41 protein-coding genes and 2 pseudogenes (2 of these 43 cut by a window edge) are annotated in these 57,671 nt (G+C 69.9%); 25 read left to right on the top strand and 18 right to left on the bottom strand.

Features of this window, described 5'->3' with window-relative positions; genetic code table 11:
• Nucleotides 1-3,135 carry the 3' portion of a ribonuclease R gene (gene rnr, locus JQX13_RS44670; protein WP_239014230.1) on the top strand. Its footprint begins 222 nt before the window's first position, so the window shows 3,135 of its 3,357 coding nt (coding positions 223-3,357); its start codon lies beyond the left edge, outside the window; the stop codon is at nucleotides 3,133-3,135.
• A 96-nt stretch (nucleotides 3,136-3,231) separates the two neighbouring features.
• Here the strand turns inward: rnr and JQX13_RS44665 are convergent, their stop codons facing one another.
• Nucleotides 3,232-5,634, bottom strand: coding sequence for an endonuclease MutS2 (locus JQX13_RS44665; RefSeq protein WP_203412497.1), 2,403 nt, complete (start codon nucleotides 5,632-5,634; stop codon nucleotides 3,232-3,234).
• Between the two features lie 78 nt (nucleotides 5,635-5,712).
• Here JQX13_RS44665 and JQX13_RS44660 point away from each other — a divergent pair, with 78 nt between their 5' ends.
• The 5 genes from JQX13_RS44660 to nadD are packed head-to-tail and all read left to right on the top strand — an operon-like array spanning nucleotide 5,713 to nucleotide 10,167.
• On the top strand, nucleotides 5,713-6,411 hold the full coding sequence (locus JQX13_RS44660; RefSeq protein WP_203405506.1) for a tetratricopeptide repeat protein: 699 nt from the start codon (nucleotides 5,713-5,715) through the stop codon (nucleotides 6,409-6,411).
• Nucleotides 6,412-6,471: 60 nt separating this feature from the next.
• Nucleotides 6,472-7,719 (top strand): adenylate/guanylate cyclase domain-containing protein, encoded by a 1,248-nt coding sequence (locus JQX13_RS44655; protein ID WP_203405505.1) that lies wholly within the window; start codon nucleotides 6,472-6,474, stop codon nucleotides 7,717-7,719.
• Nucleotides 7,720-7,736: 17 nt separating this feature from the next.
• Entirely contained in the window at nucleotides 7,737-8,930 is a 1,194-nt protein-coding gene (locus JQX13_RS44650) for an exo-beta-N-acetylmuramidase NamZ family protein (RefSeq protein WP_203405504.1), read from the top strand.
• Nucleotides 8,927-9,610 carry a hypothetical protein gene (locus JQX13_RS44645; protein ID WP_203405503.1) on the top strand — a complete coding sequence of 228 codons (684 nt, stop codon included), beginning with the start codon at nucleotides 8,927-8,929 and terminating at the stop codon, nucleotides 9,608-9,610. Before JQX13_RS44650 ends, JQX13_RS44645 begins: the two co-directional genes overlap by 4 nt.
• Nucleotides 9,607-10,167, top strand: coding sequence for a nicotinate (nicotinamide) nucleotide adenylyltransferase (nadD, locus tag JQX13_RS44640; protein WP_203405502.1), 561 nt, complete (start codon nucleotides 9,607-9,609; stop codon nucleotides 10,165-10,167). The genes JQX13_RS44645 and nadD overlap by 4 nt, the downstream gene beginning before the upstream one ends.
• 34 nt (nucleotides 10,168-10,201) lie before the next feature.
• Here the strand turns inward: nadD and rnk are convergent, their stop codons facing one another.
• Nucleotides 10,202-10,618, bottom strand: coding sequence for a nucleoside diphosphate kinase regulator (gene rnk, locus JQX13_RS44635; protein WP_203405501.1), 417 nt, complete (start codon nucleotides 10,616-10,618; stop codon nucleotides 10,202-10,204).
• A 567-nt stretch (nucleotides 10,619-11,185) separates the two neighbouring features.
• Between rnk and JQX13_RS44630 the strand changes: the two genes are divergently transcribed.
• Nucleotides 11,186-13,987, top strand: coding sequence for a cation-translocating P-type ATPase (locus JQX13_RS44630; protein WP_203405500.1), 2,802 nt, complete (start codon nucleotides 11,186-11,188; stop codon nucleotides 13,985-13,987).
• Between the two features lie 15 nt (nucleotides 13,988-14,002).
• Here JQX13_RS44630 and JQX13_RS44625 read toward each other — a convergent pair whose 3' ends face one another.
• The 3 genes from JQX13_RS44625 to JQX13_RS44615 form a co-directional block, all read right to left on the bottom strand.
• Complete coding sequence (locus JQX13_RS44625) at nucleotides 14,003-14,251, bottom strand: alpha/beta fold hydrolase (RefSeq protein WP_203405499.1); 249 nt, start codon at nucleotides 14,249-14,251, stop codon at nucleotides 14,003-14,005.
• Between the two features lie 3 nt (nucleotides 14,252-14,254).
• Nucleotides 14,255-14,944, bottom strand: a complete 690-nt coding sequence (locus JQX13_RS44620; protein ID WP_203405498.1) for an alpha/beta fold hydrolase — start codon at nucleotides 14,942-14,944, stop codon at nucleotides 14,255-14,257.
• A gap of 78 nt (nucleotides 14,945-15,022) precedes the next feature.
• Nucleotides 15,023-15,535, bottom strand: coding sequence for a PIN domain-containing protein (locus tag JQX13_RS44615; RefSeq protein ID WP_203405497.1), 513 nt, complete (start codon nucleotides 15,533-15,535; stop codon nucleotides 15,023-15,025).
• 109 nt (nucleotides 15,536-15,644) lie between these two features.
• Between JQX13_RS44615 and JQX13_RS44610 the strand changes: the two genes are divergently transcribed.
• Nucleotides 15,645-17,534, top strand: a complete 1,890-nt coding sequence (locus JQX13_RS44610) for a two-component system sensor histidine kinase NtrB (protein ID WP_203405496.1) — start codon at nucleotides 15,645-15,647, stop codon at nucleotides 17,532-17,534.
• A 105-nt stretch (nucleotides 17,535-17,639) separates the two neighbouring features.
• On the opposite strand, the gene JQX13_RS44605 is transcribed toward JQX13_RS44610, so the two are convergent.
• Nucleotides 17,640-19,250, bottom strand: coding sequence for a bifunctional metallophosphatase/5'-nucleotidase (locus tag JQX13_RS44605; protein ID WP_203405495.1), 1,611 nt, complete (start codon nucleotides 19,248-19,250; stop codon nucleotides 17,640-17,642).
• Between the two features lie 181 nt (nucleotides 19,251-19,431).
• Between JQX13_RS44605 and JQX13_RS44600 the strand changes: the two genes are divergently transcribed.
• Entirely contained in the window at nucleotides 19,432-20,712 is a 1,281-nt protein-coding gene (locus JQX13_RS44600; RefSeq protein ID WP_203405494.1) for a hypothetical protein, read from the top strand.
• Here the strand turns inward: JQX13_RS44600 and JQX13_RS44595 are convergent.
• On the bottom strand, nucleotides 20,597-23,683 hold the full coding sequence (locus JQX13_RS44595) for a cyclic nucleotide-binding domain-containing protein (RefSeq protein ID WP_203405493.1): 3,087 nt from the start codon (nucleotides 23,681-23,683) through the stop codon (nucleotides 20,597-20,599). The two genes, JQX13_RS44600 and JQX13_RS44595, sit on opposite strands and share 116 nt — an antisense overlap.
• A gap of 297 nt (nucleotides 23,684-23,980) precedes the next feature.
• Here JQX13_RS44595 and JQX13_RS44590 point away from each other — a divergent pair, with 297 nt between their 5' ends.
• From JQX13_RS44590 to JQX13_RS44565, 6 genes are all read left to right on the top strand, one after another.
• The gene (locus tag JQX13_RS44590) at nucleotides 23,981-24,670 is read left to right on the top strand and encodes a hypothetical protein (RefSeq protein WP_203405492.1); all 690 of its coding nucleotides are present in this window, start codon (nucleotides 23,981-23,983) and stop codon (nucleotides 24,668-24,670) included.
• Between the two features lie 29 nt (nucleotides 24,671-24,699).
• Nucleotides 24,700-25,683: a hypothetical protein gene (locus JQX13_RS44585; protein ID WP_203405491.1), complete on the top strand. Its 984-nt coding sequence runs from the start codon at nucleotides 24,700-24,702 to the stop codon at nucleotides 25,681-25,683.
• Between the two features lie 218 nt (nucleotides 25,684-25,901).
• Nucleotides 25,902-27,758, top strand: coding sequence for an ATP-binding protein (locus JQX13_RS44580; protein ID WP_203405490.1), 1,857 nt, complete (start codon nucleotides 25,902-25,904; stop codon nucleotides 27,756-27,758).
• Nucleotides 27,755-28,714 (top strand): FecR domain-containing protein, encoded by a 960-nt coding sequence (locus JQX13_RS44575; RefSeq protein WP_203405489.1) that lies wholly within the window; start codon nucleotides 27,755-27,757, stop codon nucleotides 28,712-28,714. Before JQX13_RS44580 ends, JQX13_RS44575 begins: the two co-directional genes overlap by 4 nt.
• Before the next feature lie 4 nt (nucleotides 28,715-28,718).
• The gene (locus JQX13_RS44570) at nucleotides 28,719-30,662 is read left to right on the top strand and encodes a hypothetical protein (protein WP_203405488.1); all 1,944 of its coding nucleotides are present in this window, start codon (nucleotides 28,719-28,721) and stop codon (nucleotides 30,660-30,662) included.
• 118 nt (nucleotides 30,663-30,780) lie between these two features.
• A complete protein-coding gene (locus tag JQX13_RS44565) occupies nucleotides 30,781-33,453 on the top strand; it encodes a hypothetical protein (RefSeq protein WP_203405487.1) in 2,673 nt (890 codons plus the stop codon).
• A 6-nt stretch (nucleotides 33,454-33,459) separates the two neighbouring features.
• On the opposite strand, the gene JQX13_RS44560 is transcribed toward JQX13_RS44565, so the two are convergent.
• Together JQX13_RS44560 and JQX13_RS44555 are read right to left on the bottom strand one after the other, a co-directional pair.
• On the bottom strand, nucleotides 33,460-34,668 hold the full coding sequence (locus JQX13_RS44560; RefSeq protein ID WP_203405486.1) for a sensor histidine kinase: 1,209 nt from the start codon (nucleotides 34,666-34,668) through the stop codon (nucleotides 33,460-33,462).
• Between the two features lie 230 nt (nucleotides 34,669-34,898).
• Nucleotides 34,899-37,793: a hypothetical protein gene (locus JQX13_RS44555; RefSeq protein WP_203405485.1), complete on the bottom strand. Its 2,895-nt coding sequence runs from the start codon at nucleotides 37,791-37,793 to the stop codon at nucleotides 34,899-34,901.
• Nucleotides 37,794-37,900: 107 nt separating this feature from the next.
• Here JQX13_RS44555 and JQX13_RS44550 point away from each other — a divergent pair, with 107 nt between their 5' ends.
• A complete protein-coding gene (locus tag JQX13_RS44550; RefSeq protein ID WP_203405484.1) occupies nucleotides 37,901-39,184 on the top strand; it encodes a hypothetical protein in 1,284 nt (427 codons plus the stop codon).
• A 65-nt stretch (nucleotides 39,185-39,249) separates the two neighbouring features.
• On the opposite strand, the gene JQX13_RS55725 is transcribed toward JQX13_RS44550, so the two are convergent.
• The 4 genes and pseudogenes from JQX13_RS55725 to sitA5 (JQX13_RS44535) all read right to left on the bottom strand — a co-directional run bounded on the left by JQX13_RS55725 (nucleotide 39,250) and on the right by sitA5 (JQX13_RS44535) (nucleotide 42,585).
• The gene (locus JQX13_RS55725; protein WP_275424921.1) at nucleotides 39,250-39,468 is read right to left on the bottom strand and encodes a TetR/AcrR family transcriptional regulator C-terminal domain-containing protein; all 219 of its coding nucleotides are present in this window, start codon (nucleotides 39,466-39,468) and stop codon (nucleotides 39,250-39,252) included.
• A 74-nt stretch (nucleotides 39,469-39,542) separates the two neighbouring features.
• Nucleotides 39,543-39,761: pseudogene (locus tag JQX13_RS56625) on the bottom strand (TetR/AcrR family transcriptional regulator); the annotation flags it as partial.
• 1,019 nt (nucleotides 39,762-40,780) lie between these two features.
• Nucleotides 40,781-41,134 (bottom strand): DUF2019 domain-containing protein, encoded by a 354-nt coding sequence (locus JQX13_RS44540; protein WP_203405483.1) that lies wholly within the window; start codon nucleotides 41,132-41,134, stop codon nucleotides 40,781-40,783.
• A complete protein-coding gene (gene sitA5, locus JQX13_RS44535) occupies nucleotides 41,131-42,585 on the bottom strand; it encodes a SitA5 family polymorphic toxin (protein WP_430384121.1) in 1,455 nt (484 codons plus the stop codon). The genes JQX13_RS44540 and sitA5 (JQX13_RS44535) overlap by 4 nt, the downstream gene beginning before the upstream one ends.
• A gap of 369 nt (nucleotides 42,586-42,954) precedes the next feature.
• On the opposite strand from sitA5 (JQX13_RS44535), the pseudogene sitA5 (JQX13_RS44530) reads away from it, so the two are divergent.
• Nucleotides 42,955-44,467 (top strand): annotated as a pseudogene (sitA5, locus tag JQX13_RS44530) (SitA5 family polymorphic toxin).
• Between the two features lie 7 nt (nucleotides 44,468-44,474).
• Nucleotides 44,475-45,086, top strand: a complete 612-nt coding sequence (locus JQX13_RS44525; RefSeq protein ID WP_203405481.1) for a hypothetical protein — start codon at nucleotides 44,475-44,477, stop codon at nucleotides 45,084-45,086.
• On the opposite strand, the gene JQX13_RS44520 is transcribed toward JQX13_RS44525, so the two are convergent.
• Together JQX13_RS44520 and JQX13_RS44515 are read right to left on the bottom strand one after the other, a co-directional pair.
• Nucleotides 45,079-45,921 carry a Rossmann-like and DUF2520 domain-containing protein gene (locus JQX13_RS44520; protein WP_203405480.1) on the bottom strand — a complete coding sequence of 281 codons (843 nt, stop codon included), beginning with the start codon at nucleotides 45,919-45,921 and terminating at the stop codon, nucleotides 45,079-45,081. The genes JQX13_RS44525 and JQX13_RS44520 overlap by 8 nt on opposite strands.
• A gap of 4 nt (nucleotides 45,922-45,925) precedes the next feature.
• Nucleotides 45,926-48,490 (bottom strand): AAA family ATPase, encoded by a 2,565-nt coding sequence (locus JQX13_RS44515; RefSeq protein ID WP_203405479.1) that lies wholly within the window; start codon nucleotides 48,488-48,490, stop codon nucleotides 45,926-45,928.
• 209 nt (nucleotides 48,491-48,699) lie between these two features.
• Here JQX13_RS44515 and JQX13_RS44510 point away from each other — a divergent pair, with 209 nt between their 5' ends.
• From JQX13_RS44510 to JQX13_RS44485, 6 genes are read left to right on the top strand one after another with little or no spacing between them, the layout of a single operon-like run.
• A complete protein-coding gene (locus tag JQX13_RS44510; RefSeq protein ID WP_203405478.1) occupies nucleotides 48,700-49,440 on the top strand; it encodes a YIP1 family protein in 741 nt (246 codons plus the stop codon).
• Complete coding sequence (locus JQX13_RS44505; protein ID WP_203405477.1) at nucleotides 49,437-50,765, top strand: TolC family protein; 1,329 nt, start codon at nucleotides 49,437-49,439, stop codon at nucleotides 50,763-50,765. Before JQX13_RS44510 ends, JQX13_RS44505 begins: the two co-directional genes overlap by 4 nt.
• Entirely contained in the window at nucleotides 50,762-52,030 is a 1,269-nt protein-coding gene (locus JQX13_RS44500) for an efflux RND transporter periplasmic adaptor subunit (RefSeq protein ID WP_203405476.1), read from the top strand. Before JQX13_RS44505 ends, JQX13_RS44500 begins: the two co-directional genes overlap by 4 nt.
• Nucleotides 52,027-52,785 carry an ABC transporter ATP-binding protein gene (locus tag JQX13_RS44495; RefSeq protein WP_203405475.1) on the top strand — a complete coding sequence of 253 codons (759 nt, stop codon included), beginning with the start codon at nucleotides 52,027-52,029 and terminating at the stop codon, nucleotides 52,783-52,785. Before JQX13_RS44500 ends, JQX13_RS44495 begins: the two co-directional genes overlap by 4 nt.
• Complete coding sequence (locus tag JQX13_RS44490) at nucleotides 52,782-54,014, top strand: ABC transporter permease (protein WP_203405474.1); 1,233 nt, start codon at nucleotides 52,782-52,784, stop codon at nucleotides 54,012-54,014. Before JQX13_RS44495 ends, JQX13_RS44490 begins: the two co-directional genes overlap by 4 nt.
• Before the next feature lie 7 nt (nucleotides 54,015-54,021).
• A complete protein-coding gene (locus tag JQX13_RS44485) occupies nucleotides 54,022-55,275 on the top strand; it encodes an ABC transporter permease (protein WP_203405473.1) in 1,254 nt (417 codons plus the stop codon).
• Between the two features lie 21 nt (nucleotides 55,276-55,296).
• On the opposite strand, the gene msrA is transcribed toward JQX13_RS44485, so the two are convergent.
• Both msrA and JQX13_RS44475 read right to left on the bottom strand, forming a co-directional pair.
• Entirely contained in the window at nucleotides 55,297-55,956 is a 660-nt protein-coding gene (gene msrA, locus JQX13_RS44480) for a peptide-methionine (S)-S-oxide reductase MsrA (protein WP_203405472.1), read from the bottom strand.
• Nucleotides 55,957-56,039: 83 nt separating this feature from the next.
• Entirely contained in the window at nucleotides 56,040-56,273 is a 234-nt protein-coding gene (locus JQX13_RS44475) for a chaperonin (protein WP_203405471.1), read from the bottom strand.
• Nucleotides 56,274-56,513: 240 nt separating this feature from the next.
• Here JQX13_RS44475 and JQX13_RS44470 point away from each other — a divergent pair, with 240 nt between their 5' ends.
• The gene (locus JQX13_RS44470; RefSeq protein WP_203405470.1) at nucleotides 56,514-56,759 is read left to right on the top strand and encodes a hypothetical protein; all 246 of its coding nucleotides are present in this window, start codon (nucleotides 56,514-56,516) and stop codon (nucleotides 56,757-56,759) included.
• A gap of 21 nt (nucleotides 56,760-56,780) precedes the next feature.
• Here JQX13_RS44470 and JQX13_RS44465 read toward each other — a convergent pair whose 3' ends face one another.
• On the bottom strand, nucleotides 56,781-57,671 hold the 3' portion of the coding sequence (locus JQX13_RS44465) for a GspE/PulE family protein (protein WP_203405469.1). It continues 657 nt past the right edge of the window; 891 of the gene's 1,548 nt are visible here — the last part of the coding sequence; its start codon lies beyond the right edge, outside the window — the gene reads right to left on this strand; its stop codon occupies nucleotides 56,781-56,783.

The raw sequence follows: 57,671 nt of genomic DNA, 5'->3' as shown, positions 1-57,671 counted from the left end.
GGGCGCGACCGCGAGCGGGGGGGAAAATTCGACGAGCGCCGGGCGGGTGGTCCTCGGGAGGAGGCCCGGCCCGCGCCCGATGCTCGTGATGCACGCTTCGCCCCCCAGGGACGTTTCTCGCGGGGGGACCGGCCCGAGCCTCGGGGCCGTTTCGTGCGCGAAGGCCGAATGGAGCCCCGCGGCCCGCGCGGTCGCCTCGAGGAGCTCGGCGCCGAGCCCCGGAATCGTTTCGCCCGACAGGAGCGGCCCTCGGGTAGCCGTTTCGACACCCGGAAGCAGGCGGGTCGCCCCGAGCCCCGCGGACGCTTCGCGCGGGACGAGCGCCGGCCCGACACCCGCGGTCGTTTCGAGCAGGATCGCCGCCCCGGTCGTGGAGGCGGAGGACGCGCCTTCCGCGAGGAGCGTTTCGAGCCGCGAGGCCGTGGTGGACGCGGCGGGGGAGAGGGTCTGGAGACCTCCACCGTGGAGGGGATCCTCCACGTGCACCGCGACGGCTACGGCTTCGTCCACCCCAGCTCGGGTCAGGGCGACAACATCTTCCTTCCGCCTCAGGAGGCCGCGCGGGCCCTCGACAATGATCGTGTGATCGTGGAGGCCTGGGGCCGCCCCGGACGCATGGAGGGCCGTCTCCTCCAGGTGGTCGGCCGCACCCGGCAGCTCGCCGTCGGCACCTACGTGGATCGAGGCCGGCGCCATGCGCTGGTGATCCCCTACGACAAGAACCTGCAGATCCAGGGCAACATCCGCGTCCCGCCCACCCAGATGGCGCGAGACGGGGACGTGGTGAAGGTGCGCCTGGGCATCGGCGCGGAGCTGCTGGAGCCCGGCGAGGGCCTCTTCGGCGAGGTGGCCGGCTCGCTCGGCAAGCCCGGGGACCCGAGCACCGAGGTGCTCTCCATCGCCTACTCGCAGGGCTTCTCCGACGAGTTCCCTCCCGAGGTCATGGACGAGGCCGACCGCATCCGTCCGGTGGTCACCGAGGAGGAGGCTCGCGGCGAGGAGCGGCGGGATCTGCGGCAGATGGCGCTCGTCACCATCGACGGCGAGGACGCCCGCGACTTCGACGACGCCGTCTACGCCGAGCCCCACCCGCAGGGGTGGCGGCTCGTGGTGGCCATCGCCGACGTGACGCACTACGTGCGAGAGGGCACCGCGCTCGACGCCGAGGCCCTGCGCCGCGCCACCTCCGTGTATCTGCCGGACCGCGTGCTGCCCATGCTCCCCGAGCGGCTCAGCAACGGCATCTGCTCGCTGCGCCCCGAGGAGGACCGGCTGTGCATGGTCGCCGACATGGTGCTCGACAGGAGCGGGCGGCTCGTGTCCAGCGAGCTGTACCCGGGCGTCATGCGCAGCCACGCCCGCTGCACCTACAACGAGGTGCAGGACGTGCTCGACGGCAAGGACGTCCCCCATCGCAACGCCTTCAAGCCCCACTTCGAGCGGCTCATGGAGCTGGCCCGCGTGCTGATGCGGATGCGCAAGGAGCGCGGCGCCATCGACTTCAACCTGCCCGAGCACAAGGTGGTGATGGGCGAGGACGGCCTGCCCGCTCGCATGGAGCGCCGCGAGCGCAAGGACAGCCACCGGCTCATCGAGGAGTGCATGCTCGCCGCCAACGAGGCGGTGGCGAAGTTCTTCGCCGACCAGGGCCTGCCCAGCGTCTACCGCTACCACGGTGAGCCCGACGAGGAGAAGCTGGCCGTCTTCGCCCAGCTCGCCCAGGCCTATGGCTTCCGCCTCCAGGCCGAGGAGCTCTCCTCGAAGGAACTCAATGCCTTCATGGCCCAGCTCCAGGGCCACCCCGAGGAGCGCGCCCTCAACCAGCTCCTGCTGCGCTCGATGATGCAGGCCGTCTACACGGCCTCGGACATCGGCCACTATGGACTGGCCGCCGAGTACTACCTCCACTTCACCTCGCCCATCCGCCGCTACCCGGACCTGCTCGTCCACCGGCTCCTGAAGGCGCACTGGTCCCGTGGCGGTCAGGAACGCTCGCCCGCCCAGCTCGAGCGCGAGGAGCAGCTGCTGGAGGACATGGCCTCCCAGAGCTCCGAGCGCGAGCGCGCCGCCATGCAGGTGGAGCGCGAGGTCGTCTCCTACTACGCCGCCCTGATGATGAAGGACCGCCTCGGCGAGGAGTTCGCCGCCACCGTGGCCGGCATCGTCGAGTTCGGCTTCTTCGTGGAGCTCGACGACGTGCACGTCGAGGGGCTCGTCCGCGCGGACTCGCTCGGGTTCGGGGCCCGCTTCGACAAGACCCTGCACGCCCTCACGCTGCCGGGCGGCTTCCGCGTCCGCGTCGGACAGAAGGCCCGGGTGCGGCTCGTCAACGTGAACCTGGCCCTGCGGCGCATCGAGTTCGAGGCCCTGGAGGTCGCAGGCAGGGCCGTGAAGGCCCTCGAGGCCGTGGAGCGCCAGGAGCAGAAGGTGCAGAAGCACCTGGCCCGCGAGGAGAGGAAGCAGGCCGCCCGTGCCGCGAGGGAGAAGGAGCGGAGGGAGCGCTGGGGTCGTCCCGAGCGGGTCGTTGGAGAGCACGGGCTCTCGATGGCCGAGGCCGAGGCGCTGCGGGCCGCCGAGGCCGCTGCCGTGGAGCAGGCTCCGGCCGAGCAGGTGGCGACAGCGGAAGTGGCTCCGCCCACCGTGGAGCGCCAGACCGAGTCCGTCGAGATCGTCGAGCGGATCATTCCGACGGCGCCCGCGGGCTTCGATCGCATCCGCGCCCTGGCCGCGCTGGACGCGCGCGAAGGGGGCGAGGCGACCGGGGAGGCGGTTCAGGCCGTGCCTCCCAAGCGGCGCAGGAAGGCCGCCGCCGCGGTCGAGGAGAAGCCGGCTCGTGCGAAGAAGCGGGCCGCCGCCGGGGCTCGGAAGAAGGCTGCGCCTCGCGCCGCCGCGAAGAAGGCCGCCGCGCGGGGGACGGGTGCGAAGAAGACGGCTCCCGTCGCGAAGAAGGCCGCCGCGAAGAAGCCGGCTCGTGCCACGAAGAAGACGGCTCGGGTCGCGGCCGCCAAGAAGGCTCCCACCGCGAAGAAGACGACGCGGGCCTCGGCCGCCAAGCGTGCCTCGGCTCCGAAGTCCCGTGCTTCGACCGCCAAGGCGAAGAAGACCGCTCCCGCTCGGAAGGCGAAGAAGCGCTAGGGGACGCAGTCTCGAGGCTCCGTGGATGTCCCCTCTCCCACTGGGAGAGGGGGCCTCCAGCCTCGTTGTTGCTTCAGGCTCGTGCGCCGGTGTGGCTCAGGCGCGCAGCGCCACGACCGTCACGCCGTCTCCGCCCTCGTGGTTCTCTCCCGGGCGGAACATCCGGATGTATGGCGAGGCCGCCAGGTAGTCGCGGATGGCCTGCCGCAGCGCTCCCGTCCCGTGCCCGTGGATGATCAGCGCCGACTCCTCGCCGCTCCTCATGCCCCGGTCCAGGAAGGACTCCAGCTCCGTCAGCGCCTCCTCGGCCCTCATGCCTCGCACGTCGCAGCGGTAGTTCGTCGCCTCCACCGCCTCCGGTGCCGCCGCCTTCGCGCGTTGGATCTGCTGCGCCTGCTTGTTGCGCTCCGGGAACTTCGTCTCCTTCGGCTTCGCCGTCCTCGTCCCCGACAGCTCCGACACCGGCACGCGCATCTTCATGATGCCCGCCGCCACCAGCGCCTGATCCCCGTGCAGCTCCAGGATCTCCACGTCCTTGTTCAATCCCGAGTGCCGCACCCACGCCCCCACTCGCAGCTCCGCGGGCGCTGGCGCCTCCACCTGGAACAGCTCCGCGCGTGCCGCCTTCGCCCGCTGGTTCGCCTCCTCCATCCGCTGCAACAGCTGCGAACGCGCCTCCGACGCCGCCTTCTCGTTCGCCTGCGCCCTCAGCGTCTTCAGCAGCTCCTGCACCTCCGACGCCGCCTGCTCGCTCGCCGCCGCCACCTCCTCGTTGAAGCGCATCAGCCGCGCCTTGCGCTCGCGCTCGAACTGCTGCTTCTGCTCCTCCAGCGTCTTGCGCAGCCGCTCGGCCTCCTCCGCCTCCGCCTTCGCCCGCTCCAGCTCGTCCTGAAGCTTGCGCCGGTCCTCCTCCGCCGCCGCCAGCGCCTTCGCCAGCGCGCCACCCGCGTTCATCGCCAGGTCCCGCGCTCGCGTGCAGATGTGCTCCGGCAGCCCCATCCGCGACGCCACCTCGATGGCCGACGACGCACCCGCCGCGCCCAGCTGCAGCTTGTACGTGGGCGCCATCTTCTTCGCATCGAAGCCCACCCGCGCGTTCAGGAACCGCGGATCCAGGTGCGCCAGCGCCTTCAGCTCCTCCAGGTGCGTGGTCACCAGCACCACCGCGCCCTTGGTGAGCAGCTCCTCCAGCACCGCGATGGCGATGGCCGCGCCCTCGCGGGGATCCGTGTCCGCGGCGATCTCGTCGATGAGCACCAGCGAGTTCTTCCCCACCGACAGGGAGATGTCCCGCAGCATCACCACGTGCGCGCTGAACGTGGACAGGCCCTGCGACAGGTCCTGCGCGTCACCCACCGTGGAGTGCACCGAGCGGTACAGCGGCATCCGCGAGCCCTCGCCCGCCGGAATGGGCAGGCCCGCTCGCAACATCAGCGCGCACAGGCCCACCGCCGTCAGCGTCACCGTCTTGCCGCCCGCGTTCGGACCGGACACCACCAGCGCCCGCGCCTCGCCCTTCATCTCCACGTCGTTGGGCACCACCTCGGTGTCCCTCAGCACCAGCCGCGGGTGCCGCAGCCGCACCAGCGACAGGCCCTCCACCCCGATGAACTCGGGGGCGTAGGCCCTCAGGTCGCCCGCCAGCACCGCCGCCGCCTCCGCCTCGTCCAGCTCCGCCACCGCGGCGATGCCCTCGAGCACCTTCGCCGCCTCGCGCCCGAGCTGGTTCGTCAGCTCCTGGAGGATCCGCCGCTCCTCCTCCGTCACCACCGACTGGGCGATGGCCAGGTCGTTGCCCATGCCCACCAGGCCCTCGGGCTCCACGAACAGCGTCTGCCCCGTCTGGCTCGCGTTGTGGACGATGCCCGGCACCTCGCCCCGGTAGTTGGACACCACGGGCACCACGTACCGGCCATTGCGGATGGTGTAGTAGTTTTCCCGTAGCTTCGGCAGGAAGTTCTCGTCGTGGAGCAGCTCCTCCAGCCGGCCCTTGATGCGCCGGTGAAGTCCGCGCACCCGGTCCCTCGCCTCGCGCAGCTCCGGACTCGCCCGGTCCGAAATCTCTCCGTCCGCCTCGAAGCTCCGATCGATGCGCACCGCCAGCTGCTCCAGCATTGGCAGCCGCCGGGAGATGGCCGCCAGCCGGGGCACCACGTGCTGCCGCTCCTCGAGCGCCTCGCGGGTACGGACGAAGGCGAACAGCAGCTGCGCCGACGCGATGAGCTGCCGGGGCTCCAACAGGCCCCCCTTGGACGCCAGCTCCAGCGCGGCGCGCAGATCCGTCACCCCTCCGAGGGGCAGGGAAAATTGCTCCTGGGCCAGCCGCCGCGCCTCGGCGACGAGCGCCAGGGCCTCCGCTACCTGTTCCTCACCCTCGAGGAACGGCCGGGCGAGCGCACGCTCCCTCCCGGGTTCGGTCCGACAACGGTGGGCCAGCGCACGGAGCACATCCGCGAATCCAAGGTCCTCGAGCGTTCTCTGAGCAATCTGCACGGTCATGGGTTTCATGCGCGGCCGGGCGGCCGTCAAGAGGAAGTAGGGTTGTGACAGCGGGTATCGCTCTGCTATCAGCCCGCCATGCTCTGGCTTCTGGTAGCGGGCACGCTCGCGGCGGCCATGGACGCACCCGTCCCGGGGGATCTGACATCGGCCCTGGCTCGGGAGGCGTCGGGTGATACCTCCGGGGCCCTGGTATCCGTCGAGGCCGTGGTCCAGGCCTGGCCCAACCAGGCCCTTCCCCGGGTGGAAGCGGCCCGTCTCCTGCTGAAGCTCGGGGAGAACCTGGACCGAGCCGAAGCCCACCTGGAGGTGGCCGCCGCCGTGGCACCCGAGAACCCCCGGGTCCACTACCTGCGTGGGCTGTTGTGGGAGGAGCGCGGCCAGCTCCTGCGCGCGGCCCGTTCCTATGAACAGGCCCTCTTCTATCGCGCGTCCTACGAGGATGCCCGATTCCGGGTCGCCGGCCTCTGGGCCTCCCTGGGCGACTGGCTCAAGGCCGAGATGCACTACCGCTTGCTCAGCCGCTCCCGCCCCGAGTGGGTACAGGTGCGTCTCCAGCTCATCCGGACCATCGAGGAGCAGGGCAGGGAGGCGGACGCGGAAAAGGAGTTGCTTCTCTTGAGAAGTGAGCAGCCGGGCAACGCCCTGGTCCTCCGCCGCCTGGCCGAGCTCTATGAGCGCACCGGCCGGCCCCAGCTGGCGGCGAAGGTGCGTGCGAGCCTGGAGCCGCCCGCTCCCCCCAAGAAGATGCGGCCCCTGCGCCCGTCGCGTCGGTAGGGAACCTTTCGTTCCCTGTCTCGTTGCGTCGCAGGCTCCACTGCATACACTGCGCCCGCCTTGAAGACCGCCAACCTCGCCATTGTGTTCACCGACATCAAGGGCTTCACCGAGCGCACCAGCCGGCAAACCCTCGAGGAGAACCAGCGCCTGCTCAAGGTGCACCATGATCTCCTCGCCCCGGTCTTCAAGGCCTTCGGCGGACGCATCATCAAGTCCATCGGCGACGCCTTCCTCGTGACCTTCGAGTCGCCCACCCAGGCCGTCCTCAGCGGCATGGCCATCCAGGACCGGCTCTGGAGCTACAACCGCGGCGCCTCGGATGCCGAGCGGCTGGACGTACGCGTGGCCATCAACGTGGGCGAGGTGCGGCTGGAGTCCAACGACGTCTTCGGCGAGCCCGTCAACATCGCCTCGCGCGTGGAGTCCATCGCCGAGGCCGGCGAGGTCTTCTTCACCGAGGCCGTCTACCTGGCCATGAACAAGGCGGAAGTGCCCTCGCTGGAAGTGGGCGCCTTCGAGCTCAAGGGCATCCCCGGGAAGATCCGCGTCTTCCGCGTGCCCCGCGCGCCCTACCGCGTGGAGACGCCCTCCGTGGTGCACGTGTCGTCCGGGGCCGGGGCGCCGCTCGAGAACGAGCAGCCGCCCTTCGGGAACCTGGCGCTCTCGCGCGTTCCCTCGCTCCAGCTCACGCCGGGGACGGACCTGGCGGCCACCGCGGCCGCCGTCGGCGGGCAGATCGTGGCGCGCACCCGCACGGCCATCCTGGCGGTGAAGACCCATCAGCGCCTGTCGCCCACCTCGAGGAAGGTGGCGGTGGGCGGTGGCGCGCTGGTGCTGTTGCTGCTCGGGGTGGGCTTCGTCGTGCTGCGCGACAGTCCCGCCGAGGCCGCCATCAAGGAGGTGGCGAAGGCCACCAGCACCAGCGAGAAGCTCAAGCTGGCGGAGCGCGCCCGGAATCTCATCTCCGTGGAGAAGGACTCCCCGGGCAAGCGGGCCTGGCTGCTGGGGCGGCTGGACGAGGCGCTGGACGCCCCCAACCGGGCGGTGGAGCTCTACCGTTCCGCGGTGAAGGCCGGCAACGACGACGCCGGGGACCGGCTCGCGGAGCTGTTGAAGCACCCGGAGTGCCGTGTGCGCGCCAATGCCGCGGACGCGCTGGGCGATCTCAAGAGGGTGTCCGCGCGCGGCGCGCTGGAGGATCTGGCCGAGGAGGGTGGACCGGGCGAGGAATCCGGGGGCCTCTTCCAGCTCGGATGCAATTCGCGCAAGGCGGCGCAGAAGGCGCTGGAGCGGCTCGGACGCTGAAGAACGTGGGGGATGTCATGACACGGGTGAAGACGGGACTGGATGTCTGGGTGGAGCAGGGCTTCGCGCCACTGAAGGGCAAGCGGGTAGGGGCCATCGTCAATCCCACCAGCGTGGACTCGAGCTTCCGCCACCTGGCGGATCTGCTGATGCAGGCGCCCGGGGTGAAGCTGGCGGCCCTCTTCGGCCCCGAGCACGGCGTGCGCGGCGAGGCCCAGTACATGGTCGCCGTGGGTGATGCGAGGGATCGGCGCACCGGCGTCCCCGTGCACAGCCTCTACGGCTCCACCTTCGAGTCGCTCTCGCCCCGCCCCGAGTGGTTGGAGGGCCTGGACGCGCTCGTCTTCGACATCCAGGACGTGGGCAGCCGCTACTACACCTACGTCTACACCATGGCCCTGGCCATGAAGGCCGCCGGCAAGGCGGGGATCCCCTTCTACGTGCTGGACCGGCCCAACCCGCTCAACGGCGTCGCCATCGAGGGCAACCTCGTGGGGGAGCGCTACCGCTCCTTCGTGGGCCTGTATCCCATCCCCAACCGGCACGGCATGACGGCCGGCGAGCTGGCCCGCCTCTTCAACGACGAGCAGGGCTTCGGGTGCGACCTGACCGTCGTGCCCATGGAGGGCTGGCGCCGCGAGTTCTTCTGGTCCGACACCGGGCTGCCCTTCATCTCGCCCTCGCCCAACATGCCCACCCCGGATACCGCGCTCGTCTACCCGGGCATGTGCCAGGGCGAGGGCACCAACGTCTCCGAGGGCCGGGGCACCTGCCGTCCCTTCGAGCAGTTCGGTGCTCCCTGGGTGGACTCGGACGCGCTGATCGCCCGCCTGGAGCGCGAGAAGCTTCCCGGGGTCCGCTTCCGCGCCGTGGGATTCACTCCCACCTTCGACAAGTACAAGGGTGTGTCCTGCAACGGAGCCTTCATCCACGTCACCGACCGCGAGTCCTTCCTCCCCCTGCGGACGGGCATCGCCATCTTCCAGGCCCTGTACGAGCTGGGGAAGGAGGGCGGGTTCGCCTGGCGTGAGGACGCCTACGAGTTCGTGGACGACGTGCCCGCCTTCGATCTGCTCTGCGGCACGGATCAGGTCCGCAAGGGAATCGAGGCCGGCTGGTCGCTGGACCGTCTACTAGAAGGCTTCGAGACGCAGGCGCGGGACTTCGCCAAGCGGAGGGAGCGTCATCTGCTGTACGCTCGAGGGTCGTGAGCCAAGACGTCATCGGTATCCTGTCCGACAGCCATGGAGATCTGGCCGCCTTCGACGCGGCCTATGAGCTGCTGCGGGGAAAGGGTGCCCAGCGGTTCATCTTCCTGGGGGGCCGCTACTCCGACCTGGACGAGTGGATCCTCGACCGGCGGGAGCGCAGCCGGGGGGGCCGGGAGTACTCGGGGGCGGACTTCATCGAGGACGTGGCCCGCTGGCTGGCCGTCACCGAGCAGAAGCCGCGTCCGCGCTCGCTGTCCATCCCGGATGACGTGCTCAAGGAGCTCGAGGGAGATCCCATGCTCGTGCGCGAGCACTTCCTGCGCACGCCGGAGCGGGACTCCATCCAGTACAGGGACCCGAGCATCCCCCGGAAGGTGCTGGACATGGTGGGCGAGTCGCTCGTGTGCCTCGTCCACGACAAGAACGATCTGACCCGGGACGACCTGGTCAACGCGCTCCTCTTCATCCACGGCAAGGAGTCCGAGCCGAAGCTGGTGCAGATCGGCCCGCGCTACTTCATGTCCCCGGGCCGGCTGGCCGGAGCCGCGGAGCAGACGTGTGCCCTGCTGGAGCGTGAGGACAGGGATCTGCGCTTCTCCGCCTTCCGGCTGGATGGGAAGACGGTCCTGGAGCCACAGACGCTGGCGGTGGATCGTCGCTCGAAGCTGTCCGTCAAGTGAGGCCCCCCTTGCAGGTCGCGCTCCTCGGAGGCTCGTTCAATCCGCCCCACGTGGGTCATCTGCTGGCCGCCCACTACGTGCGCGCCACCCAGGGCGTGGATGAGGTCTGGCTCATGCCCACGTTCCGCCACCCGTTCGGCAAGCGCTCGGAGGACTTCGAGCACCGCGTGAGCATGTGCGAGCGGATGTGCCAGGACGCGGCCGGCTGGATGAAGACCTCGCGGGTGGAGAGCGAGGTGGGCAAGGACGGGCGCACGGTGGACACGTTGGAGTTCCTCATCGCCCGGCACCCGGAGTCCCGCTTCTCGCTCATCATCGGCTCGGACATCCTCAAGGATCTGCCGCACTGGAAGGACTTCGACCGCATCCAGCGGATGGCGCGCGTGCTGGTGCTGTACCGCGCGGGCTACCCGGCCGAGGGGACCGTGGGGCCTCCGTTGGCGGAGGTGTCCTCCACGGAGATCCGCGAGCGTCTGAACCGGGGCGAGCAGCCCACGGACCTGGTGCCCGAGCGGGTGCTCGCCTACGCACGCGAGCACCACCTCTACGGCTTGTGAGCCGGGCGGATTCGGACGCCGTGTGGCGCCAGCGTCAGAGGTGGAAGTGCCCCGCCGCCTCTGGCTGATACGGCACCGCGACGATGCGGAGCGTCCGGGTACGTCCGCCCGGGAACGGCCACTCGATGGACTGGCCCACGGACAATCCGATGAGGGCGCTTCCGATGGGGGCGAGCACCGAGATGCGGCCTTCGTCGCTGCGTGCGTCCTGCGGGTAGCAGAGCGTGACCTCCCGGCGTGAGCCCGTCTCCTCGTCCTCGAAGACGACGGTGCTGTTCATCGTCACCACGTCCGCGGGGACCTCCTGGGCGCTCATGATCTCGGCCCGGGCCAGCTCCTGTTCCAGCATCTCGGCCAGTTCGGCGTTGCGCCCGTTGCCGTGCACATCGAGCACACGCTGGAGGCGCTCGAGGTCGGTCTCCGTGACGATGATGTGTCGCTCCTGGGTCATTCCAATGTTCCTCATGGGGCAGTGGCCGCGCTGCGGCGTGGGTGTGGGGTGAGGGGTGCGAGGCTGGGGCTGAAGCAAGCCGGGCGGCGGGCCAGGCGCTCGTGGAGCCGTATCCGTGTCAGCCCTCACGGGCCATCAGGACAGGGCCACCTGGGAACGGGCCTCTGGAGGAGAGGGGACGCCGCGCGCCGGGGTTCTAGGAACGGGGGCGGGCGGCGCGGGACTCAAGCCAGGCAGTTGCCCGGCCGTGGGCGAGCAGAACCCGGCGCACCACGGCCCAGCGCGTACCGGACTTCATCGGAGCTGGGCAAAGGGGCTTCATGAGTTCAGTCACCTGGGGCCCGCACGACGCTTCGTGCGTGCCGCGCACGAGTATAGGTGCCCGCCTGCTCGCGTAACAACCCCGAGGAGGCCTCGCGCAGGCGCTCGCCTCCGAGCGCCTGCCTCCCAGGCTGGTGTCAGCGGGGAGCGGCCAGGCGGACTTCGATTGACTCGAAGCGTCGCGGAAGGATTCTCTTTTTGCCAAGGAGTGTGGCGCTCCCCAGATTGCCTCTGGAGGAGCGCGACATGAACCCGCCCCAGACCGACTCTCCGACGGATTCTTCCCAGGCCCAGCCCTGGCATTCGCTGCCACCCGAGGCGGTCCTCGAGGCCGTCCAGACGAATCCCGAGGGCCTCTCCGACGCCGAGGCCCGTGTCCGGCTCGAACGCCACGGCCCCAACGTGCTGCAACGCGTCTCCGGCGAGAGCCCGCTCACGCTGCTGTGGCGCCAGATCAACAACCCCCTCATCTGGGTGCTGCTCGCCTCGGCCGGCCTGGCCATCGCCCTGGGCAAGGTGGCGGACGGGCTCATCGTGCTGGCCGTGGTGGTGCTCAACACGCTCATCGGCTTCGTGCAGGAGTTCCGCGCGGGCAAGGCCATCGAGGCCCTCACCCAGATGGTGCCGGAGAACGCCACCGTCCTGCGCGGGGGCCGCAAGGTGACGGTGCCCTCCGCCGAGCTCGTCCCCGGGGACGTGGTGCTGCTCGCCTCGGGGGACAAGGTACCCGCGGACGTGCGGTTGCTCGCCGAACGCAACCTCCAGGTGGAGGAAGCGGCGCTCACGGGTGAGTCCCTCCCCACGGAGAAGAACGTGGCCCCCGTCCCCGCGAGCGCGGGTGTCGGTGATCGCACGAGCATGGCCTTCGGTGGCACGCACGTCACCTATGGCACGGGCACCGCGGTGGTGGTGGCCACCGGCGGCGCCACCGAGCTCGGCCGCATCTCGCAACTGCTGAGCGAGGCGGTGGATCTGCAGACACCGCTGACGAAGGCGATCGGCGTCATCGGCCGCTATCTCACCATCGCCATCCTCGTCATCTCCGTCGTCCTCATGGGCGTGGGCCTGCTGCGCGGCTACGGCATCGCCGAGTCCCTCATGGCGGCGCTCACGCTGGCCGTGGCCGCCATCCCCGAGGGCCTGCCCGCCATCGTCACCATCGCCCTCGCCATCGGCGTGCAGTACATGGCCTCCCGCCGCGCCATCATCCGCAAGCTGCCCGCCGTGGAGACGCTGGGCAGCACCACCGTCATCTGCACCGACAAGACGGGCACGCTCACCCGCAACGAGATGACGGTCCAGGCACTGTGGACGCCCTCGGGGACCTATACCCTTTCGGGCGTGGGTTACGCGCCCCTGGGCGAGCTGCGCCGCGACGCGCAGAAGCTGGACTCCCCGCCCGAGGATGCCCGCGAGCTGCTCGTGGCCGGCGCGCTCTGCAATGACGCCTCGGTCCGCGAGAAGAATGGTGTCTCGGAGTTGACGGGCGATCCCACCGAGGGCGCGCTCCTCGTCGCCGCGGCCAAGGCCGGATTGAAGGTGGAGGAGCTACGCGCCCGCCACCCCCGCGTGGACGCCATCCCCTTCGAGTCCGAGAACCAGTTCATGGCCACCCTCAACGAGGACGGACAGGGGGGCCGCGAGCTCATCCTCAAGGGCGCTCCCGAGGTGGTGCTGCGCCGCTGTGTCCTTCACGACGGCATCGATGCCGACAAGGTGCTCGGCGAGGTGGAGCGTCTGGCCTCGCGTGGCATGCGCGTGCTGGCCGTGGCGAGCAAATCCCTTCCAGCCTCGCACGGCGCCCTGCGCAACGAGGACGCGGCCGGTGGCTTCCGCCTCCTGGGGCTCCAGGGGATGATCGACCCGCCTCGCGAGGAGGCCATCAACGCGGTGCGCGCCTGCCACACGGCGGGCATCACCGTGAAGATGATCACCGGCGACCACGCGAAGACGGCGGAGGCCATCGGCGCGCAGCTCGGCATCCTCGAGGGGCGCCGGGCGGTGACGGGCGCGGAGCTGGCGGCGCTGGACGACACACGGCTGCGCGAGGTGGCCATGTCCTCCAACGTGTTCGCCCGCGTGGCGCCCGAGCACAAGCTGCGTCTGGTGCGCGCCCTCCAGAAGGAGGGGCAGGTGGTGGCCATGACGGGGGATGGTGTCAACGACGCTCCCGCGCTCAAGCAGGCCAACATCGGCGTGGCCATGGGCATCACCGGCACGGCCGTGTCCAAGGAGTCCGCGGACATCATCCTCACGGACGACAACTTCGCCTCCATCGCCGCCGCGGTGGAGGAGGGGCGGCGCGTCTACGACAACCTCATCAAGTCGCTCGCCTTCGTGCTGCCCACCAACCTGGGGCTGGCCCTCATCCTCATCGTCGGCGTGGGCTTCTTCCCCATCCTGCGCGTCGCCGGTGAGCGCGAGCCGCTGCTGGCCATGCTCCCCACCCAGCTCCTGTGGATCAACCTGGTGGCCACGGTGGCGCTCGCGCTGCCATTGGCCTTCGAGGCCCGGGAGCCGAACTTGATGCAGCGGATGCCTCGTCACCCGGACGCGCCCGTGCTCAGTGGCTTCGTCGTCATGCGCACCGTGATGGTGGCGGTGCTGATGTGCGCTGGCGCCACCGGGCTCTTCCTCTGGGAGTACAACGCCGAGGTGGGGCGCCTCGGCCACGAGCTGGCCCTAAGCGAGGCGCAGACCATGGCCGTCACCACGGTCATCATGTTCCAGATCTTCTACCTGCTGAATTGCCGCTCCCTGCGCGACTCGTTCTTCCGCATCGGCGTCTTCAGCAACCCCTTCGTCTACCTGGGCATCGCGATGCTGGTGCTGCTGCAGCTCGGGTTCATCTACCTGCCCTTCATGCAGGCGGTGTTCAACACCGCGCCGCTGTCGCTCGAGGCGCTGGGGCTGTGCGCGCTGGTGGGGGCCATCGTCCTGCCCGTCATCAGCGTGGAGAAGTGGCTGCGCTCGCGGCGCGCCCAGGACGATCGGGGGGCCGGTACGCGGCACCCCCTGCGACTGCCACGGCGGGCGACGGCGGAGTAGGGACGGGGGCCGGCCTCACGCCCGGTGCTGGCCGAGCCACTCCACGAGGAGCCGGTTCACCTCGGCCGGCTTCTCCTGGTGCAGGAAATGCCCCGCGCCCTGGAGTCGCTCGATGCGCAGGCCCGCCGGGAAGTCCTCGGGCCGCATCAGATCGAACAGGCGCGTGTCGAGGCAGCCGTCCCGCGCGCCGGTGAGCGCGAGCGTGGGCACCCGGACGGGCGCCTGGAGCAGCCTGTGGGTCCGCCAGTTCGTGGGAGACCACATGGATTAGATGGCGCGGTAATAGCCGAGCGCCGCGGCCAGCACGCCCGGCTGCCGGAAGGTGCGCTTGAGCGCGATCATCTCCTCCTCGGGCCAGCGCCAGTCCGGGGACCAGTCGCGCCAGAGCTTCTCGATGAGCTGGAAGTCGTCCCATCGCACCGCGTAGTCCGACACCTTCCGCAGCAGGAAGAAGAACGTGTACCAGGAGTTGCGCAGCTGGACGGGCGTCCGCCGGTAGGCGTCGAGCGGGTTGTGCAGGTGGGGCACCGCCAGCGCGGAGAACGAGTGGAAGCGCTCCGGTGCCATCGCCGTGGCGATGTAGCCGATGACCGCGCCCCAGTCGTGCCCGATGAGGTGGACCTTGCGCTCGCCCAGGTGCGTCATCCACCCCAGCAGATCCTCCGCCAGACGCACCAGGTGGTAGTCACCGTCGTGCGGCTGGGAGGAGGGCTCGTAACCGCGGAGCGTTGGGGCGATGACGCGGTAGCCGGCCCTGGCCAGCGCGGGCATCTGTTCGCGGAAGGAGCGGGCGTGGTCGGGAAAGCCGTGCAGGCAGAAGACGAGCTCCGGCCCCTTTCCCATCTCCATGGCGGAGAACTTCAGCCCGTTGGCGTGAAGGGTCAGCCCCTTCATCGCGTGGTCGCGCGTACGGCCACGGCCCACCTCGCGAGTCTCTTCCGTGTGAAGCGTCTTCACCGTGATGTCCCCCCGTGGGATCGTTCCTTGACGCGGCAGGGTATGCCCCGCCGGCCAATTGACAGGCGAAGGCTACCTTCAGCGGAGCGCTTCCAGCTCCGCGAGCCGCTCCAGCACCTGCCGCGGATGTTGAGCATCGAGCAATCCCGCCAGTTGCCGCGCGGTGAGGATGCCGAAGGGCAGGCCCGGGCGGTCGGCGAGAGACAGCAATCGCTTGTCCTTGCTCACCAGCCAGGTGGCTCGCGCGCGCGCGGCGAGGACGAGGAACTTCTGGTCGGACCGGTCCCGGCAGCGGGGCAGGGGGGGCAACGTCGCGTCCAGGTCCCCTTCGACGATGCGCACGAGGCCCCTGTAGCGCTCCTGGGCGGCGCGCCGGGCCGCTTCGTCCAGCGCGAAGGAGGGGTAGGCGAGGACGTACTCCAGCTCCGCCAGCGTCTCCCCATCCGCCCACGCGGTGGCCTCGCCCGCCTCGAGGGCTCGGACCAGGGGGCGCACGGCGGGGTCGTCGAACACCAGCAGATCCAGGGCCACGTTGGTGTCGAGGACCAGGGACAGCGGAGGGGGGAGGGGCGTGGAGGACACTTGGGACATAGTGGCACATTGCATTATCCGAATTGCCGCAGATTCCCGGGCCCGCCGTTGAACGGCGCGGAGCGCCTGGAAGAAGCTGTCGCTCATCACTTCGACTGCGGGGAAGACGATGAGCCAGGGTCCACGCGTGGGGTTCGTGGAGCGGTTGGACGGCTTTCTATCGGAGCCCTTGCGCCGGGCATCTCCGTTGGAGCTGGGTCGGGCACGGATGCTCGTCGGGGTGTGCTGGGGTCTGCTCGCGTGCGACGCGCTGATCATGCTCCAGGCGCTGCTCAATCCCGTTCCGCGGAGCATCATCGCGGTGGGGGTGGCGTGCGCGGTGGGGTTTGGCGGCGCGCTGGTGCTGCTGCGCTGGTCCTCCTCGACGCGGCCCCTGGCGCTGCTGCTGTGTTTGCTCCTCACCGCGGGGCTGATCACCAACATCCTCAGCATGAAGGAGCTGGTGATGGCCACGCATGCCTCGATCATGCTCGTCCCGGTGGTGTCGGTCTACCTGCTGGGCCGGCGCCTGGGCCTGCTCTTCTCCCTGAGCACCTGCGTGTGCGTGGGGATCGTCTTCCCGCTCCATACCTGGGGCACGCTGGAGGGCCCCGGGCCGGTGCTGTGCAGCTTCGCGGCCGTCTACGTGCTGTGCGCCTGGGCGATGAGCTGGTTGTTCGTCTCCTCGCGGGACGAGACGCAGGCCATGGTCGAGCGCATGGTGCGCACGCTGCGCGAGAGCGAGGGCCAGCTCGTCAGCCTCATCGAGAGTACCGATGATCTGGTGCTCTCCCTGGACGCGGAGGGGCGGGTGATCACCGCCAACCGCTCGGCGAGGCAGCTCTTCCGGCGGGTGATGGGCCGGGAGCTCCAGAAGGGCGAACCCGGCTTCAGCGAGTTCCCGGTGGAGGAGCGGGCCCGGTGGCTCGGGTTCATGGCCCGTGCGATGCGAGGAGAGCGCGTGAAGGAGGAGATGCTCCTTCCACCGAAGGAGCGGCAGCTCACGGTGGAGCTGACCGTGAGCCCCGTCCGGGGCGAGGAGGGGCGCGTGGTGGGGACGACGCTCTTCGGGCGGGACATCACCGCGCGCAAGGAGGCCGAGGCCCGCTTGAGTGAGATGCACCGCAACCTGCTGGACGTGTCGCGGCAGGCGGGCATGGCGGAGATCGCCACGGGGGTGCTCCACAACGTGGGCAACGCGCTCAACAGCGTGAATGTCTCGGCGGGGGTCGTCACCGAGCGCCTGCACGGTCTGCGTGTGCCCGCCATGAGCCGGGCCGCGGAGCTGCTGGAGGAGAACGCGGTGGACCTGGGCTCCTTCCTCACCACGGATTCCCGGGGGCGGCAGTTCCCGGTCTACCTGAAGGCACTGGCCCGGCGGCTCACGGAGGAGCGCGACGCCGTGTTGGAGGAGATGCGCACGCTCTGCCAGAACCTGGATCACATCAAGGCGGTGGTGAGCATGCAGCAGGCGCATGCGTCGTCCTCGGGGATGATGGAGCTGCTCCCGATACCGGAGCTGCTCGACGACGCGATTCGCCTGCACGCCCTGTCCTTCGAGAAGGTGGGGATCGAGGTGCGGCGTGAGTATGCCCAGATGCCGCCGGTCTGGGTGGACCGGCACAAGCTGCTTCAAATCCTGCTCAACCTCGTGAGCAACGCCCGTCACGCGTTGCTGGAGGCCGCGCGCGAGGACAAGCTGCTCACGCTCCGGGTGGGGCCCGGGCTCGGGGGACGGTTGCGCATCGAGGTGGAGGACAACGGGGTGGGTGTCGTCCCGGAGAACCTGCCGCGCCTCTTCACCCAGGGCTTCACCACGAAGCGGGACGGGCACGGCTTCGGGCTGCACATCAGCGCGCTGGCGGCCGAGGAGATGCGGGGCGCGCTCTTCTGCACCAGTGCCGGGCAGAACCGGGGCGCCACCTTCACGCTCGAGCTGCCCACCCGGGACGCCTCTCTCGTGGAGCCCACGAGATCCCTGATCTCGTCGGGCGCGCTCGAGGCCGCGGCGGCCCGGTGAACGCCGTCAACACGAGGGGCCCGGTACCCTCACCCTGGCCCTCTCCCGGCGGGAGAGGGGAGGTGGGAATGCCGGGCCCCGGTTCGTGTCCTTCGTGCTCGCGGACTACTTGATCACCTTGTCCAGCGGCTTCGCCTCGGTCGTGCTCTGCTCCTTCGTCCAGTCGATCACGGGCGTCTGCCACGACATGCCCGTCTCGCCCGGCTCCGGATCCAGCTTCTCGAACTCGAAGCCGTCACCCCCGAAGTAGAGGTATTCGACCGTCGCGACCTTGTACTCCTTCTTCGGATCCAGCGGCTTGCCCTTGGCGTCCTTGAACCTGCCCTTGCCGGCCGCCGTGAAGCCCGAGAACACCGCCTCCGGGTTGGCCAGCTGGCGCGCCAGATCCTCGCCCTTCACCTCGACCACCATCAGCGAGTTCTCGAACGGCATCACCGAGTACACGGAGCCCTTGGTGACCTGGCCCGCCGGCAGGCCCTCGCGGAAGCCCTTGCGGTTGAGCACCACCGCGTCCGTGTTCAGCTGCGCCTGGATGGCGCGCGTCACCCAGGCACCCAGCTGCTTCGAGTCCTTCTCGAAGGCCTTCTTCGTGAAGCCGATCTGCTCGCCCAGGGCCGTGTCCAGCCGGGTCTTGTAGTCGGCGATCTGCCTGGCCAGCTCGGCGTCCGGAGCCGGAGCGCCCTCGCCGCTCGTCACGTCCACCAGCGACGTCTCCACGGCCGTCACCTGCTCACCCTCGGGCTTCGAGGCGTCGTAGGTGTAGGCGGTGCGCAGGTACTTGTCGAAGCCCCGGCCCAGCGACACGTAGGTGGTGTTGCCCTCCTTCGTGTTCACCGGCTCCGCGCAGCGGCCACCCGCCACCACCGACACCTTCCACTCGGGGTGCTTGCCCACGATCGGCTGCAGATCGCGCGGGCACTCGTCCGCGAGCACCACCACGGTGTCCGCCCCGGCCTTCTGGGCCTCGCCCACCGCGCTCGTCAGGGCCTGCTCGTCGGGAACCACCTCCAGGCCCTCGGCGCGTCCGGCCATCGCCGTGGTCACCGTCTTGGGCGACGTCAGGCCCACCACGCCCACCTTCAGGCCCTGGCGCTCGAACACCTTGAAGCCCGGCAGCTCCCAGCCCTTGGCCAGCGCCGCGTCCTTCACCTTCAGGTTGGCGGCCAGGAAGGGGAAGCCACCCGCCTGGTGGTTCTTCTGGAACTGCTCCAGCCCATAGTCCAGCTCGTGGTTGCCCAGGGCGGACGCGGCGAAGCCCATGCGGCCCATCACCGCGGCGGTGGGCTCGCCGTAGAAGAAGGAGGAGATGGCCGGGCCGTTCCAGGCATCGCCGATGGTCAGCGCCAGCGTGGTGGCGTCCTGACAGGCGGCCTGGCCGTCCTTCACCTGGCCGGCACAGTGCTTCTCCTTGGCCGTCCACCAGCCGAGCAGCTCGGCGGCGCCGATCGTCGGCGACCCACCCTCGGGGGTGGTGGGCAGCAGCTGACCGTTGGCGCTACCGGTGATGAGCACCGTCACCGTGGTCGGCTTGGGCGCGGCGGGCTTGGGCGCGGGGGCCTGCGCCGGCTGGGCCGTCGCGGCGGGCTTGTTCTCCTGGGAGGCATTCTTGTCGCAGCCGGTGAGCGTGCCCAGGAGGGCGAAGGCCACCACACCGGAAGCACGGCGCCACGGGGTCTTCCCACCCGTCGCCGGCCTGGACTCGGACTCTTGATGCATGAGGGCTCCGACTTTGTTGGCGATACGTCTGCGCGAATAGCACACCTCCCCCCCGGGGTCGTCAAAAAGGGGGCCTCCCGCCTCGCTCGCTCCCTCGTGTTAGCGTCATGCCGTGCACAGCCACCAGAAGGACGTCCTACCTCCTCCGAGCAGGGGGCAGGGTGGGGGGAGTCATGAGCCCGTGCCGGCCTCCGCTTACGAGCAGAGGTTGTGGCAGGTGTGGGCGGACGTGCGTCGGGGCGCGGACCATTTCCACCAACGAAGTGTTCCGTTGCCAGTGAACAGGCTGGGACAGTTCGTCCACGGTCTGTGCCTGCCGTTCCACCTGGCGCGTGTCCTGCTGGCGGACAAGGAGACCCGACGGCGCTACCTGAAGGTCAGCCTGATCCAGGTGGCCGTCGTCGTGGCGCTGGGGGTGGTGTTCACGGGCCCGGGCGAGGAGGTCGTGGAGTCCGTCGGACCCGAGGAGTGGTCCGAAGAGGTGGCGGAGGTCCGCCAGGAGGCGGAACGGGCGAAGGACATCCAGCATCAGGTGGAGCAGCAGCAGGAGATCGAACAGGTGGCGCGGGGCGTGGCGGCGCTCGCCGTGAAGGCGGGAGCGGACCAGGAGACGGTGCGGGTCGCCGTGCAGGAGGCCCTGGATGAGGCGAAGAAGGCCGAAGGCCCGCGCAAACGCACCGTCCACCGGTTCGTGTACTGGGCGGCGCTCCTGTCCTCGCTGCACATCGCCCAGTGGATCGTCATCGCCCTGTCGCGCGACTACCACACGGTGCTCTCGCGCGAGGCGAGCCTGCGCACCGGGCTCGCGCCGGAGGACGAGCCGCTCACCCCCAGGGTCCGGCTCAACCTGCCGTGGATGCGCAACAAGCTGAAGCGCCGCTGGCGGGCCTTCGTGGTGTTCGCCGCCGGGGCGCCCCTGCTGTGGTTCACCACGAGGTTCCTTCCCGGACACGACGGGCTCCTGACGGTGCTGCTGTCCGTGTGGGGCGCCTGGTGGTTCGTGGTCTTCACCGCGGGCAAGAGCGCCCTGGCCTGGAACGAGTCCGCGGCCGGAGAGCCCTGGTTCCTGCGCGGATGGAAGCGGCTCACCGCCTCGCGCGTCGCGTCGAGCGTCGCGCCCGTGCGCTCGATGATGGGCGCCTACGGCTCGGTGTGGACGACCTTCACCCGCCCGGTGTTCTCCCCGATCGTCAGCGTGGAGCGGCAGCCCTGGAGCCTGGGCGGGCTCGCGGTGGTGCGGGCGGTGGCGATGCTTCCGCTGGTGAAGTGCTTCCTGCGTCCCTTCATCCCCGTGGCCGCCGGCCACCTGCTCGTGGCGGGCGGGGCCGGCCTGGAGGCGGGAACGGCTAGCCCGCGGCCTTCCGCTCCGGAGGCGGAGGCGGCTCCTCTTCCTGCTGCTTCTTCTGGTGCTCCCCCAGCTCCAGCAGCTCCCCCGCCTGCCGCGTCTCCGAAGCCTGGATGACGGCGCGCAGCTGCTGGCTCACCGCGCGGAAGAAGCCCGTGAGCAGCTCCGGGCGGTCCGCCAGCAGATCGAGGAAGTCGCGCCGGTCGATGATGAGCACCCGCGTGTCCTCCACCGCCACGACGTCGTTGGGGCGGGGGGCGCCATCCAGCAGGCTCACGTCGCCGAAGGTCTCCTTGGCCCGCATCCGCAACACGTGCTCGCCGTTGCTGATGGCGTCCACCGCGCCCTCGACGATGACGTAGAGCGCGTCTCCCGGGTCTCCCTCGCTGTAGACGCGCTCGCCGGCGCGGAAGCGCGCCTCGCGGGCGATGGCCGCCACCGCCGCCACGTCGTCCACGTCGTTCTGCGAGAAGACGTGCACCTCCTCCAGGAGGAACAGCTTCTGCACCGTCGCCTGACTCATGTCTCCCTCCTGTGCCGGTGGCACGTCCATGCCGATCCGGCCCGCCACGTAGCGCGCGCAACCGCGCAGCACCACATCCTCGCTGCGGCACAGCCACGCCAGGTGCGCCTCCAACCGGCCCGGCGTGCCCGGAGGCAGATCCCGGTGGTGGAGCTCCACCTGCTCGCGCACCAGCTCCCGGTCCTGCTCGTTCGTGAGCGTCTCCAGCAGCTCCAGCGCGTATGCCCGCCGCCGCGCGTCCTGTCCCGCCACCTGCTGGTGCACGCGCCGCATCACCTGGGGCGGGTGCAGCAGGCCCAGCAGGAAGAAGGACAGCTCCAGCGCCTGATCCAGCCGATCCCCCACCATGCGCGTGAGCAGCGAGTGGTCCCCCAGCTCCGCGCGCAGGTCACGGAAGGGCTCCACCAGGGCGCGGTACACGTCGCGCCGCCGCCCCAGGGCCTCGCGCACGCGCTCCACGTCCACCGGGTGCTCGGGGTGCTCGTCGCGCAGGCGCGAGAGCTCCGCGCCGATGCGGAAGTGCAGCCGGGCATCGTCGCGCACGTTGGAGAAGAGCAGGGCGTGCAGCGCCGCCGGCGTGCCGATGTGGCGCAGCACGCGGGGGATCTGCAGCCGCATGGGCAGCGGCGCGGCCAGGTCGTTGAGCGTCGCCTCCAGCAGTGGCGTCACCTCGTCACCCAGCGCGGCCAGGGCCTCGCGCGCCTCGCGCCGCTCCTCGCGCCAGGTGAGGAACGTCAGCAACCGGGGCGCCAGCTTCACGTAGCCGCCCTCGCCCACGGAGCGCACCGCCACGCGCCGCACCGTGCTGTCCGGATCGCCCAGGAAGGACGTCAGCATGGGCGTGTAGCTCGTGTCCTTCAGCCGGCCGAACAGCCGGGCCACCTCGCGGCGATCCGCCACCGGCGCCTGTGCGCCCCGGGCCGCCAGCGCCCCCAGGGACACGAGCGCCGCCGCGCGCCACCTCGTGGTCAGCAGCGCGCCAATGGCCGCGCAGCGCAGCCCGATGTCCGGACTCTGGAGCAGCGGCGGCAGCAGCACCTCCGCCCGATCCGGCGCCAGCTTCGCCAACGCCCACACCGCGCTGTCCCTCGCGCGGCGCGGACCCTGCGTCACCAGCTGCTCCAGCAGCGGCGCCGTCTCGGAGGCCTGGAGCTCCAACGCCAGGCTCACCGCCCGCTCCTGCACCCGCTCGTGCGTGTGGCGCAGCAGCACGGACAGGTGGGGCCGCAGCGGCAATCCCTCCTGCGTCAGCAGCTCCATCGCGTGCAGCACGCGATCCGGCGCGCTCGAGCCCAGCGCCTCCACCAGTAGCTTGCGATCCTCGCGGCCCAGCGCCTCGTCCTCGGGGGAGGCGCCCACCTGCTCGCCCAGCGCCTCCACGTAGGCCGGCCTCAGCCGCAGCAGCAGCACGCCGAGCAACCCGCACAGGCCCACCACCGCCAGCGCCATGGACACGCCGTTGGCCGCGCGGCCCGCGCCGATCAGCAGCACGCCCGCCAGCACCGTCCCGCCCTTGCGCAGCAGCCCCTCCACCGCGCCGCGCAGCGCCTCGCGCTCCTCGTCCGGCACCGCCGAGTACAGCAGCTGCACGCCCACCGGCAGCAGCGAATAGTTCACCGCGTTCTCCAGCAGCCGCAGCAGGTGCACCGGCCACAGGTCCGTCGTCACCAGCGAGGCCACCGCCAGCGGCGCCATCGCCCCGGGCAGCAGCGCCAGGTAGCGCATCAGCCCGAGCCGCTTGAGCAGCCGCTCGGCCAACAGCAGCTGGAAGACGACGCATACCAGGCCGATCCACAGCTGGAGCGAGCCGAAGAGCGCCGCCAGCCCGTCCTCGCTGAGTGTGTTCTCCACGCGCAGGCGGAAGAAGTAGTCGACGAAGGAGGACAGCACCGCGAAGCTCACGCCCAGCGCCGCCAGCACCCGGGCATAGCTGCTGGTGGAGAGGTACTCCCAGGCCGCCACGGACGGCGCGAGGTTGCGCGTGCGCGAGGGGTGCCGCGACTCGCCCTGGTGGAAGTGGAAGGCCACTGCCGCGGCGTAGAGCGACAGCGCCCCGCCCACGATGATGGAGGCGGTGCCGAGCCGCTCGGCGAGCCCCTGGACGAGCAGGCCGCCCAGCATGCCTCCCGCCATGCCCACGCCGTTGAGCGCCGTGAATGCCCGCCGGGCCTCGCGCGCGTCGAAGGCCGACGCCATCTGCCCCCAGAAGCGCAGGGAGATGAACGTGGTGAAGGCATCCACGAAGAGGTACAGCACCAGCGCCGGAATCCTCTGGCCCACGGACACGCCCGCGGCCAGCCCCAGCACCACCAGCCCGCTCACGCCGGTGAGCACGCTCAGGGACTCTCTCGCCGCTCCGGGCTCCTTGCGCGGCAGCAGCGTCAGCGTCGCCACGAGCAGCGCGCCCACCAGGTACAGGTAGGGCATCGCATGCGACTCGAAGCGCGACAACACGAGTGCGTTGGCAGCCGTCTTCAGCTGCGTCACGCCGGCGATGAGGGCGAACTGGAACGTCGCCGCGGGCCACAGGCGGTGGCCCCAGGACTGCGACTCTTGGACTGCCACGGGGAGTGCACTCTACCTGTCGAAAACCGGAATTTCCAGAACGAAGCGCGCTCTCGTACGGAGGGCAGGCGGGCAATCAACACTCGCGCCTTCCCTCTCGCGGTGGCCTCCGGTGCGTGACCTCCCGTGACACCTGGTGCACGACGAGTCCCAGGCGAGGTGGGGCTCCGGGGTTTCGTGTTTCCGCCAATGAAAGCCAGGCAATGATGGCCATCGTGCATGAGGAGAACTCATGGTTGCCCGCCGACCCGGGCCCGTTTGAGTATGGGACGCGTTGGTCCTACGCTGGGGGGCACCATGATCACCGCCGTAATTCTTGCCCTTCTTTGTTCGGCTCCGGACGCCGCTGGCACGACCCTGCCACCCGAAGCGCTCGGTGCACCGCCCCTGGTGAACGAGTCGCCCACGGCCTGGGCGTGCACCGTGGAGACGCTGAGATCGGGCCGTGAATGTGTTTTCGAGGCCGAGGTGGCGTCCTCCACGGACGTGCAGTCGCAGGCCTCGAGCAACATCCGCACCCTCAAGGAAATCGGACACACGCTGTGCCTGCAGGCCGCGAAGCCGCCCTCGGGCGTCGCCGCGGACAAGAACCTCGTGGCGACGTGCGAGCGCAAGTACGCCGACGCCGCGGAGGACGCGTGTGGCCTGGACGGGACGGTGCCCGTCATCGACGCGAAGGGCCGCTTCGCGCCAGCCGCCCGCACCTGCTACCGCCAGCTGTCCACGGTGTTGCAGGACACCGCGATGATGGCGACGGTGGCCTCGGCCTGCTGCCAGTGCGCCGAGAAGCGTGGCTGCCCGGTCGCGGGTGAGCGGTGCCACGAGAACGTATCCCACCAGGAGCTGGGCGCGACGGCGCTCGCGTGTCTGTCCAACCAGTGCGGCGAGGCGTGCTCGCTGATGATGCCGGTCTCCCACCCCGCGTCCGGGGACTGGCGGCCGGTGAAGCGGGTGCACCCGCCGTCCCACGCGACGGGGTCGCTGTAGTGGCGACCGGCGGGATGGAGCGAGGAATCATGTCTGCCTTCCAGAAGATGTCGAAAGTGGCCGCCCGCTCGGGTGCGGCCCTGTTGTGCGCGGTGGCCGTGGTGGGGTGTGGCTCGTCGAAGCACTCCCACTCGGTGGATGCCCAGGAGTTCCGGCGGCGCCCGGTGGAGGAGCGCTCCGCCCTCGTGGACGGGAGCGGGCCCGCCCCCAGGCCCTCGAGGCCCTCGGAGAAGGCGTTCGGCGCCCGCTACGCGACGCCCGCGCAGTGCGAGGTGGCGGCGCGAAGGCTGCTCCCCACGTCCCGGGACGAGGCCTGGGCCGCGCTGAGGTCGTGCGTGCAGTCCTCCCATTTCACGCTGCTGGGCGCGCTGCTGAGTGACGCGTGGGCCGAGGAGCTGCGGGTCCGTCCGGACGCGGCGCAGATGATCGCCCAGGTGGTGGCCAAGCGCGGCGGCAGCGTGGAGGGCGAGCTGCGGCTGCTGCACGAGCGCAAGGTGCCCATCTTCGGGCTGGCGGCCGCCATCGCGCAGCCGGACATCTACAAGGGCCGCTACCTGCTGCTGCGCGCCCAGGTCGCCGACGTGCGCAGCGAGGGCGACAAGCCCACGGTGTGGCTCGTCGAGCAGGATCTGGGCTCGGTGGAGAGTGAGCAGCCGGTGGGCTACGCGACGCGCAAGGACTCGGTGTCCGTGCGCTCCGGCGCGATCGGCGGGGACGTGGGGCTGATCGGCCGCTCCAACCTGGGCGGGCAGCTCTCCACCAGCGAGCGTGAGGAGAGCTCGTCCACCGTCCGGCGCTTCGACAACGTCTCCGGCGAGACCGGACTCGAGGCGCTCGGCCGGCTGCGGAACGCGGATCCCTTCTTCGCGCCGGGCAGGGACTTCGTCGTGCTCGCGCGCTTCGACGGGCTGCGCACCACCTCGGGCGGCGGCGAGGACGACGACGAGGCCCCCAAGCTGCCGGTGCTCACCGTCGTGGGCTACTACGAGCCACACCCGCTCGTCGTGTACTGAGCCGGACGGCACCGCCGTCACGGCGGCTCCGCCCCCCGTTCCTCGTTCCTGGATCATTCCAGGACCGGGGCGGGGGGCGGTTTCATTTCGAGCACCCGTCCTGTCCGCCTCCCAACGCCGGCCAGGTGGGCACGTTCACGGCGCGACGTCATACCGCGCCTCCGTCGGATCCACGCCGGGCCCCTGTGCTGCAATCCTCCGCATCTGCTGGAAGGGGAATGGCCGTGCCCGTGCGCTTCGCCTCGCGGTTGATGCTCGTCCTGGCCCTGGTGGGCGTGGTGCCCGTGTTGCTGCTGGGCGGACTGGCCTCCCGCGCCAACCGGGACGAGCTGCTCCGGCTGGTGGGCGGACTCCAGACGCAGGCGGCCACGGACCTCGCGCGCTCCTGTAGCCAGCTCGTCCTCACGGGCGTGGACAACCTGCGCATGGCCGCCGGGTACCTCCCGCTCGAGACGCTCCGGGCCCAGGAGGCCTCCGCGGTGTTGAGCATCCCCCTGCGGCAGCTCGGCTCCCTCAACCTGCTCGTGCTGGTGGACGGGCAGGGCCGCGCCATCGCCCCCGCCGTGTTCTCCTCGGAGCGAGAGGGCGAGGGCAGCCGGCAGCGCGTCACCGAGGACTCGCTGGCCCTCTTCTCGCGGCAGGCGCCCGTGCGGGACGCCTTGTCCATTGGCGCGGCCATCGGTCCTCCGTACCGCACGCCCGGCTCCTCCGGGGGGCGCGTGGCGCTCGCGGTGCGCGCGGACGAGGAGGCCTCCCGGCTGCTGCTGGCGGAGCTGTCGCTCGCCGAGATGGGAAAGCGCGTGGAGGAGCTGACCCGCGAGGGGGGGCTGGCCTTCATCGTGGATGCCCAGGGTGTCCCGGTGGCTTCCCCTCCCGAGCGCCAGCTGAGCGAGGAGGAGCGTGGGCTGGTGGCCGAGGGTCTGGCGCGGGGTGGGCCCGTGGTGCGCACCGTGCTCGGCGTGGACGGCATCGAGTACCTCGCCGCCTTCGCTCCCGTGCCGAACCTCGGCTGGGGCGCGGTGGTGGGACGCAAGGCGAGCATGGCCTTCGCTCCGGCCGAGCACGTGCGGCGCTCGACCTTCTTCTGGGCGCTGATGGCGCTGGCGGCCACCGGGGTGCTCGGCTTCGTGCTCGCCCGGGGCGTGAGTCAGCCCGTCGCCCGGCTCTCCGAGGGCGTGGCCGCGCTCGCCGAGGGGCGCTACGACCAGCGCGTTCCCCAGGAGGGCCGCGACGAGCTCGGACTGCTCGCCCGCTCCTTCAACCACATGGCCGACGAGCTGCAACGGCGTGACGCCGAGCTGCGGCGCTGGAGCGAGGAGCTGCGGCAGCGCGTGGACGAGCGGACCCGGCAGCTGCGCGAGGCGCAGGATCAGATCGCCCGGACCCGGCGGATGGCGGCGCTCGGCTCGCTCAGCGCGGGCATCGCGCACGAGCTCAACAATCCGCTCACGGGCATCCTCGGCCTGCTGTCGCTGGCGTGCGAGGAGGTGCCCGCCCAGTCGGGCGTGGGCCAGAGCCTGACGATGGCGCTCGAGCAGGCCCGCCGCATGGCCCGCATCATCCGGGAGCTGAGCCAGCTGGCGGAGCAGGAGCGGGCGGGGGCGGGCCGTCCGTTGGATCCGAGCCAACCGGTGCGTGCCGCGCTCCACGAGCTGCGCGACGACTTCCAATCGCGCGGTGTCTCGCTGTCCTGTGAGCTGAACGAGCCGGTGCCACGGGTGCTGGGGCACGCGGATCAGCTCCAGAAGGTGGTGACGAACCTGCTGCGCAACGCGCTCACCGCGATGCCGGGGGGAGGCACGCTCTCGGTGGGGCTCGCGGCGGTGGAGGGCGACGCGGTCTGTCTGTCGGTCAAGGACACCGGCAAGGGCATCCCCGAGTCGATGCGCGAGCGCATCTTCGATCCCTTCTTCACCACCAAGGACGAGCCCGAGCGGGTGGGGTTGGGGCTGTCCGTGGCGCACCGCATCGTCGAGGCCCACCACGGACGCATCCGCGTGGAGAGCGCCGAGGGGCTGGGCACCACCATCACCATCATCCTTCCCGCGGCCGGAGGGGAGGCGCACCTGACATGAGGAAATCGTCACGGGACTCGTTTGGCCGGACCCTGGTGCTCGGGTTGGCCCTGGTGTCCCTGATCGCGCTGGGGGGTTGGTTCGTCTTCGAGCGAGTGGGGACCGCCGGGCCGCCTCGCGTGGCCGCCGCCGTGTCCACGGTCGCGGGCTCCCGGCCCATTCCGGCCCAGGTACCGGAGGTGCGTGCCACGGTCATCGAGGTGGTGGGCCTGGTGGAGTGGGCCCATGGGGAGCAGTGGAAGGCGCTGAGCGTGGGAGACGAGCTCGCCGCCGACGACTCCGTCCGCACCAGTCCCGGTGCCCGGGTGGATCTCTGGGTGGGGGACGAGGCGTCACGGCTGTCCATCCCCGAGCGCTCCGAGGTGCGGATGGGCGCGGTGACGCGCGCCGTCCACACCATCCGGTTGGCGCGAGGCCGGCTCGACGTGGACTACCGCGGGAAGAGGGACCGGGTGCTGCGCGTGCAGAGCGGGAACGGCACGGTGGCCGAGACGCGGGAGGCGCGCTTCACCATGCTGCGCAACGGGGCCGTGGTGGCGGTGGCCACGCGGGGGGGCTCGGTGGACCTGTCCTCCGCGGGAGTCACCGTCCAGGTCGGCGCCGGGCAGCAGTCGCTGGTGCTCGAGGGCGCGAAGCCGCTCGCCCCGGAGCCCATCCCGTTGGAGGTGCTGCTGAAGGTCGCGACGAAGGCCTCCGCGAACGAGGCCCTGTGCGTGTCCCTCACCGGGAAGGTGCGCGTGGGGACGGAGGTGTTCGTGGAAGGCGAGCCCACGGAGGTCGCCCAGGATGGCTCCTTCCGAAAGGACGTCCCGCGCCTCGAGGGCCTCTCCCAGGTGAAGGTGGTGGCGAGGGAGCCGGGGGGGGAGATCCGCGAAATGATGCTGGCGTGCCGCCCCCGCGTGCGCGTCAGGCCTCGGACGGAATCGGTGAGATTCCGGTGGAAGGAAGCGCCCTGACATCATGATGTGTTCGCGCCCGGTGCCGTTGCTGCTCCTCCTCGTGGGGTTGTTCGTGGGTGGAGGGTCCGCCCTCGCGGCCGGGCCGAGCGCCCCGAGCGGCTCCTCGAGACGAGGCATCCGCATCCGGTGCGTTCCGGAGCACGTGCTGCTCGGCGCGGATCGCGAGGCGGAGGTGCGCATCGAGCTGGATCCCGAGGCCACCGGTCTCGAACTGTTCGCCAGCCGTGGCGAGCTCGGGCCGCCGGCCCGGGTGGAGCCGGGCGTCTACCTGGCCACGTATGTGCCTCCGCGACAGAGCCTTCCCCTGGAGGTCATCCTCGTCGCGTTGGCGAAAGGGCCCCGGGGGACGCTCGAGGGGTGGTCGGTGCTCCCGCTCTGGGGCCAGGGCCAGGCCGAGGTGCGCACCCGGCCCGGAGCGCCCGTCACACTCCAGGTGGGGGAGCGGACCTTCGGGCCCGTCCAGGCGAACGCGAGGGGGCTCGCGCGCATCCCCGTGGAGGTGCCGCCCGGGGTGCGCGAGGCCTCCTTCGGGCGCAAGCGCATCGATCTCGGGTTGCCGCCGCGCTCGTTGAGCCACGCCGTCGCCAATCGCCGGGAGGTGCGCGCCGATCTCGAGGAGGTGGTGGACATCCGCCTCTACACCCTGGGTCCGGAGGGAGGCGCTCCGGGTCTGGGGGCCTTCTCCTTCTCCGTGTCGCGCGGACGCGTGAGCTCGCTGTCCGAGCTGGAGCCGGGCGTGTTGCTCCTGCGGTGGACCGTGCCCCCGGGGCCCCTCGGGGAGCTGGAGCTGAAGGGCTCGGTGCCTGGGGACCGGCGGTGGTCCGTGGGCGTGAAGCTGGAGGGGGTTCCCGGTCCGGCGCGGCACTTCGAGATGAAGGTGGACCGGGAGGAGGTCGTGGCCGCCGAGGAGATCCGGATGGCCGTGGAGGTCTCCGTGCGGGACGCCGCGGGCAACCCGACGCGTGCCTGGCTGCGGCTCGAGTCCGACCCCGAGGGAGAGGGCGTGCTCACCGAGCGTCAACCGGGCGAGTACTCCGGGGTGTTCGGCATCAGGCCGCGCTTCGGAGGACGGGAGCGGCTGGAGTTGCGGCTGCTCGTGGAAGGGCTCTCCGAGCCGGTGGGGACGAAGACGCTGGTGCTGCGCGCCGCCGCTCCCTCTCGGGTGGAGGTGGTGCCGCGGCATTCCATGCGGGTGGCGGATGGCCGGTCCGAGGCGGCGTGGCGCATCTCCGTGGAGGATCGCTTCGGCAACCCGGTGCGCGAGCCCCAGCCCGAGGTCACGCGCGTGGAAGGCTCGGCGAGCACGCTCCTGCCGAAGGAGCCGGGGCGGTACGAGTTGCGGTACGTGCCGCACGAGGCGCAAGAGGACCATGTCTCCTCGCTGGAGGTACGGGTGGGGCAGGTGCGCGGACGGGGGGTGCTCCCGCTGTTGCGCCGCCGGCCCCTGCTGCTGGTGTCGCCGCGCGCGGGCCTGGTGACGAACTTCGCGGAGGTGGTGGCTCCGTCCGTGGGGCTGCGGTTGGAGGCGTGGCCGGTCATCCAATGGCCCTCCGTGGGGTTGCTGCTCGACGCGGGTCATCTGCGGTTCTCGTTCGCGGGCGGAGCGAACGTGCCCGGCTTCACGGGTCACAACTCGCTATCCGAGCTCACCGCGGCGGTGGGGCTGCGTAGCCTGCGGGAGCGGGGACTCCAGGGGTGGGTGGCCGCGGGTCCCTCGGTGGCCTGGGTGCACGGCCGCGTGTCGCTGGGCGGTGGGCCCGTGTTGGAGGAGGGCACGTGGGTGCTCGGGGCGCAGGCGATGGTGGGCGTGGGGCTCCAGCTCGGACCGGGACAGCCCTTCCTCGAGGCCCGTTTCAATTGGTTCGACGATCCGTCCCTGCACGTGCTGCGTGGCACGCTGCGAGGAGGCGGTCTGCATCTGGGGTATCGCCTTGCGCTCTTCTGATCCTGGCCGTCCTCGGTGGCTCGCGGTGTTCTGGCTCTGCGCCTTCGCGGCCGCGTGTTCCCGGGAACCGGGGGCCGAGCTCGATCCGCGTCCCCTGCACGTGGAGCCGTCCTGGGGGATGAACACGGAGCCGGTGTCCGTGTTCATCGAGGGCGACAACTTCCTGGAGGTTCCCACCCAGCACATCGGCGGCGAGGAGCCGGTGACGGTGGACGCGCGCTTCGAGGCCTTCCTCGGCGGGGTGGCCCTGGAGGACGTCACCCGGCTGGATGAGCACACGCTGAGCGCGCGCGTTCCCCAGGGATTCCCGCTCGGCATGCACCCACTGGTGGTGGTGGGGCCCCTGGGGCGGCGCGTGGAGATGCCAGACGCGTACTTCTCCTCGGACCGGATGCTCGCGCGGCTGGACGCGCGGGTCAGGTTGCAGCCGACGAAGTTCTTGGTGGGGGAGCGGATCCCGCTGCTGTTGGAGGTGAAGAACACGGGCGGCACGGCGGCGAACGCGGTCCTTCCGGTGCTGCGCTTCGTGGGCGAGGGGCAGGTAAAGGTCATCACGGCGCCCGAGCCCACCAACATCGACCCGGGCGGGAGCTCTACCTTTTCATGGGAGCTCGGTGCCGACGCGCCGGGAGACCTGCTCCTCACGTTGGAGGTCCGGGGCGTCGAGTCCACGGTGGGCGTGGAGCTCCGGGCTCCCGCCGTGGAGCCTGTGCCGATCCAGATACGGGAGCGCGCGGTCCTGACGGCGAGGTTCCTCCCGTTTACTCAACCCGTCGACGTGGGGCAGGAGTTCGACGTCGAACTGGAGGTGTCCAACCCGGGGGACACTCCAGTGCTCCAGGTGGAAGTCCAGGACGCGCGACTCGAGGGAGATGAGATTGTGTCGCTCGTGTCCTGGCCGGAGTCGGAGCGCGTGAAGGACATTCCCGGCAAGGGGCGCGTGGTGTTCAGCGCGCGTCTCAGAGCGACGGGCGAGGGCTCGTGCTTCTTCAGCGCGGCGGCCAGTGGGAAGGACGAGACGGATGGAACCCTGGTGTCCGCCCCGCGTGTCTCCTCTTCCGCGCTGATCGTGCAGCGGTACCCCTCGCTCTCCGGTTCACTCTCGGCGCCCGGCCGGGTCTGGATGGGGCGCGAGTTCACGGTGAGCCTGAAGGTGACCAACACCGGGAGCTCCACGGTCCTGGACGTGCGGCCCGTCCCTCCGGCGGCGAGCAGCGGCGTGGTGGTGGTGCCCGTCCAGGCGGAGGACTCCCTGCCGATGGATCTCGCGGGTGGAGCCAGCACCACCTTCACCTGGCGCTACCGCGGCGCCCGGCAGGGCAAGGTGTTCTTCACGGGAGCCGCGGGTGGAATCGACGCGAGCTCGGGTGCGTCCGTGTCCTCCGGAGAGGTCTCCTCGGACGAAGTCTCCGTCTGGGAGGTGGAGCCACTGCTCGACGATCCCCTTGGGGATGGCTCTCCCTTCGCCCAGGTGCTCGAGTACGGCGGCCGCCTCTACCTGGGCCCCAACCGCTCGGGAACGAGGGGCGTGAGCGTGGACCTGGACGGGCTCGGGGCCCGCGGCTTCAGCTTCTTCCTGCACAAGGACACGACGGGCAATTCCAGCCAGAACGTCTCCGCGGCGCCCTATCGCTCCATCGGTGTGACGGGCTGTTGGATCAACACGCCCGCGTGTGGTCCGGACAACGAGAATGGCCGCGGCTTCTTCTTCTCCGGCCGGGTGGGGACGCGGGAGTGGCTGGGCATTGGAGGTGCCAGGAGCGGGGGAGACCTGGACTACGTCTACCTGGGCCAGGACACCGACGATCTCGGCACGATGTTCCTGCGCTATCTGGATCTCTCGGCCCTGCTCGGAGCGCAGACGCGGGGTTTCTCCGCGGCCTACTTCTTCAAGGACCGCCTCTACCTCGGTTTCCCGGACACGGGCGGCAGCCGGCCCTACCTGCTCGTCATCAAGAACCTGCCCAGGGTGGATCCCGGTTACGCGCCTTCCCGGAACATGGACGCGGAGGACCTGAGGGCCGAGAAGATGCCGGGCGTCGGCCAGGGCGGCACGCCGAGGAACGGCGCCCTCATGCAGATGATCGACACCCTGACCGGGTTCAATGATCGCCTCTACCTGGCGAACAACGGTGGGTGCATGCGCTCGACGACGCCCATGCCGCGCTCCTACGGCTCGGCTCCGGGGGACTGGGCCTCCTGCACGCCCTCGCTCCTGGCGTGGACCTCTCGGACCGGCAGGACGACCACCAAGACGGCGGACCTCGAGCCGGCGGACAGGGCCGTGCCTCAGCTGGCCGTGTTCCAGGGGCGGCTCTACCTCGCGCGCAACATCTCGAGTCCAGCGGGGGTGAAAGGGGCGCAGCTCTTCGTGTGCGGCCCGGAGCGGACGGGCTCCCTCACCGATTGCGATCCGGGTGACTGGTCCCTCGTGGCTCCCAACTCCACGGGGGACACGCTGCTCACCCAGTTCAATGATCCGGGCAACGTCTCCCTCTCGCTCCTGGTGGCCACCACGAAGGCCCTCTACGTGGGCTTCGACAACGGCGAGCGGGGCGTGGTGCTGCTGCGCGCCGTGACGGCCGCCCCCCTCAACCGCGACGACTTCAAGGGGATGGGCGACTGCTCCGCCGCGCAATACCCCGCCGGATGCGAGGGCCTGGGTGGCAACGGGCTGGGCGTGGGCGCCACGCGCGTCTTCGACGGCAGGACGATCGGCGGCACCGGCTCCGTCTACCTCACCGCCGGCGATGGCACCGGGCCGGCGGGGCTCTTCCGTTTGCAGGATTGAGCCGCCTCACGAGACGGCGGCGCTCACCGGCTCCAGGGGACTGACGGCGCGGGAGGCGCTCGCGTGCGGGGGCAGGGTGAGACGGAACGTGGTGCCCTCGCCCGGACGGCTGTCCACGGTGATGGTGCCGCCGAAGGACTCGAGGATGGACTTGCAGATGAAGAGGCCCAGCCCCGTGCCCTCTCCCTCGCTCTTGGTGGTGAAGAAGGGCTCGAAGAGGTTCGCCATGTTCTCCGGAGGGATGCCCAGGCCGGTGTCGCCCACCTCGGCGCAGGCCTCGCCGTTGGGGCCCGTCCACAGCCGGACGCGGATCTCATGCTCGGCCCCATCCTCGGGGATGGCCTGGGCCGCGTTGACCACCAGGTTGAGGAAGACCTGCGCCAGGCGGGGCTCGTTGGCCATCACCATCGGCACCTCCTGGTAGTCGCGCACCACACGGGCCCGGTAGCGGATGTGCACCAGCGCCATCTTCAGGGCCGCCTCGAGCACCTCGCGCAGATCCACCAGCATGCTCGCGTCACCCGGATCCCTCGCGAAGGCCTTCACGTCGCGGGCGATGTGGCGTACGCGCTCGGCGCCCTCGCGGATGTCACGCAGGGTGGACTCCACCGTCTCCAGACGCTCGGCGAGCGCGCGCTGCTCCGGGCCCTGGCGCTCGAGCCCCTTGCGCAGGGCCGGCAGCTCCTCGTCGAGCCAGTCCAGGTTGGAGAGGATGTAGGCCAGGGGCGTGTTCACCTCGTGCACCACGCCGGCGGCGAGCAGCCCGAGCGAGGCCAGCCGATCCGCCTGGATGAGCATGGCCTGCATGCGCTCGCGCTCCTGCCGCATGCGGTACTGCTCCAGGGCCAGTTTGATCCGGTGCGCGAGCGCGTCCACCTCGAAGGGCTTGAGCAGGTAGTCGAAGGCGCCCAGGCGCAGGGCCTCCACGGCGCTGTCCACGTTGCCGTAGGCCGTGACGATGAGGGCGTTGCATCCGGGCTGCACCGAGCGCAGCCACTTGAGGAAGTCCAGGCCGTTCTCGCCCGGCAGGTTCTTGTCGATGAGCGCGCAGGCGAAGGAGTGCTTCGCGGCGAGCTGGCGCGCGGTGGCCGCGTCCGGTGCCTGCACGGGGATGGCCCCGGTGCGCTGCACGATGAAGGACATGATGGCGCGCAGGGACGGTTCGTCATCCACGACCAGCACGGACTCGGGAGCGGGGTTGGCACTCGTTCTCATCCGCGTGACCTCCGGTGACAGTCGCCCTCCATGCGCGCCCGGCCCCAAGGGGAGGGGTGGATGTCACCCACGCCTCGCGCGTCTTCTCAGAGGGTGCGGCAAACTGCTGTCGTCCGGCGCTGGGCGCAAGGGAACAGGCGCGATCAAACCTTCGCCGCATTCACGGAAAGGCCCGACTCGTTGACTGGTGGATGGATGGGTGCCCCCGAGGGTCTCGCTTCCAGGGATACCTAGAGGGAGAACCCCAGCAGGTGTAGGTCCCCGAGCCCATCATCGAAGCGCCGGGCGTACTGGTAGAAGAAGGAGACACCGGCCGCTTGTCCGAAGGTGGTGTGGAGGAAGACGGCGCCTCCCGCGGCCCGGTGGTTGTCCCTCAGGTCCGTGCGCGCCCAGGAACCGAAGGCCTCCAGCTCCAACTGGCTGATGAAGAAGGAGGGCCCCAGCCAGAGGAAGGACGTCCAGCCGTAGTCGAAGATGATGCGGTAGCGGTAACGCGCGGAAGCGATGAGGACGTTGCGCGCGCTGAGGGCGAAGTCCTCGTAGCCGCGCAGGGACTCGGAGAAGGAGGTGCCCGGCTGGAGGCGGAGCGGGAGGGTGCGCGTGTCCTCGGGGCCCTCGCGGCGCAGGACGAGGGGAGAGCCGAAGGGGATGCCGCCCACCTGGAGGAGCCCCTCGGGAGCGTTCGGCAGGTAGCGGGCGGTGGCGGTGAGCTGGAGGTTGTCGCGCTTCAGCAGGGGCAGTCCCGGCAGGTACGCGGTGGCTTCGGCGCGCACGTCCGCGAAGGGCTCGGCGTCGTCGAAGGCGAGCGGGTACACCCCGGCGCCCAGTGAGAGGCCCAGGCCGCGCTGCGTGCCACCGTAGGAGGTGCCCTCGCTCGCGAGGTAGGAGATGGCGGCCTCCGGTCCGATGAGCGAGGTGTGCACGTTGGGGTGTCTGGAGGTGGCGTACCAGTCGCGGCGCAGCGCGAGCAGGTTGAAGCTCACGGGCGTGGTCCAGAAGACGCGGGACGTGGACAGCGCGGCCTGCAGGTCCCTCCGGTCCGCCTGCGCGATGCGCACCGCGGACAGCGACGTGTACCAGGGCGTGGTCAGCGAGGTGCCGTAGCTGAAGGAGACGTTGGGCTGGCGCAGCCTCGTGTTGGCCTCCACGAGCAGCGCGTACTGGTGGAAGCCCAGCCGATCCTGTCCCGCCAGGGCCACTCCGGCGTAGCCGATGAACCTGTTGGTGTCGTCCACGTCCGGCAGCGCGTAGACGTACGGGGCGCGCAGCTCCGGGAGGAAGAGGCCCTCCAGCGGCGAGTACGGCACGTCGGAGAGGATGTCCAGCTCGTGCCCCTGGTACGGCGCGGAGGCCTTCGAGGTGGCGGCGACGGCCTCGGGAGCGGCCACGGGGGTGAGGGGGGCGCGATCCAGGGAGAAGTCGAAGCCGTCGCGGTTGAGGAAGACCACGTCCGAGTCACCGAGCGGGGCCACGTCCATGACGAGGTGCGGGGCGTCGGTGATGCGCGAGAGCTCGCCGCTGGCCAGGTCGAGGACATGGGCCTGCCATCGGCCCTCGTGCTCGCGGAGGAAGACGATCCGGTTCGCGTCCAGCCAGCGGGGCGCGTAGTTGAAGTGCTCGTCCCCGGTGAGCGCGCGGACGGTGCCATCGGCCTCGAGCAGCGCCAGGTTCCAGCCGTGCTCCGTCAGCCGGGAGAAGACGATGCGGCCGTCCGGAGACACCGCGGGCGGGCCGAGCGACTGGCTCCCCTCGAAGTGCGTGAGCGGCGTGCGCTCGCCGGTGGCGAGGTCCAACCGGTGGAGGTTGGAGGTGTCCCCCGACACGTGGACGAAGACGTAGGCGCGGCCATCCGGGGTGACGCCGCCGCCCATGCCCTCGATGCCTTCCCAGGTCTTCACCACCTCGCCGGTGCGCGCGTCCGCCTGCCACACGCGCGAGACGTTGCTGCCCAGGGAGTCGATGTCCGAGACCGTGAGGAGCAGGAAGCGCCCGTCGGCGGTGAAGGACAGGCCGCTCATGTTGAGGGGGTGGGTGGAGAGCCACCGGCGCCCGGGGAGGAACTGGGTGAGGGAGCGGCTGAAGCGGAGGGAGCCGTCGCGCTCGCGCACGGTGAGGCGGGAGACGGACTCGCGGCCCACGTCCACGGTGGCGATGGCGCCGTCGGCGGGCGAGGCCGCGAGCCGGGCGAAGTAGCCCACGTTCGGAGCGAGCACCTGCTGGGTGCCGGGGCGCTCGCGCCGCTGCTGCTTCGCCGCGAGCTCCTCGCTGAACTGTTCGAAGAGCTGGCCGATGGTACGGCCGAACACGTTGTTGAAGCGCAGCGTCACCGCCACAGGGGGAATGAGGGTCTCTCCCTGCTCCTCCACCAACCGCCACAGCCTGTCCTCGCCGTAGCGCTCCGCGAGCCACGCCACGAAGTAGCTGCCGGTGAGGTAGTTGCCGCCGAACGGATCCATCCGCCGGTGCTCGGGGGAGAGGTAGCCGCCGTGGAAGTCCCCCCCGAGCGCCGCGTTGGCGGCCTCGAAGAAGCCGTGCCACACGGGGCTGTGCGGCCGTCCCCGGGCCTTGCCCAGGTGCCCCTCGTAGTAGGTGGCCAGTCCCTCGAGGAACCAGGACTCGGTGAGGGAGTTGGGCTGGAAGAGGCCCCCGGTGACGGTGTTCACCACGCCCCAGAGTCCATCCGTCTGCTGGAGCTGCACGTAGTGGACGGCCTCGTGGCAGCCCACCTCACCGAGCTCCGCGGGGCCGAAGCCCAGCAGGTTGAAGAGCTCCAGTGACATATGCGACGGCAGCACCATCTGCTGGGGGATGCTGGAGTAGTCCGGCGTCACGTAGGCGTTGTTGAAGTCCGCGCCCGTCAGGTAGGCGAGCACGCGGGCGCGCTTCCGGGGGCTCTTCGTGAGCAGGCGCAGCCGCTCGACGCAGTCCTCCACGCGGGCGGCGATCCGCAGGGCGGAGGGGCGCAGGCGGGCGGGGTAGTAGAGCTCCAGCGTCCGCGTGGAGAGCTTGCGCATGTCCTCCCGGGCGAAGTCCGCCTGGATGTTCTGGGGGAAACGGGGTGTGACGAAGGCGCACCCGGCGAGGGAGAGCAGGAGCAGCAGGAGGGGGGGGAGGCGGCGCGGCATACGCCCCCATCCTAGGTGTGGTCACAAATCGTGGCGATGAACTTGGTTTTCAGGGTAAGGGGGTCGTCCGTTTCGTCACGGTCGAGTACCCGGAACAGGATCCATCAATGGCTCATCCCGCCCCTCCGCATGTTCAATCCGCCCAGGCTCAGGTTGCCGCCGCCCTCCAGCAGGTCGAGGGCAAGCCGGTGGATCTTCTCAAGGCCCCCTGGACGGAGGTGGAAGCATCCGTCCCGAAGCTGCTCGGTGGCGCCTTCCAGGTGAACAACCCGAACCACCAGGTGCTGGCGCTGGGTCTGGCCGGTGCCTTCGCCGAGCGTCTGGCCGGTGAGCACAACGCCTTCTGGTTCCTCAACCGGGAGTCTCCGGAGGGGGCCTCGGTGGGCTTCCCGGACGCGCTCATGGTGATCTCGCCGTTCAACGAGGTGATGAACGCGCTGGCCCAGGGCAAGCTGGCGAGGCTGGACGAGATCGCCGCGAGCATCCGCCGCCGGCTGGGCGAGGTGCGCTTTGGCGCCGCGGGTGGAGGGCAGAAGCTCAGCCCCATGGACTACCAGCGGCTGATCGATCCGGGCTTCATGCAGTTCCTGGTGATGGATCCGGCCAAGGTGCAGAAGGCCTTCGATTCGAAGCCGGACGCGCTGATGCGGGAGGTGCGTGACGCGCTCGGCCGCACGCAGCTGCCGGCGGAGGTGCGCCAGCAGTTCGAGGGCCAGGTGCTCTCGGTGCTGCCGCAGATGGATCCGAACAAGCCGATCGCGGAGCAGGTGGAGCTGGCGCCGCGCATCGTGGAGCTGATGGGCCACCTGTTCGGCACGGTGGCGAGCACGGGGGCGGCGCAGAACGAGTTCTGGGGCCAGCTGATCCTCCCGCTGCTCTTCATCGGCGCGCCGCAGAGCTTCCCGCCGGTGGACGACGAGGAGATCGAGGCGTTCAACCAGGGCGCGGCGCCGCTGGAGCTCTTCGTGGACGTGGTGCCGCACTCGGTGCAGGCGCCGGAGGAGGGGCTGCTGGGCGCGTTCGAGCGTTCCGAGGTGAGCCCGATCCACAAGGCGTTCGAGCGTTCGCGGGCGCCGCTGCACCTGCTGAAGCTGGACACGACGCGCATCAAGCCGCTGCTGGAGCGCTTCGACGCGAACCAGATGGTGGACGCGGTGCGCCGGTTCACGAAGTACATGGAGGAGAAGGCGGGGAAGGGCGCGCCGCCGAATCCGCAGAACGAGGAGATGCTGAAGGCGGCCTCGGTGCTGCTGACGGATCTCAAGAAGGTGGTGACGGAGGGCAAGGGCGAGCTGTGCCTGCGGCAGATGACCGAGGGCGACGCCATGTCCGAGCAGGTGATGGCGGTGGTGCGTCAGGCGCTGAACGCGCCGCGAATCATCCTGGCCTGAGACCAAACTCCCTCTCCCTCTGGGAGAGGGTGGGGGTGAGGGTATCCGGCCCTCGCCCCCGTGTCTCACGGGCGGTAGGCGAGGAGGAACAAGCGCACCGCGTGAGCGACCCTGGCGCGGAGCTGCTCGTCCGAGACTTGCTTGAAGACCCCGAGCTCCGCCTGGAGCTGGTGGTCGCCAGCGCAGAGGCAGAAGAAGTCCATTCCGGTCTGCTCGGGGTCATCCATCCGCAAGGTCCCCGTCGCGTTCGCTCGCTCCAGGTAGCGGGCCATCCGTTGATGCATGGCCGAGGGCCGTGCTCGAACAGCGTGACCCCGAGCTCCGGAAAGCGGTCCACCTGTGCCGCGAAGATGCGATGCCGCTGGATGGCGGCAGGCGAGAAGAACAGGCGCAGCGCGGCCTCCCCGATCTGTTGGAGATCTCGCTCCAGGTCGCCCGTGGGCGTGTCCAACAGCTCGGTCAGGCGTTCCTCCATCGCGTGGGCGTCCTCGGAGAAGCACGCGAGGAAGAGGGCCTCCTTGTCCGCGAAGTGGTTGTAGACCGTCGCCTTGGAGACTCCGGCGCGGGCGGCAATCAAATCGACGCTGGCGCGCTCATACCCCAGCTCACGGAAGGCCTCCAACGCGCCACTGAGAATCTGCGCGCGCTTGGCCGACGAGAACAGGGCTCCATACCCTCTTGGCCGACAAGCTGGTTCCCGTCGCCTTTGGGGATGACAGCCCGCGGACTTGCTACCAGCTCAGTACCGCGGATGGCGTCCTCTGGTCTTCGGAGGCAAGGACATCATGGCCTTCGATGGCACGGCCTGGACGCGTATCGACTGAGCAAGGGGGCCGGGTGGGCCGCACGTGTCGGCCGCACGTGTCAGAGGCTTCGTACCGAGGCGGATGAGCGCGCCGGCCCGGCTGGCGGCTGAGTCCTTTCCGGAAGATTCGAAGTGGAGGCGGCGGGAATCGAAGCCGCCAAGGGTGGAGCTGCCTCCACTCGGGGCCAGAGGCCCACCCCTGTTTTCCCTCTGAAGATGGGCCGCCCATCTGTCCGGGAGAGTCCAGGCGCGTCCGTTCACTTTGGTCCTTTTTTGGGTGCGCCGTGAAAGGTGCACGTCACCAGTGGGTGGAAGTCCCACCCGAGGAATTGTCGATGCACCTCGGAAGCCATCGGGCGGTGAAGAGGGGTGACCCTCTGAGCCGAAGCCCCGAAGAAGAAGGCCCCGAAAGGAGGTCGAGCGAGTGCGCAGGCCGCAACGCGAGTGAAGCCTGAGCAGGCCCCGAGAGGACTGCGTTACTCCCCTTGGACCCCTCGCTGGCAACAAGCGGCGAGCACTCCGCCCCTCGGGCTGACTTCTGGCGCCGATGCCTTGGCCTACTAGTGCCGGGCCCTGGTGGCATCGACCGGGCCCAAGCTTCGCCTGCTGGGTCCTGGTGGCCTCCACCGGACCAAGGTGCCTGCCGTGGCTGCCGTCGTACCCTGGTGACCCCCACCGCCCCGAGCTTCGCCTGCCGGGCCCTGGTGGCCTCCACCGGCCCGAGGCTCGCGCCGTGTCTGCTGTCGCGCCGCTCGCGGCGTCCTTCACCGGCCCGAGGTTCGCGCGGCGCCCTACTCAGGATCCAGGTTCCATGTACCGTCCTCCCAATGTTTCAGAACCATGGTCGCATTGATAGCCGCAACTCCGCCCCCGCTAGCGGCTGCTTCTAGCACTGCTTTTGCCTCTGCTGTCCGGTAACGCAGTAAGAACGCAGCAGCACCGACGCGCACATCCGAGCGCGGATGCTTTAGCAGGACGGAGAGTGCGTCACGTCCGACATTGCCCTCCGACCGCAATTTCTTAAGCGCAGCTATGTAACGATTAGCGTGTTTGTTGCCGGTCTTGGAATCCCCTCTCATTATCGCATCTGTTTGTGCGGCCACGTTCTCCGCAAATTCCTCCACGATTTTCTCTAGTTTCCTCACAATTCCCCACTCCTGATCTTCTTGACAACAAACAATCCAAACGAACGCTGCGCCTCGTAGCTTTGCGTTCTGATCCACTCTCGTACCGTCAAGTTGTTCGAGTTGGTAACGTAGGGATTCTTCGCAGAATAGAACGCACTAACTCTCGTGTGCAGGTCCTTTTCCAATGGAATTACGTTCTCGGTGTTGTGAATGGCCTCGGCGCCGAAGCGCTTGATGTTGAACTTGTGCTTCTCGACAAGATGATGCCACTCCTGGCCCTCGCCAGCTTTGCCCATCTGACGTTTGAAGGCTCTGAACGAACTAAAGGCACGATGACCATTAGGGAGAAGTCTGCCGCCCTTTGGGGCTTCACTAGCTTTGAGCGCGGAGCGCTCGCCGCCCCCGTTACGTGCACTCATTGACACTGCGTTGACTGGCAAGAAAACGCGGATCGTACCCTCGTTCACGGAAACAATGATTCGCTCGGCGCCGGTTGCCGCATCCATTAGGCGGAGCCCGGTGTTTGCCTCGACGGTGCGCGAGGCTTGCCCGAAGCCAGGAAGCTTCGGCCCTTTCGACATGAGCGCCGCCGTTTCACCTATTGCCGCCGTCGCCACCATGACGAGAATTCGCACGCTATTGGGACCGATGACTCTTCCGAGCCTGTCACCCACCTCCCGCAGTTCCGCAAAGCTAGAGGCTTGCGGCGCATCTTCATAAAGCTGCGCATAGGCCCGCAGCAGATCGAAGAACTCCCATCCAAGATAGCCCCACATGAGCACGGAGAATGCGAGCGCAACGCCCTTCGTGACAGGCTCAGGTGCAAGCAAAAGCGCCATGTATGCTGTAATGGTGAAGCTGAGAGTAGCCAGCACCCGCGTAGGGTTGAGCATGGCCCGCACCTCCGCGTCCACACCTTCCAGGGCAGGCCCCACCGCCAGGGCAAGGGCGATGCTGCGCTTATCGTCAGCTTGCAGGCGGGGCCCGTCATCAAACAAAGTCAAACAGTCACCAGGAGTACGGCGCCGCTCGCAAAATCGCCCATAGGACTGCGCAAGGTCTGATTGCCACGCTTCGTCACTCAAAGACGCGGACGCTAGCGCCAGCTTTCGGCCGACGTACAGCGGGAAGCATGAGGTGGACACCCGCAGCGGGACTTGGAGCCAAAACGTTGTCAGAGCGGCCGTAAGCTCGGATTCGCTGACCCGCACCGGCTGAAAGTCCGTGGGCAGGTTGGAAAAGATGGCTTCGCGCTCGCCTGTGCCTTCGTCGTCGGTTTCCGTCTCCAGCGTCCACGCCTCGCGGGCGTCCTCGGGAGTGGGTTGACTGTAGCGGTACGCCGTCAACCCTCCGCCCGAGGGTGCCGTTGCGCAAGCGGAAAGCAGCATCAGCGCAGCCAAAGCGAGCGCGCCCACGCGCAGAGGGCGCCGCTCGTCCACCGGGCACGAGTTGGCAGAATGTCTAGACATTGCCGCACCTTTCCGGACGAGTCGCCCGAGCTGGAAGCCAGAACCCGCCGATTACAGGAACCGGCTAACAGCCACGTCAAGCCGCCGGGTCTGGTGAGGCGCCTTAAGCCTGTAGAGCGACAGCAGAAACGAACCCCCTCGCGCCACTAACGTTGACCCCCTTGGTCCGGCGCGCAGCTCCCTACCTCGCGTGCCCCGAGCCTGCGGTGCTGTCCAGGTCAGGCTCGCTTTCGCGAGTCGCTACGCGCACCTGGACTGGACAGCGTCCTCGTCGCGGGGCAGTGGGCTGACTGCGTGAGGCCAGGGGCCTCACCGCAGGAGGGTGGGGGTCAGAGTTACTGTCGCCGAGGGGGTCAATCTTCCTGTCGCCTGACAGCTCGGAGAGAGTGCACGCGAGGCGCGCCGCAATGGGCACCCGTAGGGGCCTTTGGGCTCATCCTTCTCTTCCTTCATGCGGCGTGCGCCACGCACGCGCCCATGGGCAACCAGCTCGCAGGGGGGAGCCGTTGGGGGTTGCCATCGGCGAAAGAAGCTCGGGCGACGGAGTCCACGCTCGAGCCGGTGGTCGTCGTCGACGCGGACCTTATCGAGGGGTATGGCAACACCCGGGTGGTGGCCCTCACACAGGCCGAGTTCCAGCACGCTGTGCGGCAACTCGGTCACCGCTTCCAGGTGACGGGGACGCCGCAGGAGGCCGCCCAGCGGCTGCTCCAGGCCATGCCGGAGGAGGAGTTGCTCGCGGAGGTGTACCGCGACAGGGTGCTCACGCTGGTGCCACTCAACGACAGAGGACCTCTCGTCCCCGAGGCCGAGGCGGCGTTGAAGGAGAAGTACCTGCGGTGGTGCGAGAGTCGCGGCGGTGGTGACTGCCTGGGCCTCTTCACGGATGGGCCCTACCTGCGCACGGATGACCGGCGCACCCTGGCGCTCGCCCTGGCCTTCGGCACGGTACTGGACGAGACGCGGGCGGCCCTGGGACGGGAGCTGAGTCCGCGGGCGATTCTCTCCTCGCTGGTGTGGGCCGCGAGTCTCTACCTGGCGCTTTGGCTCGTGCCCGAGCCTTCCACCAAGGGACTGGCCGCGAGCCTGTCCGTGCTCCTCGTGGCCTGGCTGGGAGTGGATGCGGTGTGGGGCCTGCTGGACGGATGGGCCCGCATGGCGCACCAGGCCCACGAGGCGACTACGTTCGCGGAGCTGCGTGAGGCGGGCGAAGAGTTTGGGCGGCGTATCGGGACGGACGCGGCTCGGGCCCTCGTTCTGGCGGTGGCCACTCTCAGTGGGCGGACGCTCGGCGATGTGGCCACTCACCTGCGCTCTCTGCCGAGATTCAACCGGGTGCAGGCCCAGTGGACGGCTCAGGGCCTCGAGGGCTCGGTAGCCGTGGCCATGGAAGAGGTCGCCGCGGTGGAGGTGGTGGTGGAGGAGGAGCGCCGGGCGCTCGCGGTCCTCACGTCGACTCTGGCTCCCGTGGCGGTGAACGCCCTGGCGCGGAGCGGAGGTTCTGGCGCTGCTGGCGGGCACTCGGGCACCGTCGCGATTCAGCACCGCGGTGGCAACAAGCAGGTGGTCCTCAGCAACGGAGAACGGTGGCACCTCCCAAGGGGCAAGAGCTACAGGGACATACCGGCGGAGGACAGGCTGGGCGACGAGCTGCAGGCGGCTGTGAGGGCGGTGGCGGCGAAGTGGTCGCAGGCAGCGCTCTCACCGGAGGAGCGGCTCGCCATCGACGAGATGCGGACTGTCCTGGAACCATCGAGGTGTGGACGTCACCGGCCCGAGCGGCCAGAGCTACCACTACGAGATCCTGTCTGGTACGGAGTCCAACTTCGCGCTGCACGGGCGCCGGATGGCGAGCACCTTCTTCCGCATGATCTTCTTCTGAGGGCCGCGTGACTCCCAACATCCACTACAAGGACCGAGAGATCGATGGGGAGCGGTTGGAGTTCCCCAAGGACGCTATCTACTGGATGGGTCCGAACGTCACGCTCCGGCGCTGCACGCTGGTTTTCAGCGTGGCGGCGCGGTGGCTGCACCTGCTGTCGGGGAGTTTGATCGACTGCACCATCCAGGCGAAGAGCGAGCTGAAGACGCTGCCCTGGGCGCCAATGAAGTTGAAGGGGTGCCGGTTCAAGGGCCGCTTCGGCGGAAACGACTTCGGGTTCCGCGAGGACCTGGACGAGAGATGGAGGGTCGGTGGAATTGAGGACTGCGACTTCTCAGAGGCGCGGCTCAATGGCTGCCGTTTCTTCAACTGCGACATGAGCACGATTCGACTGCCGCGCTGGCCATGCTTCACCTTCATGGACCCGCGCGGTCATGCGGTCGAACTGGGCCGTCACGAGTGGCCCGGTCGGTTCAGGATCCTCATCGAGGGGCTTGCCAAGAATCCCGAGGGCACAGTGGCGGAGACGTGGCACGCGCCCACTGTCGCCGAGAAGCTGGACACGACAGCCCAGGAGTTGCGCGCAGCTCTGGAGAAGGTGCCGTGGGTTTTCATGTAGAGGCGAGGAGCTTCGCCAGGGCGGCACGAGCCTCGGGTGTGAGCCGTTGCTTCCCCACGAGCTCCAGGCCGCGCCTCGAGAGCGGCCGGTAGACGGCCTCCGCCTCGGGGGGTAGTGCCGCGAGGTGGGCCGCCACGACTCCCGAATCCCCTCGGGCGATGGGTCCGGTGTAGCCGGCCGCCAGCCCCCGAGCCTCCACACCGCGCAGCGCCGAGCGCGTCAGGGGCAGCAGCGCGGCGAGCGCGTCCTCCTCGGAGATACCGGCGGCACGGAAGGCCTCCACCGCCGCGGAGAGGGCGGCCACCACGCCCCCCGCGCTCAGCACGGCCCCGGCATGGTAGGCGGCGCGCTTCTTCTCCGGCACCTGGAGGGCGCGCAGGCCCACGTCCTTCGCCATCCGCTCCAGCACCTCGCGCAACCAGCGGGAGCGGGTGCTGATCGCCACGGAGTTGCCGGCCAGCGAGTCGCGTGGATCCGACACCGCGACCAGTGGATGAAAGGAGCCCAGGACCCGTCCGCGCGGGGGGCCCAGGGCCTCCAGCGAGAGCGCGCCCGCGCAGTGCACCAGGGCCGCACCGCGCGCCAGCCGGGGCTTCAGCTCCTCGGCCACCGGCGACACGGCCTTGTCCGGCACGCACAGCAAGCACACCCGGGCCTGGGCCACATCCGCCTCGGTGGCGGGCTTCAGTCCCAGCTCGAGTGCCCGGCGCCGGCTCTCCTCGGAGCGCGCCAGCACGCGCACGGGCCAGCGCTTCGCGGCGAGCGCGAGGGCCAGCGCACCGCCCAGCCGGCCCGTGCCCACCACCACCACCCTCGGGCGACGCGGAGGACTCACGGGCTCAGCGGCTCTCGCGCAGGAACTGCAGCTCTCCGCCTTGGACGGTCACCCGCACCCGGTCGCCCGCCATGAACTCGCCCGCGAGGATCCGCTCGGCCAGGGGTGCCTCCACCAGACGCTGCACCACCTGGCGCATGGGCCGCGCGCCCAGTTTCGGATCGAATCCGCCCGACTTCATCAGCAACGCCACCACGTCCGCGTCGGCCACGTACTCGATGCCCTTCTCCGTGGCGAGCCGCCGGCTGCTCCCCTCCAGCAGCAGCGTGGCGATGCGCGCCACCTGCTCCTCGGCCAGGGGCCGGAAGGGGAGACGCTCGTCGATGCGGTTCCACAGCTCGGGCGGCAGGGCCTGGCGCGCGGCGTTGCTGGCCGCGTCCGTGTCGTTCGCGCCCTGGCTCTCCGCCGAGGCCCCGAAGCCCATCGCGCGGCTGGTGCGGTGGAAGGCCTCCGCGCCCAGGTTCGTCGTCAGGATGATGACGGTGTTGGAGAAGTCGATGTGCCGGCCCTTGCCGTCGGTGAGGCGGCCCTCCTCCAGCACCTGGAGCAGGAGCAGCTGCACCTCGCGGTGGGCCTTCTCGATCTCGTCCAGCACCACCACGCACGAGGGGCGGCGGCGCACCGGCTCGGTGAGCTGGCCACCATCTCCGTAGCCCACGTAGCCCGCGGGCGAGCCGATGAGGCGGGAGACGCCGTGGCTCTCGGACATCTCGCTCATGTCCAGGCGCACCAGCAGATCCTTGCTGCCGAAGAGCACCTCGGCCAGCGCGCGCGCCATCTCCGTCTTGCCCACGCCCGTGGGGCCCAGGAAGAGGAAGGAGCCCATGGGCCGGCGCGAGGCGAAGCCCGCGTAGTTGCGGCGGATGACGCGGGCGATGCGGCTGATGGCCTCCTCGTGGCCGATGACGCGCTCGCCCAGGTCCGCCTCCAGCCGGAGCAGCCGCGCCGAGTCCGTCATCAGCAGGCGCTCCTCGGGGATACCGGCGATCTTCGCCACCACGCGCGCCACGTCCGAGGCCTCCACCAGCTCCTTGCCCTCGCGGCGGCTGCGCGAACCGGCCAGGTCCACCACGGAGATGGCCTTGTCCGGCATGAAGCGGTCCGTCACGTAGCGCGAGGCCAGGGACGCGGCGGCCTCCAGCGCCTCGGGGGCGTAGCGCAGGCCGTGGTGGTCCTCGTAGCGGCCGATGATGCCCTGGAGGATCTCCACCGTCTCGGGCACCGACGGCTCGTGCACCACCACCGGGGTGAAGCGCCGCTCCAGCGCCGGGTCCTGCGAGATGAACTTGCGGTACTCGTCGTGCGTGGTGGCGCCGATGCAGGGGAACTCGCCGCGCGCCATGGCCGTCTTCAGCTCGTTGGCGGCGTCCTGCGGCCCCTCGCCGGTGGAGCCCGCGCCCACCAGCGTGTGGATCTCATCGATGAAGACCACCACGCGCCCATCCGCGCGCCGCACCTCATCCTTGAGGGCGTTGAGCTTCTCGGAGAACGCGCCGCGCAGCTGCGTGCCGGCCACCAGCGTGGCCATGTCCAGCTCGAGGAGGATCTTCTCGGCCAGGGAGCCGCGCAGCTCCAGCAGGCGCTGGGCCACGCCCTCCACCACGGCCGTCTTGCCCACACCCGCTTCACCCAGCAGGCACGGGTTGTTGGTCCGCCGCTTGCCGAGGACGTCGATGACCTCCTCGATCTCCTTGGAGCGGCCCACCACGGGATCCAGCTTTCCCTCCTGGGCGAGCCGGCTCAGGTTGCGGCCCAGAGAGGTGAGCAGGGGGAAGCGCTTCTCGTCGAGCACCAATGAGGGCGCGGCGCGGGCCGGCGTGGCCGGACGCGGTGCCGGGGTGGGAGCGGGGGCCGGAGCCACCAGGGGCGCGGCCGGAGCCAGGGGCGCGGCCGGAGCCAGGGCGGCGGGAACCGGGGTCGGGGTGCGCGTGGGCCGCGGGGGCACCGGTGTGGGCTCGGCAGCGGGGGCCACGTCCTCGTGCACCTCGTCGATGAGGTCGCGCGGGGAGATCGCGGGCCGGGACGGTGTCCGGGGCGGCGCGGAGGCGGGGCGGAGCGCGCTCAGCGCGAGCGCAGAGGCGGGCGGGGCCGAGGGCGGAGCACCCAGGGGCCGGTTCGGCCGGGGCATGCCCACCGCCATCGAGGAGCCGCGGCCCGGCTGGAGCCTCCGGGGCATGCTGCCGCTCAGGCAATAGGAGAGGGCGGTGTTGCCCAGGTTGATGAGGTGCAGGCCCGTCTTGGCCAGCAGCTCGCTCGCGGCGCAGCGCACCCGGGTGAAGGCCACCAGCAGGTGCATGCAGTCCGTCTCGCGCGCGCCGCTGCTCTGGGCGATTTCCCGGGCCCGCATGCACAGCTCGCGCACCAGCCCGTCCTGCTCCGAGGGGTGCGAGGTCATCCTCTCCAGGAGGGTGTCCTCGTCGATGCCCTTCTCCTTCAAGAGGAGCTGCGCCCGGTTTTCCACCGTGAAGAGGGCCAGGAGTACGTGCGCCGAGGTAGGCTTCTGTGCCACGCTCTGAGCGATGTCGTTGGCTTCGTGGAGTACCTGAGCGAGATCCGTGCTGTCGACCATTCGTGCTCCGGCAAGCGGGCAGGCGAGCAAATACACCCTTCGGATCCGCCGGGCAAAATTTCCGCTACAGGGCGCTACACCTCCTACCATTTTCAGGCCGGAGCCCGGGGAATGGGCCGCCTGCCCGCCTGTTGGGCGTCCAGTGTCACCTGGCTTGCAATAGGGCGCGCTCCTGGGCGTACATCCCGATTGCGCGACACCTCCTCCATATGAGCTCACTCGTCCAACCCACCCGCGTGCTCGTCGACCCGCTCGACGCGACAGGCGCGGCCATCGAGGCCCGGCGCTGGTTCTGGCCCCTCCTGATCCTCGTCGTGTGCGTGTCCGCTTCCGGGACCGCCTTTTCCCTCCGCTGGGACGCTGGCCCCGCGGTGGTGCGGCAACTGCAGATGACCGGCAAGCTCGAGCGGATGACGGAGACCGAGATCTCCGAGGAGATCCAGACCGCCTCGCGCAAGGCGCTGGTGGCGGGGATCGCCAAGGGCGTCTTCGTGATGCCGCTGCTGACGCTGGTGCTGGCGGCGGCGCTGTGGGTGTGCGCGTGGCTGTTCGACAGGACGGCGCCCTTCGGCCGGTTCATGTCGGCGGCGGCGCTGGCGATGCTGCCCATCGCGCTCTACCACGCCATCTTCGCCGTCTGCGCGCTGGCGCAGTACTCCCTCACCGAGGCGCGCGTGGCGGACCTGGTGCCCTCGAGCCTGGCCGTGCTGGACGGGCTGTCCCCCAAGCTGCAGCGGGTGCTCAAGGGGGTGGACTTCTTCAACCTGTGGAGCGTGGGGCTGCTGGGGCTGGGCTTCTCCTCGGCCACGGGGATGAGCAGGGGCCGGGCGGTGCTGCTGTGCCTCGTCCTCTACGTCCTGTTCGTCGGGGTGTTCTTCATCGGCCTGCCCGCGATGTCGGCTGGCGGGCCCGGTGGTCCTCCGCGTGGTCCTCCGGGAGGTGCACGATGAACGCGCTCGTACTCGCGGCGGTGCTCGCCGCCAACCCCACGCCCATCACCCTGGAGGACGCGCGCGTCCGGAGCCGGGAGAACACCCAGGCGCTGACCGCCGTGCTGCAGGCCTCCAGCGCCGAGCAGGATGTGCGCGTGGCCCGCTCGTCGCTGCTGCCCCAGGTCCGGCTCTCGGCGGGGGCCTCCGTGAACTACGTGGGCCCCCAGCGCGACTACAACGTGGTGCCCGTGGAGGGGGGCGGCTTCCAGCGGTTGCCGACCGACACCCCGGAGGTTCTGTACCCCGGCTTCAACCTCGGCGTCTCCGTCTCGCAGCTCCTCTATGACCGGGCCGTCTGGGCACGGCTGTCGCAGAGCGGGGCGCAGCTGGAGGCGGCTCGGGGCCAGGCGCTCGAGCAGCAGGACACCTCGGAGTTGGAGGGCATCCAGCGCTTCTTCGCGCTCCTCCGCACCCAGGCCACCATCCAGGTGCTGGAGGCGAACGTGCGGCGCAGCGAGCAGCAGCTCGAGCGGGCCCGGGCGCTCTACCAGGCGGGTCGGGTGGGAAAGGCCGAGGAGCTGTCCGCGCTGGTGAACCTGGGCAATGATCGCATCGCCGTGGTGACGCGCCAGTCGCAGCTGGCGGCGGACCAGGTGCGGCTGGTCACGTGGCTGGCCATGCCGGGCGCGGAGGCCGCGGTGGCGGTGGATCCGGGGGTGATGAACCAGCCGCCCGCGCCGGCGCCGTCCCTGGACATGGCGCTGCGGGAGGCGAGGACCCGCCGGCCGTTGCTGGTGGTGCTGCGCCAGCAACTGCGCGCGGCGGAGCTCCAGGAGAGCATCGCCAGGGCCGGGTACCTGCCGCGCCTCTCCCTCTCGGGCAACTTCCAGCACGCGGCTCCGGACGCGGAGATCTTCTTCTCCCGGCCGGACCGGCAGAACTCGGTGTCCGGCGGCATCTCGCTGTCGTGGGATCTCTTCAACGGCTTCACCACCCAGGCGCAGACGCGCCGGGCGGAGTACCAGAGCCGGATCTCCGAGCTGAACCTGCAACAGTCGGAGCGCGAGTTGGAAGGAGCGGTGCGTCAGGCGCACGAGGCGCTGGTGACGCAGCTGGCCGCCACGGAGCTGGCCGAGGCCAACCGCAAGGTGGCCGCCGCCGCGCTGACGCTCGCGGAGGAGCGCTTCAACGCGGGAGTCAGCTCGACGCTGGAGGTGCGCGACGCGCAACTCAAGCTCACGCAGGCCGAGCTGACGCTGCTGGAGAACAGGATTGACGTGGAGATCGCCCGCTTCGCGCTGATGCGGGCCATGGGAACGCTGGCACCGGGAGAGGCGAAATGAAGTGGTGGAAGGCAGTCATCGCAGGGGGGCTGTTCCTCGGAGCCGCGGCCATCACCGCTGGAGGGTTGAAGGATCGCCCCCCGCCCACCGTGGAGGCGCAGGTGACGAAGGCCCGTAAGGGCAGCATCACCCGCACCATCACCGGCGCCGGCAAGGTGCAGGCGGCCACCACGGTGAAGATCTCCTCCAGCCTCTCCGGCGATCTCACGGAGCTGCTGGTGAAGGAGGGGGAGCGGGTCGCGAAGGGGCAGGTGCTGGGCCGCGTCGATCGCAGGCGCTACGAGGCGACGGTGAAGCAGGCGCTGGCGGCGCAGAACGCGGCGCGCTCGGACGCGCAGGTGACCCAGGTGGAGGCGGATCGCACGGCGGCCGAGCTCGCCCGCGTGGAGGAGCTGGGCAGGAAGGAGCTGGCCTCGGCGGCCGAGGTGGATCAAGCGCGGTCGGCGCGGGACTCGGCGATGGGGCGGCTGGCCGCGGCTCAGCAGCGTCTGGCCCAGGCCTCCGCCGTGTACGAGGAGGCGCTGAACAATCTCTCCAAGACGACGTTGCTCTCGCCCATCGATGGCACGGTCATCGAGCTGTCGCGCGAGGTGGGTGAGCGGGTGCGTGGCTCGGACCTCTCCGAGGACGTGGTGATGACCATCGCCGCGCTCAACGTCATGGAGGTGAAGTTCGAGGTGGGCGAGCACGAGGTGGTGCACCTCAAGCCCGGCCAGCCCGCGGAGATCACCGTGGACGCGCTCGAGGGTGAGTCCTACCAGGGCTCGGTGGTGGAGATCGCCCAGAAGGCGCTCATCAAGAACGAGGGTACCGAGGCGGAAGTCACCTCCTTCCCGGTGAAGGTGGCGCTGAACACGCGGCCGGCGCGGGTGCTGCCGGGCATGAGCGCCGAGGTGCGGATCTCCGCGGAGACGCATGACGACACGGTGCTCGTCCCCATCCAGTCGGTGACGGTGCGTCCGGAGCGGAGCCTGCCGGACTACAAGCCGCCCGTGGAGGGTGGGGGCCTCACGGTGGCCCGCCGCGCGGAGACGCTGGCCAAGGTGGTCTTCGTGGTGGACAAGGACAACAAGGCGCAGCTGCGCCGGGTGCGCACGGGCATCGCCTCCGACACGGATCTGGAGATCCTCGAGGGGCTCGAGCCGGACGAGCGGGTGGTGGAGGGCCCCTACCGCACGCTGTCCAAGGAGCTGAAGCCCGGCGACACGGTGCGCGAGCCGCAGCCGGGTGGCCCGGGTGGCGGCCGGGGTGGGCAGAAGTCGTGAGCGAGTCCAACGGCGCCGGGGACTCCCGGCTCATCGATGTGCAGGACGTCACCCGTGTCTTCCACGTGGGCGGCGAGGAGGTGCGCGCGCTGCGCGGCGTCTCCTTCGGCATCAGCCGCGGCGAGTGGGTGGCCATCATCGGCCAGTCCGGCTCGGGCAAGAGCACGCTGATGAACGTGCTGGGCTGCCTGGACACGCCCAGCAGCGGCCGCTACCTGCTCAACCACAAGGATGTGTCGCGCATGACGGACGACGAGCTCGCCGTGGTGCGCAACGAGGAGATCGGCTTCATCTTCCAGACGTTCCAGCTGCTGCCGCGCGAGACGGCGCTGGCCAACGTGGAACTGCCGCTGGTCTACCGGGGCATGCGGGCCAGGGAGCGGCGCGAGCGGGCCAAGGCCGCGCTGGCGAAGGTGCACCTGGAGCACCGCATGCACCACAGGCCCAACGAGCTGTCCGGTGGTCAGCGCCAGCGCGTGGCCATCGCCCGGGCGCTGGTGGCCGAGCCCTCCATGCTCCTGGCGGACGAGCCCACGGGCAACCTGGACTCGGCCACGGGTGAGGAGATCGTCCGGCTGTTCGAGGAGCTGCACCGCGCGGGCAACACGCTGGTGCTCGTCACGCACGAGCCGAAGCTGGCGGCGCGCTGCCCGAGGGCCATCCGGCTCAGTGACGGGCAGATCGTCGCGGACGGCCCCGGGCGTCAGGTGGCCCTGGGCGACGTGCCCCAGACGCAGGCCGTGGGGGGCGCATGAGCAGGGCGGTGCGCGTGGATGTGCTCGAGGGGGCGCGCATCGCGCTCTTCTCGCTGGGGGCCAACCGGATGCGCACGGTGCTCACCACGGTGGGCATTGGCATCGGCGTGGCCACGCTGTTGGCCATCATCGGCATCATCCAGGGGCTCAACGCCTCCTTCGACAAACAGCTGGCCTCCATCGGCTCCAACACCCTCTACGTCTCCAAGTTCCCCTGGGTGATGAAGGGCGACTGGTGGCTGTACCGCAACCGGAAGAACTTCACCCTGCCGCAGGTGGAGCAGATCCGCGCGCAGTCGACGTACATCACCGCCATCTCGCCCTACGTGAACCGCACCGGGGACGTGGCCTTCGGGGGCGAGCAGCTGTCCTCCGTGGACATTGGCGGGGTGAGGCAGGAGTACTTCTCCATCGGCTCCTTCCAGGTGGTGGCCGGCCGTACCCTCACCGAGGCGGACGACGCCACCTCCCGGCCCGTGGTCGTCATCGGCGCCTCAGTGGCGGAGGGGCTCTTCCCGGGGTTGGATCCCGTGGGCCGCTCCGTCCGCATCGACGGCCGGCCCTTCCAGGTGGTGGGGACGCTGTCGCGCAAGGGCAAGCTCCTGGATGAAGACCAGGATCTGATCGTGCTGATGCCCTTCAAGACGTTCTACTCCACCTTCGGCAAGAGCCGCCCCTTCAGCATCGCCATCGCGGTGGAGCGCGCGGAGGACGTGCGCAAGGCGGAGGATCAGCTCATCGGCATCCTGCGGCGCGTGCGGAGCACGCCCCCGGAGGCCCCGGACGACTTCTCCATCAACCGTCCGGAGCAGCTGGCGCAGACGTACGAGCAGCTCACCGGTGCGCTCTATGGCGTGGCCCTGGGCGTGGGTTTCATCACCATGCTGGTGGGTGGCATCGGCATCATGAACATCATGCTGGTGTCGGTGCGCGAGCGGACGCGGGAGATCGGCATCCGGCGCGCGCTCGGGGCCCGCAAGCGCACCATCGTGGTGCAGTTCCTCATGGAGGCCTCCGCCGTGTCCGCGGTGGGCGGCCTGCTGGGCACGGTGGTGGGGCTGGGGACGGCCAAGCTGGTGTCCCTCATCACCCCGCTGGCGGCGGACGTGCAGTGGCTCACCATCGTGGGCGGCGTGGGCTTCGCCGCGCTGGTGGGACTGCTGTTCGGCATCTGGCCGGCGGCGCGGGCCGCGAACCTGGATCCGGTGGAAGCCCTCCGCTACGAGTGAGCACGACATGTACCGACGCATCGAGGCCAACCTATTGGCGATGGCCGACAACCTGCGGTTGGCCCTGGGGACGTTCCTGGGCAACCCGCTGCGTTCGCTGCTCACGCTGCTGGGCATCGTCATCGGCGTGACGACGGTCATCACCATGATGGCCCTCATCGAGGGCCTGCGCCTCAAGGTGAACAACGACCTGTCGCAGCTGGGCGCCAACAGCTTCCAGGTGAGCAAGTGGCCCTCGGGCTTCGGCCGGGTGAACTGGCGGATGTACGCCAAGCGCAAGGATCTGACGCTGGAGGACCTGCGCGCCGTCCAGGAGTTCTGCCCCTCGGTGGGCGTGGTGTCCGCGGCGGACACCAAGGGGGGCCAGAAACTCTCCACCTCGAGCGTGGAGACGCGTCCCTCGGTGCGCGTCACGGGCTCCACGGCCGAGTACATCGACACCAGCGGCATCTCCATCGCCTCGGGGCGCTTCTTCGGCCAGGTGGAGGCCGTGGACGGGCGTCAGGTCGCGGTGCTGGGGCTGGACGTGGTGGACACGCTCTTCCCGGGCATGGAGCCGCTCGGCCAGGAGATCCGCATCAAGGGCCGCCCCTTCACCGTGGTGGGGGTGCTGCAGCGGCGCGGCAGCTTCCTGGGCATGATGAGCATGGACAACGTGGTCTTCGTGCCGCTGCGCGCCTATGAGACGCTCTATGGGACGGTGAACTCGGTGAGCCTGACGGTGCAGGCCCGGTCGCCGGAGCTGCTCTCCAAGGCGCAGGAGGAGGTGACGAACCTGCTGCGCCGCCGGCGCGACGTGGCTCCGCTGGCGCCCAACGACTTCGAGGTGCGCACCAACGAGTCGATGACCGAGACCTTCAACAGCCTGTCCCAGGTGATCACCATCGCCAGCTTCGGGGTGTGCCTGCTGTCGCTGGTGGTGGGCGGCATCGGCATCCTCAACATCATGCTGGTGTCGGTGACGGAGCGGACGAAGGAGATCGGTGTCCGCAAGGCGCTGGGCGCGCGCAAGTGGCGCATCCTCGGCCAGTTCGCCACCGAGGCGGTGATGATGTCGCTGATGGGTGGCGCCATCGGCGTGGGGCTCGGCTACGGGCTGGCCTTCCTCGCGAGGTGGATGCTGGGCTTCAACACCGTGGTGCCCGGCTGGGCCGTGGCGCTCTCGCTGGGGATGAGCTCGGGCGTGGGGCTCGTGTTCGGCATCTACCCCGCGGCGCGTGCCGCGAGGTTGGATCCGGTGGAGGCCATGCGCTCGGAGTAGGGCGCATGGCTCCGGCCGCCGTTACGTCGCGGCGGCCACGCCCACGGGGCAGCTCACGCCGGTGCCCCCCAGGCCGCAGTACCCGTTCGGGTTCTTCGCCAGGTACTGCTGGTGGTAGTCCTCGGCGTAATAGAATTCGGGCGCCGGGCGCAGCTCCGTGGTGATGGCACCGTAGCCCGCGTTCGTGAGCACCTTCTGGTAGGCCTCGCGCGAGGCTTCGATCGCCTTCCTCTGCGCGTCGGTGTGCCAGTAGATGGCCGAGCGGTACTGGGTGCCCACGTCGTTGCCCTGGCGCATGCCCTGGGTGGGATCGTGGCTCTCCCAGAAGACCTTGAGCAGCGTCTCGAGGGAGACCTGCTTCGGGTCGTACACCACGCGCACCACCTCGGTGTGGCCGGTGCGGCCGGAGCACACCTCCTCATAGGTGGGGTTCGGCGTGAGGCCGCCCGCGTAGCCCACGGAGGTGGAGTACACGCCGGGCGTCTGCCAGAACTTGCGTTCGGCGCCCCAGAAGCAGCCCAGACCGAGATCGATCTGCTCCAGGCCCTCCGGGAAGGGGGGCTCCAACGGCGCGCCGTTGACGTAATGCTTCTTGGGAACCGCCATCCGGGTGGGACGGCCCGGCAGGGCCTCCTCCGGCGTCGGAAGCTTCAGCTTGTTGGGATTGAGGATCCGCCACATGCCCCGAAAATAACGCGGCGTGCGGGCTCGCGCCGGGAATGTGAGCGTCCGGGGGGCGGGGGAGCGTGCTGGCGATCGCTCCCTCAACCCACGAACACGATGTGACGTCCCGTCACTTCTTCCATCGCGCGCGACGACACCAGCTTCGCGGCGGCCTTCGTCTCGCCCGCCACGTCCATGGCCGCGGCGATCAAATCACCCAGGGTCACCTGCACCTTGCGCACTGGCCGGGCCGCCTTCGCCACTGCCCGCCCCGCCGTCCCCTTCACCTGCCGCGCCACCTTCATCACCTGTCCACCACGCTGGGTCTTCGCCATGGTCCGCCCTCGAGTCCGGGTTGTTCGTCCTGTTGCCAACGCCCCACGCCGCCCGCCCCACGCTGGATTCTCTAAGCAACCCGCGCGCCAATTCATAAGCCCTTGAAAACACGTGTGTCCTACAGCCAGGCAAGCGGAAGGACCCGTGCCTCGGACTGTCATTTCTACAGAGGGAGGGGTCCCCCACTGGAACAAAAGGACATCCCCGGGGGCCCGCCTCGAAGGGGGTAGAGTGGGTCGATGACGGAGCCGCCTCGTCTCATCATCAATGGGGAGCCCGTGCGGCCCGAGGACCTCGGGCGCAACCTGTCTCCCTCGGTTCAGCTGCGGCTGAGCATCTCGAAGGATCCGTACGTGCCGCCCGAGCCGCTTCCTCCCAAGGCACCCTCGCGGACGAGGGTCGAGGCCCTCCCGCCGCGGACGCTGGTGGTGGTGCTGGTGCTTCTGGGGCTGGGGCTGGCCGCGCTCTTCCTCCTGTTGCAGTGAGCGGCCCGGGGCGGGGGCCCCTCAGCCCGCGTGTTGTAACTCCCGCTGACGATCCTCGCGGGTGCTGACGAGCTGCCGGTAGGGCACCACGCGCAGCAGCTCCGCCAGCGTGGTGTGGCCGGCGGCGATCTTGTCCAGCGCGTCCTCGACGAGTGTGCGGAAGCCGTGCGTGCGCGCGTGGCGGCGCAGCTGGACGCCATGGGCACCGCTGGCGATGAGATCCTGCATCTCCGAGTCCACCACCAGCAGCTCGTAGATGCCCACGCGCCCGCGGTAGCCGGTGTGACGGCACTCCTCGCAGCCCTGGCCCACCTGGAGCTGGATGCCGTCCAGCAGCGGACCGAGCAACTCCCGCTGCTCCGGCGTGGGCGGGGTGGGCACCGCGCACCTGACGCAGATGCGGCGCACGAGCCGCTGGGCCAGCACCGCGAGCAGTGAGTCCGCGATGTCGGAGCTCTCCAGCTCCAGGCCTCGGAGCCGTCCCACGGCGCCCACGGCATCGGCGGTGTGGAGCGTCCCGAGCACGACGTGGCCGGTGGCCGCGGCGTTGAGGGCCATGCTGCCCGTCTCCAGATCGCGGATCTCCCCCACGAGCATCACGTTCGGATCCTGCCGCAACAGGGCGCGCAGCAGCACCGCGTGGGACATCTGCGGGGAGACCTCCTTCTGGTTCACCTTGGGGACGTAGTACTCGATGGGGTCCTCGGCGGTGATGATCTTCTTGCGCCCGTCGTTGAGCTGCGCGAGCGCCCCGTAGAGGGTCGTCGTCTTGCCGCTGCCGGTGGGGCCGGTGACGAGGATGAGGCCCTCGGGGTTGGACAGGAGCTGGAGGAAGAGCCGCTCCATCGTCGGGTTCATCCCCAGCTTGCTCACGGGCACGAGCCCCACGCTCGAGTCGAGCACGCGGATGAC

Source organism: Archangium violaceum, from assembly GCF_016859125.1.
Classification (GTDB): Bacteria; Myxococcota; Myxococcia; order Myxococcales; family Myxococcaceae; genus Archangium; species Archangium violaceum_A.
This window is presented reverse-complemented; position numbering and strand designations above follow the sequence as displayed.

What these genes read in the sequence shown, in the direction of transcription:
- JQX13_RS44560 (WP_203405486.1), bottom strand. Translation starts at nt 34,668, where the DNA reads ATGAGAACGAGTGCCAACCCCGCTCCCGAGTCCGTGCTGGTCGTGGAT.
- JQX13_RS44665 (WP_203412497.1), bottom strand. Translation starts at nt 5,634, where the DNA reads ATGACCGTGCAGATTGCTCAGAGAACGCTCGAGGACCTTGGATTCGCG.
- JQX13_RS44550 (WP_203405484.1), top strand. Translation starts at nt 37,901, where the DNA reads ATGGCTCATCCCGCCCCTCCGCATGTTCAATCCGCCCAGGCTCAGGTT.
- JQX13_RS44610 (WP_203405496.1), top strand. Translation starts at nt 15,645, where the DNA reads ATGAGCCAGGGTCCACGCGTGGGGTTCGTGGAGCGGTTGGACGGCTTT.
- JQX13_RS44565 (WP_203405487.1), top strand. Translation starts at nt 30,781, where the DNA reads ATGAACACGGAGCCGGTGTCCGTGTTCATCGAGGGCGACAACTTCCTG.
- JQX13_RS44615 (WP_203405497.1), bottom strand. Translation starts at nt 15,535, where the DNA reads ATGTCCCAAGTGTCCTCCACGCCCCTCCCCCCTCCGCTGTCCCTGGTC.
- JQX13_RS44500 (WP_203405476.1), top strand. Translation starts at nt 50,762, where the DNA reads ATGAAGTGGTGGAAGGCAGTCATCGCAGGGGGGCTGTTCCTCGGAGCC.
- JQX13_RS44660 (WP_203405506.1), top strand. Translation starts at nt 5,713, where the DNA reads ATGCTCTGGCTTCTGGTAGCGGGCACGCTCGCGGCGGCCATGGACGCA.
- JQX13_RS55725 (WP_275424921.1), bottom strand. Translation starts at nt 39,468, where the DNA reads ATGCATCAACGGATGGCCCGCTACCTGGAGCGAGCGAACGCGACGGGG.
- JQX13_RS44470 (WP_203405470.1), top strand. Translation starts at nt 56,514, where the DNA reads ATGACGGAGCCGCCTCGTCTCATCATCAATGGGGAGCCCGTGCGGCCC.
- JQX13_RS44490 (WP_203405474.1), top strand. Translation starts at nt 52,782, where the DNA reads ATGAGCAGGGCGGTGCGCGTGGATGTGCTCGAGGGGGCGCGCATCGCG.
- JQX13_RS44630 (WP_203405500.1), top strand. Translation starts at nt 11,186, where the DNA reads ATGAACCCGCCCCAGACCGACTCTCCGACGGATTCTTCCCAGGCCCAG.
- JQX13_RS44475 (WP_203405471.1), bottom strand. Translation starts at nt 56,273, where the DNA reads ATGGCGAAGACCCAGCGTGGTGGACAGGTGATGAAGGTGGCGCGGCAG.
- JQX13_RS44505 (WP_203405477.1), top strand. Translation starts at nt 49,437, where the DNA reads ATGAACGCGCTCGTACTCGCGGCGGTGCTCGCCGCCAACCCCACGCCC.
- JQX13_RS44515 (WP_203405479.1), bottom strand. Translation starts at nt 48,490, where the DNA reads ATGGTCGACAGCACGGATCTCGCTCAGGTACTCCACGAAGCCAACGAC.
- JQX13_RS44580 (WP_203405490.1), top strand. Translation starts at nt 25,902, where the DNA reads ATGGCCGTGCCCGTGCGCTTCGCCTCGCGGTTGATGCTCGTCCTGGCC.
- msrA (WP_203405472.1), bottom strand. Translation starts at nt 55,956, where the DNA reads ATGTGGCGGATCCTCAATCCCAACAAGCTGAAGCTTCCGACGCCGGAG.
- JQX13_RS44570 (WP_203405488.1), top strand. Translation starts at nt 28,719, where the DNA reads ATGATGTGTTCGCGCCCGGTGCCGTTGCTGCTCCTCCTCGTGGGGTTG.
- JQX13_RS44590 (WP_203405492.1), top strand. Translation starts at nt 23,981, where the DNA reads ATGATCACCGCCGTAATTCTTGCCCTTCTTTGTTCGGCTCCGGACGCC.
- JQX13_RS44485 (WP_203405473.1), top strand. Translation starts at nt 54,022, where the DNA reads ATGTACCGACGCATCGAGGCCAACCTATTGGCGATGGCCGACAACCTG.
- JQX13_RS44555 (WP_203405485.1), bottom strand. Translation starts at nt 37,793, where the DNA reads ATGCCGCGCCGCCTCCCCCCCCTCCTGCTGCTCCTGCTCTCCCTCGCC.
- JQX13_RS44625 (WP_203405499.1), bottom strand. Translation starts at nt 14,251, where the DNA reads ATGTGGTCTCCCACGAACTGGCGGACCCACAGGCTGCTCCAGGCGCCC.
- JQX13_RS44650 (WP_203405504.1), top strand. Translation starts at nt 7,737, where the DNA reads ATGACACGGGTGAAGACGGGACTGGATGTCTGGGTGGAGCAGGGCTTC.
- rnk (WP_203405501.1), bottom strand. Translation starts at nt 10,618, where the DNA reads ATGACCCAGGAGCGACACATCATCGTCACGGAGACCGACCTCGAGCGC.
- sitA5 (WP_430384121.1), bottom strand. Translation starts at nt 42,585, where the DNA reads ATGTCTAGACATTCTGCCAACTCGTGCCCGGTGGACGAGCGGCGCCCT.
- JQX13_RS44510 (WP_203405478.1), top strand. Translation starts at nt 48,700, where the DNA reads ATGAGCTCACTCGTCCAACCCACCCGCGTGCTCGTCGACCCGCTCGAC.
- JQX13_RS44605 (WP_203405495.1), bottom strand. Translation starts at nt 19,250, where the DNA reads ATGCATCAAGAGTCCGAGTCCAGGCCGGCGACGGGTGGGAAGACCCCG.
- JQX13_RS44575 (WP_203405489.1), top strand. Translation starts at nt 27,755, where the DNA reads ATGAGGAAATCGTCACGGGACTCGTTTGGCCGGACCCTGGTGCTCGGG.
- JQX13_RS44585 (WP_203405491.1), top strand. Translation starts at nt 24,700, where the DNA reads ATGTCTGCCTTCCAGAAGATGTCGAAAGTGGCCGCCCGCTCGGGTGCG.